Annotated in this window: 36 protein-coding genes; 5 read left to right on the forward strand and 31 right to left on the reverse strand. The window is 27.0% G+C overall.

Going from position 1 to position 42432, the window contains the following annotated elements:
• Positions 1 to 436 precede the first annotated feature (436 nt).
• The 12 genes from AC07E4_RS03985 to AC07E4_RS04040 all read right to left on the reverse strand — a co-directional run bounded on the left by AC07E4_RS03985 (position 437) and on the right by AC07E4_RS04040 (position 13121).
• Positions 437 to 1096 (reverse strand): V-type ATP synthase subunit D, encoded by a 660-nt coding sequence (locus tag AC07E4_RS03985; protein WP_040329157.1) that lies wholly within the window; start codon positions 1094 to 1096, stop codon positions 437 to 439.
• A 2-nt stretch (positions 1097 to 1098) separates the two neighbouring features.
• Positions 1099 to 2481 carry a V-type ATP synthase subunit B gene (locus AC07E4_RS03990; protein WP_040329158.1) on the reverse strand — a complete coding sequence of 461 codons (1383 nt, stop codon included), beginning with the start codon at positions 2479 to 2481 and terminating at the stop codon, positions 1099 to 1101.
• On the reverse strand, positions 2474 to 4249 hold the full coding sequence (locus AC07E4_RS03995) for a V-type ATP synthase subunit A (protein ID WP_040329159.1): 1776 nt from the start codon (positions 4247 to 4249) through the stop codon (positions 2474 to 2476). Before AC07E4_RS03995 ends, AC07E4_RS03990 begins: the two co-directional genes overlap by 8 nt.
• Positions 4250 to 4266: 17 nt before the next feature.
• Positions 4267 to 4575 carry a V-type ATP synthase subunit F gene (locus AC07E4_RS04000; RefSeq protein WP_101541705.1) on the reverse strand — a complete coding sequence of 103 codons (309 nt, stop codon included), beginning with the start codon at positions 4573 to 4575 and terminating at the stop codon, positions 4267 to 4269.
• Entirely contained in the window at positions 4568 to 5569 is a 1002-nt protein-coding gene (locus tag AC07E4_RS04005) for a V-type ATP synthase subunit C (RefSeq protein WP_040329163.1), read from the reverse strand. Before AC07E4_RS04005 ends, AC07E4_RS04000 begins: the two co-directional genes overlap by 8 nt.
• 19 nt (positions 5570 to 5588) lie before the next feature.
• A complete protein-coding gene (locus tag AC07E4_RS04010; protein ID WP_040329164.1) occupies positions 5589 to 6176 on the reverse strand; it encodes a V-type ATP synthase subunit E in 588 nt (195 codons plus the stop codon).
• Between the two features lie 37 nt (positions 6177 to 6213).
• Positions 6214 to 6696 carry a V-type ATP synthase subunit K gene (locus tag AC07E4_RS04015; protein WP_040329166.1) on the reverse strand — a complete coding sequence of 161 codons (483 nt, stop codon included), beginning with the start codon at positions 6694 to 6696 and terminating at the stop codon, positions 6214 to 6216.
• 13 nt (positions 6697 to 6709) lie between these two features.
• Positions 6710 to 8662: a V-type ATP synthase subunit I gene (locus AC07E4_RS04020; protein WP_040329167.1), complete on the reverse strand. Its 1953-nt coding sequence runs from the start codon at positions 8660 to 8662 to the stop codon at positions 6710 to 6712.
• The gene (locus AC07E4_RS04025; protein WP_040329169.1) at positions 8649 to 8975 is read right to left on the reverse strand and encodes a hypothetical protein; all 327 of its coding nucleotides are present in this window, start codon (positions 8973 to 8975) and stop codon (positions 8649 to 8651) included. Before AC07E4_RS04025 ends, AC07E4_RS04020 begins: the two co-directional genes overlap by 14 nt.
• 230 nt (positions 8976 to 9205) lie before the next feature.
• The gene (locus tag AC07E4_RS04030) at positions 9206 to 10909 is read right to left on the reverse strand and encodes a B12-binding domain-containing radical SAM protein (protein WP_040329171.1); all 1704 of its coding nucleotides are present in this window, start codon (positions 10907 to 10909) and stop codon (positions 9206 to 9208) included.
• A 4-nt stretch (positions 10910 to 10913) separates the two neighbouring features.
• On the reverse strand, positions 10914 to 11414 hold the full coding sequence (locus AC07E4_RS04035) for a class I SAM-dependent methyltransferase (RefSeq protein ID WP_430828513.1): 501 nt from the start codon (positions 11412 to 11414) through the stop codon (positions 10914 to 10916).
• Between the two features lie 390 nt (positions 11415 to 11804).
• Positions 11805 to 13121, reverse strand: coding sequence for a PQQ-dependent sugar dehydrogenase family protein (locus tag AC07E4_RS04040; protein WP_478215803.1), 1317 nt, complete (start codon positions 13119 to 13121; stop codon positions 11805 to 11807).
• Between the two features lie 278 nt (positions 13122 to 13399).
• On the opposite strand from AC07E4_RS04040, the gene AC07E4_RS04045 reads away from it, so the two are divergent.
• Complete coding sequence (locus AC07E4_RS04045) at positions 13400 to 14515, forward strand: aminopeptidase (protein ID WP_040329174.1); 1116 nt, start codon at positions 13400 to 13402, stop codon at positions 14513 to 14515.
• A gap of 67 nt (positions 14516 to 14582) precedes the next feature.
• Here AC07E4_RS04045 and AC07E4_RS04050 read toward each other — a convergent pair whose 3' ends face one another.
• Positions 14583 to 15956, reverse strand: a complete 1374-nt coding sequence (locus AC07E4_RS04050) for an MATE family efflux transporter (RefSeq protein ID WP_242838432.1) — start codon at positions 15954 to 15956, stop codon at positions 14583 to 14585.
• A gap of 804 nt (positions 15957 to 16760) precedes the next feature.
• Here AC07E4_RS04050 and spoVB point away from each other — a divergent pair.
• Positions 16761 to 18290, forward strand: coding sequence for a stage V sporulation protein B (gene spoVB, locus AC07E4_RS04055; RefSeq protein WP_430828511.1), 1530 nt, complete (start codon positions 16761 to 16763; stop codon positions 18288 to 18290).
• Between the two features lie 48 nt (positions 18291 to 18338).
• Here spoVB and AC07E4_RS04060 read toward each other — a convergent pair whose 3' ends face one another.
• The 4 genes from AC07E4_RS04060 to AC07E4_RS04075 form a co-directional block, all read right to left on the reverse strand.
• Positions 18339 to 19970 (reverse strand): putative polysaccharide biosynthesis protein, encoded by a 1632-nt coding sequence (locus AC07E4_RS04060; protein WP_478215804.1) that lies wholly within the window; start codon positions 19968 to 19970, stop codon positions 18339 to 18341.
• A 12-nt stretch (positions 19971 to 19982) separates the two neighbouring features.
• On the reverse strand, positions 19983 to 20945 hold the full coding sequence (locus AC07E4_RS04065; protein WP_040329178.1) for an RluA family pseudouridine synthase: 963 nt from the start codon (positions 20943 to 20945) through the stop codon (positions 19983 to 19985).
• A 34-nt stretch (positions 20946 to 20979) separates the two neighbouring features.
• Positions 20980 to 22152 (reverse strand): M20 metallopeptidase family protein, encoded by a 1173-nt coding sequence (locus AC07E4_RS04070; protein WP_478215805.1) that lies wholly within the window; start codon positions 22150 to 22152, stop codon positions 20980 to 20982.
• Positions 22153 to 22358: 206 nt separating this feature from the next.
• Positions 22359 to 23837: a nicotinate phosphoribosyltransferase gene (locus AC07E4_RS04075; RefSeq protein WP_478215806.1), complete on the reverse strand. Its 1479-nt coding sequence runs from the start codon at positions 23835 to 23837 to the stop codon at positions 22359 to 22361.
• 116 nt (positions 23838 to 23953) lie between these two features.
• Here AC07E4_RS04075 and AC07E4_RS04080 point away from each other — a divergent pair, with 116 nt between their 5' ends.
• On the forward strand, positions 23954 to 25945 hold the full coding sequence (locus AC07E4_RS04080; protein WP_430828508.1) for an ATP-dependent helicase: 1992 nt from the start codon (positions 23954 to 23956) through the stop codon (positions 25943 to 25945).
• 36 nt (positions 25946 to 25981) lie between these two features.
• Here AC07E4_RS04080 and AC07E4_RS04085 read toward each other — a convergent pair whose 3' ends face one another.
• The 4 genes from AC07E4_RS04085 to AC07E4_RS04100 form a co-directional block, all read right to left on the reverse strand.
• Positions 25982 to 26995 carry a 3'-5' exonuclease gene (locus tag AC07E4_RS04085; RefSeq protein ID WP_040329184.1) on the reverse strand — a complete coding sequence of 338 codons (1014 nt, stop codon included), beginning with the start codon at positions 26993 to 26995 and terminating at the stop codon, positions 25982 to 25984.
• Positions 26996 to 27320: 325 nt separating this feature from the next.
• The gene (locus AC07E4_RS04090; RefSeq protein ID WP_040329186.1) at positions 27321 to 27575 is read right to left on the reverse strand and encodes a hypothetical protein; all 255 of its coding nucleotides are present in this window, start codon (positions 27573 to 27575) and stop codon (positions 27321 to 27323) included.
• A gap of 195 nt (positions 27576 to 27770) precedes the next feature.
• Positions 27771 to 28412 carry a lactate utilization protein gene (locus AC07E4_RS04095; protein ID WP_040329187.1) on the reverse strand — a complete coding sequence of 214 codons (642 nt, stop codon included), beginning with the start codon at positions 28410 to 28412 and terminating at the stop codon, positions 27771 to 27773.
• Positions 28413 to 28514: 102 nt separating this feature from the next.
• Positions 28515 to 29117, reverse strand: coding sequence for an NUDIX hydrolase (locus AC07E4_RS04100; protein ID WP_040329189.1), 603 nt, complete (start codon positions 29115 to 29117; stop codon positions 28515 to 28517).
• 383 nt (positions 29118 to 29500) lie between these two features.
• On the opposite strand from AC07E4_RS04100, the gene AC07E4_RS04105 reads away from it, so the two are divergent.
• Positions 29501 to 30760: a D-alanyl-D-alanine carboxypeptidase family protein gene (locus AC07E4_RS04105; protein WP_430828507.1), complete on the forward strand. Its 1260-nt coding sequence runs from the start codon at positions 29501 to 29503 to the stop codon at positions 30758 to 30760.
• A gap of 53 nt (positions 30761 to 30813) precedes the next feature.
• On the opposite strand, the gene AC07E4_RS04110 is transcribed toward AC07E4_RS04105, so the two are convergent.
• The 3 genes from AC07E4_RS04110 to AC07E4_RS04120 all read right to left on the reverse strand — a co-directional run bounded on the left by AC07E4_RS04110 (position 30814) and on the right by AC07E4_RS04120 (position 33042).
• Positions 30814 to 31695: a hypothetical protein gene (locus tag AC07E4_RS04110; RefSeq protein WP_242838433.1), complete on the reverse strand. Its 882-nt coding sequence runs from the start codon at positions 31693 to 31695 to the stop codon at positions 30814 to 30816.
• A gap of 224 nt (positions 31696 to 31919) precedes the next feature.
• Positions 31920 to 32411, reverse strand: coding sequence for a LiaF transmembrane domain-containing protein (locus AC07E4_RS04115; RefSeq protein ID WP_040329193.1), 492 nt, complete (start codon positions 32409 to 32411; stop codon positions 31920 to 31922).
• 94 nt (positions 32412 to 32505) lie between these two features.
• Entirely contained in the window at positions 32506 to 33042 is a 537-nt protein-coding gene (locus AC07E4_RS04120; protein WP_040329194.1) for a GNAT family N-acetyltransferase, read from the reverse strand.
• Positions 33043 to 33495: 453 nt separating this feature from the next.
• Between AC07E4_RS04120 and AC07E4_RS04125 the strand changes: the two genes are divergently transcribed.
• Entirely contained in the window at positions 33496 to 34734 is a 1239-nt protein-coding gene (locus tag AC07E4_RS04125) for an HlyC/CorC family transporter (protein WP_478215807.1), read from the forward strand.
• A gap of 99 nt (positions 34735 to 34833) precedes the next feature.
• Here AC07E4_RS04125 and AC07E4_RS04130 read toward each other — a convergent pair whose 3' ends face one another.
• The 7 genes from AC07E4_RS04130 to AC07E4_RS04160 all read right to left on the reverse strand — a co-directional run bounded on the left by AC07E4_RS04130 (position 34834) and on the right by AC07E4_RS04160 (position 41561).
• Positions 34834 to 35007: a (2Fe-2S)-binding protein gene (locus AC07E4_RS04130; protein ID WP_430828505.1), complete on the reverse strand. Its 174-nt coding sequence runs from the start codon at positions 35005 to 35007 to the stop codon at positions 34834 to 34836.
• Between the two features lie 35 nt (positions 35008 to 35042).
• Positions 35043 to 35225 carry a ferredoxin gene (locus tag AC07E4_RS04135; RefSeq protein WP_040329197.1) on the reverse strand — a complete coding sequence of 61 codons (183 nt, stop codon included), beginning with the start codon at positions 35223 to 35225 and terminating at the stop codon, positions 35043 to 35045.
• Positions 35226 to 35409: 184 nt separating this feature from the next.
• Positions 35410 to 36144, reverse strand: a complete 735-nt coding sequence (gene nadE, locus AC07E4_RS04140; RefSeq protein ID WP_040329199.1) for an NAD(+) synthase — start codon at positions 36142 to 36144, stop codon at positions 35410 to 35412.
• Positions 36145 to 36183: 39 nt separating this feature from the next.
• Complete coding sequence (locus AC07E4_RS04145; RefSeq protein ID WP_040329200.1) at positions 36184 to 36726, reverse strand: cysteine hydrolase family protein; 543 nt, start codon at positions 36724 to 36726, stop codon at positions 36184 to 36186.
• Between the two features lie 197 nt (positions 36727 to 36923).
• Positions 36924 to 38783, reverse strand: coding sequence for an ABC transporter ATP-binding protein (locus tag AC07E4_RS04150; RefSeq protein WP_040329201.1), 1860 nt, complete (start codon positions 38781 to 38783; stop codon positions 36924 to 36926).
• On the reverse strand, positions 38776 to 41010 hold the full coding sequence (locus tag AC07E4_RS04155) for an ABC transporter ATP-binding protein (protein ID WP_478215808.1): 2235 nt from the start codon (positions 41008 to 41010) through the stop codon (positions 38776 to 38778). The genes AC07E4_RS04150 and AC07E4_RS04155 overlap by 8 nt, the downstream gene beginning before the upstream one ends.
• A 77-nt stretch (positions 41011 to 41087) precedes the next feature.
• Complete coding sequence (locus tag AC07E4_RS04160; protein WP_040329205.1) at positions 41088 to 41561, reverse strand: MarR family winged helix-turn-helix transcriptional regulator; 474 nt, start codon at positions 41559 to 41561, stop codon at positions 41088 to 41090.
• Positions 41562 to 42432 lie beyond the last annotated feature (871 nt).

The following is a 42432-nucleotide window of genomic DNA, read 5'->3' on the forward strand; positions in this document are numbered from 1 at the left end:
CTTTAAAAGAATACATTCTTCAGTTGATTATAGAACCCCAAATGAGTTCTATAATCTAAAAAATAGTAATTTTAAGAATAAGCTAGTAATTAGCATTTAGAGTCTACTTTTGTGGGGCCAATCCGAGGTGAAAATTGGATTTCCAATTTTAAAGAATGATCTTTTATTAAATTTGCTAAGCAAATTAGTTGAAAACAATATAAAAACGTAGTTTTTATGTATTTCCATTTTAAATATTAGGAATGAAATGAGTAATATTAACCATAACTGTCAATTGTCAATTTTCAATTGTCAATTGCTTCTAAAAACTAAGAATAAAATTTAAAACTAATATTATCAATTAATAATTGTATAAAATAAAATATGAACTTGGAACCCTATATTATTCTATAAAAAAATAGATCTAAGTTTTTTTAACTTAGATCTATCTCTATTTCTAATTATTAGCGGCTTTAGCTTTCTGTTCTTCCATCATGCTCTTAACTTTCATAAGTCTTGTTAAGGCTCCTCTTTCATTTTCATCAAGTTTCATTTTTATGTACTTGATTGTTTCTTGTAATTGAGGAATTGTCATATACTCTAAAGCATTAACTCTTCTTCTTGTCTTTTCAATTTCATCTGCCATAAGCTGAGTTGATTTTTCAACCTCTGCAAGCTCAAGAAGCTTTGGTAATATTGAGTATAAATCTTCTAAGGATTCATCAAGCTCCATAGTAGTGGAAGCAAATCCATATGGATATATACTTCCATTATCGCCTTCTAATTTTCTTATAAATTCCATCATTGGAACATTAACACTCATTACATTTTTAGTAGATACATTAACAGATATACTTTCTTTTGGACATGCAAGCGCTGTTTCCAAAACCTCTGGTTCCATAGCTGCACTTGCCATAAAAAAGTTTTTAAATACATTCTGTAAACTATCTTCAACTTCTGCTCTTAATTTATTATTATACTTAACAAGATCTATAAATCTTCTCATAAGCTCATCTTGCTTATCTTTTAAAAGTTTATGACCTCTTGTTGCTGTAGTAAGTCTCTTTTTTAACTTACTAAGCTCCATTCTAGTTGGATTAACATTTAGTCTTGCCATATTTAATCATCCTCTCTTAGAGGTAAATACTTCTCTAAATATTCGTCCCTGATTCTCTTAAGCTCCGTTCTAGGTAGTATAGTTAATAAATCCCAACCTAATTTTAATGTATCTTCTATTGGTCTATTAGCATCAAATCCTTGTGATACATATTCTTTTTCAAATGCTTCAGCAAATTTAGCAAACTTTTTATCTGTATCAGAAAGAGCTGACTCTCCTAATATTGAAGCAAGTTCTTTTGCTTGTTTACCTTGTGCATAAGCTGAGAATAATTGGTTCATTGTATCAGCATGATCTTCTCTAGTTTTACCTTTACCTATACCCTTATCTTTAAGTCTTGATAATGAAGGAAGAACATCTATTGGAGGCATTATACCTTTTTTGTATAATTCTCTTGATAATATTATCTGTCCCTCAGTTATATATCCTGTAAGGTCAGGAATTGGGTGAGTCTTATCATCCTCAGGCATTGTAAGTATTGGTATTTGTGTTATTGAACCTTCTTTACCTTTTATTCTTCCTGCTCTTTCATATAATGTTGAAAGGTCAGTATATAAGTATCCTGGATATCCTCTTCTTCCTGGAACTTCTTTTCTAGCTGCTGAAACTTCACGTAATGCTTCTGCATAGTTTGTTATATCGGTCATAATAACAAGTACGTGCATTCCTCTTTCATACGCTAAATATTCTGCAGTTGTAAGAGCCATTCTTGGTGTAGCTATTCTTTCGATAGCTGGGTCAGATGCTAAGTTCATAAATAGAACTGATCTATCTATAGCTCCTGTTTTTGTAAATTCTTCAACGAAGAATTCAGCTTCTTCAAATGTTATACCTATTGCTGCAAAAACAACGGCAAATTTTGAATCTGAGTTTAAAACCTTCGCTTGTCTTGCAATTTGAGCTGCAAGTTCAGCATGTGGAAGTCCTGATCCTGAGAAAACAGGAAGTTTTTGTCCTCTAACTAGAGTATTAAGTCCATCTATTGCAGATATACCTGTTTGTATAAACTCTGATGGATAGTTTCTAGCTACTGGATTTATAGCTTCTCCATTTATATCAAGTCTTTTGTCTGGAATTATATTTGGACCGTTATCTTTTGGTCTTCCCATACCGTCAAATACTCTTCCTAACATATCTTCTGATACACCAATTTCAAGTGGTCTTCCTAAGAACTTAACTTTAGTTCCTTTTAAGTTTATTCCTGATGATCCTTCAAATAACTGAACCATTGCATTGCTGCCATTTACCTCAAGAACTTTACCTCTTCTTTTTTCACCTGTTTGTAATTCTATTTCAACTAGTTCGTCAAATTTTACTCCTTCAACGCCCTCTACAACCATTAAGGGTCCTACAACTTCTGTAACTGTTCTGTATTCTTTAAGCATTTAGGACACCTCCTTCAACGATTAGTTTATCTACTTCTTTAACTAGTTCTACACCAATTTCATCTATTTTATCTATTTCATTTTCTGGTATATACTTACTTCTAGCAATTTTATCTCTTACTTGCATTTTTAAGATTTTATCTAAATAAACTCCTGCTTCTAATGCTTTTTCAGCTTGTTCTTTAAATGCTATAACTAATTTTAACATTTTATATTGTTTATCAAGTGATGTATAAGTGTCTATCTCATGGAAACCATTTTGTTGTAAATAGTCTTCTCTTATAGATTTAGATACTTCTAATTTTAATCTATCTTTTTCAGATAATGCATCCATACCGATAAGTCTTACTATTTCTTGAAGACTTGATTCTTCTTGTAAAAGAACCATAGCTTCTGTTCTAAGTTCTGACCAATCATCTGCTACTGTCTTATCCATCCAACTTCCTATTTTGTCTAGGTATAGTGAATATGAATTTAACCAGTTAATTGCTGGGAAGTGTCTTTGATATGCAAGTTGTGCATCAAGTCCCCAGAAAACTTTAACTATTCTAAGTGTACCTTGTGTTACTGGCTCTGATAAGTCTCCCCCTGGAGGTGAAACCGCTCCAATTGCTGTTACAGCTCCTTGTCTTCCATCTTTTCCAAGTGCTATAACTTTACCAGCTCTTTCATAGTAATCAGCAAGTCTTGATCCTAAGTATGCTGGATAACCTTCGTCTCCTGGCATCTCTTCAAGTCTTCCTGACATTTCTCTTAATGCTTCTGCCCAACGTGAAGTAGAGTCAGCCATTATTGATACAGAGTATCCCATATCTCTAAAATATTCTGCAATTGTTATTCCAGTATATATACAAGCTTCTCTAGCTGCAACTGGCATGTTAGATGTATTTGCTATAAGAACTGTTCTTTTCATTAAGCTTTCACCTGTTTTAGGGTCTTTAAGCTCTGGGAACTCATTAAGAACGTCTGTCATCTCGTTTCCACGCTCTCCACATCCAACATAAACAACTATTTCAGCATCTCCCCATTTTGCTATTTGGTGTTGAACTACTGTTTTACCAGCTCCGAATGGACCTGGAACAGCTGCTGCTCCACCCTTTGCAACTGGGAAAAATGTATCTATAACTCTTTGTCCTGTTGTCATTGGTTCAACTGGGTTTAATTTTTGTGCAAATGGTCTTCCTTTTCTTACTGGCCATTTTTGCATTAATTGTATTTCTTTATCTCCATTAGAAGTTTCAACTATGCATACTGTTTCTTCAACAGTGAATTCACCAGTTTTTATTTCTTTTATAGTTCCTTCTATACCATATGGAACCATAATTTTATGAAGTACAACTGCTGTTTCTTGAACTGTTCCTATAATATCTCCAGCTTCAACTTCATCACCTACATTTAAAGTAGGATTGAACTCCCATTTTTTAGTTCTATTTAATGATTTTACACTTACTCCCTTTGTAAGGAATGAAGATTTAGATGCTTCCATAAATGCATCTAGTGGTCTTTGTATTCCGTCAAACATTGACTCTATAAGTCCTGGTCCAAGTTCAACACTTAATGTTTCACCAGTAGTTATAACTGGGTCTCCTGGTCCAATTCCTGAAGTTTCTTCATAAACCTGAATTGAAGCTTTATCGCCTCTCATCTCGATGATTTCACCTATAAGACCACTTTCTCCAACTTTAACAACGTCATATATATTAGCTTCATCCATATCCTCAGCAACTACTAAGGGTCCTGAAACCTTAACAATTTTTCCGATCTTCAAGCTACATACCTACCTTTCTATAAGATATTAACACCTACAGCCTTCTCAACATTATCACTAATTCTCTTTTTACCAATATTTAAAGAACCTTGGTTACTTGGAATTAATATAATTGAAGGAAGCATTTCTCTTGTATATCTTTCAATAGTTTCTTCTAAATGCTGTGCTAATTGCTCTGTTACAAATATAACTGCATATTTTTCTCTTGCTAATTTATCTATTGCTTTTCTAGCTTCTTCTATTTCCACAACTGGAAAAACATCTATACCGATTGCTTTAAAAGCTAATACAGAGTCCTTGTCGCCTACTACACCTATCTTATGCATATATATCACGCAACCTTTCTCTTATAATATTGCTATCAACTTTATTAAGTTTTCCTGCAAGTATTATTCTTACTATTTTAAGTTCCGTTTCTCTTGCCATAGTATACGCTATTATAGGTTCTGGTCCAAAGTTAACTCTCTTAGCATTTTTTATATAATCCATTAAATAATTATCTGAGTGAACTTCAATTGAAGTGTATTTTTTGCTTAAATTAAAATCTTCAAGCACTGAATTTAAAACTTTATCATATCCATACTTAGATACTTTCTTTATAAATGTTTCAAAACTTACACTAAGTCCTTCTAATAATATAGCTTTAGATATATATCCATCTTCGATTATAACTTTTTCTAAAAACTTCATGTCTTTGTCTTGAGATTTAACTCTAAGCATAGTTTTTATATTTGTTAGATCTATAACTCTTCTTACATAACCTTCTATAAAGTCAACTTCACAAGTTTTTGCTTTTTCTAACATATCCTTATATTGATATTTATCTAAAATTATATCAATATTTTGTGAATCCTTAGTTTCTTCAAAATCTATTTCGGTTTTCTTTATGGCTTCTCTCATTATAGGCTCTAGATTTCTTAAATCATTAGTTACAATAGATGTCTTTAAAACATCGACATCTACTGTACCTAATGGAATTAATAGTGATGATAAATCACTATTAATTATTTTAGACTTTTCTAGAACTTTAATATTATGATAATCATATTTTAAACTCATAATATCTACAATTAATTTGTAAGGAGAAACCTCATACATAAGAGAGTATAATTTTTTTAACTCCTCGCTTAATGCAGCTTCGTAATCTTCAACTCTTTTTAATAATGATATGCTATCATTATATTGAGTTTCTGAAAGAACTTTTATAGCATCTTCTAATGAAGGGCTTTCAATCATTCTTTCAATTTTTACTTTATCAAGGAGTTTCGTTTCAATAACTCTTAACCTAGCCACCGCATGAGTAAAGTCCATTCTATCCATATGGCTATCCTCCTTAAAATTAATTAAATAACGTATTAGCTACTTCATTTTCTAATTCGTATCTTAAAGAGTTTATAACATCTTCAAATGAACAGTTAATTTCTATTCCATTTTTAGAAAGTATAAATCCTCCATTAATATCTCTATCTTCATTACTTAAAGAAATTGTTGCATTTTTAATTTCACTATTTAATTCACTTATGAATTCTTCAGTTATTTTTTCTTTATCCTTAGCATTTACTATTAAATCTTGCTCACCATTTAAAGGTAATGATTTAATTTGATTTTTTACATATGCTAAGAATTCATCTTTTTTCATATCATTTAATTTATTAATAGCTTCATCAAAAGCTCTATTTATAACAGTTTGTTTTGCTATAAGCTTTTCATTTCTTACTTGTAATTCAGCTTTAGAGATTCCTCTATCAAAAAGGCTTTTTCCCTCAATTTTAGCTTTCTCTAGAATGCTTTCACTTAATTTTTCAGCTTCATTTTTCTTTTTATTAATTATTTCAGTCTCTTTTAATTTTGCTTCATTAAGTATATCTTCGCTTTTATTTCTAGCATCTTCTATAATTTTGGAAGTTAAATTATCTAAATTCGACATTATAATCACGTCCTCAATTAAAAACTTATTTTTTTAATTAAAACTTAGCGTTTAAGATTAAAAGTAGAGACATAACGAATCCTAAAAGTGCATAAGTTTCAACCATAACTGTTAATATGATACCTTTTGTATTGTGCTCTGGTTTTTTAGCTAATATTTGGATTGCTGCTGCAGCTGTTCTAGCCTGAGATATAGCTGATTTCCATCCTGCAAAAGCTATTGGTAAACATGCTGCAAATAAGTATAATCCGTTTGCAAGTGACATATCTACACCAACTTGGAATGATACCATAAGTGCTATAACGAAACCATATAATCCTTGTGTACCTGGTAGTAATTCTAATATAAGAGCTTTACCAAACTTTTCTGGTTCTTCAGTCATTAAGCCTGTTGCCGCTTCTCCAACCATACCTACTCCTCTAGCTGAACCTATTCCTGGAAGTATTGCTGCTAATGCTATACCCATTGCTGCAAAAACTATTCCTCCATTTTCTATTAAGAATTGTGATAAACTTGTCATAAAAAATTCCTCCTTATTTCTTTACGATTTTTACATATTTTGAACTATATTTTAATGGGCTAAAAGCAGATCCTCCACCTTCATAGAACTTACCAAAATACTCTAAGTACTGAAGTCTTGAAGTGTGTACATATGCACCTAGTGCATTTATAAATAAGTTAAATAAATGTCCTACAACAAATATTAAAGTACCTGCTAATATTTTTGCTACAGGGTTTCCAAACATACCTATCATCATGTTGAAAGCCATACTTATAAATCCTGTTGCAAGGCCTAATGCCGCTAATCTTGTGTATGATACTAAATCTCCTACATATCCTGTTATGTTGTATAAAGAATAGAATCCTTGACCTAATTTTCCACCAATAGATTTTTCTTGTCTACCATTTGTTAATACAATTAGTACCATACAAGCTATTGCTACATATTTAGCAACATTCACTACAGTAGGGTTGTTTATTGTACCAAAAGCACCTAAGCCCCAAACTAAAAGGCCTGTTAGTACTCCGTACCAAATTCCAACATCCCATAGTGCATCTAATGGTTTTTTGTCTCTTATAAGCATATATGCTTTTATTCCTAAACCTACATAAATTTGAATTAATCCTAATGCTACTGCAACTATCATAAGTAACATTACATCCTGATCTGGCTTCATCCATACTGCTGGTATTTTAATTGCATCTCCAAAATAACTACCATACATTATTCCCCAGAAAGTAGTAGATAATCCTAAAACACAGAACATTTTAAATGATTTTTTCATTCCATCATCTAGGTTAAATAATTTTAATCCAACTAATGTACCTATAACTAATAAAAGTCCATATCCAGCATCTGATAGCATCATTCCAAAGAATAAAATATAGAATGGCATAAATAATGCTGTTGGATCAACTTCACCATATTTAGGTAAACTATACATTTCTGTAATTGGCTCAAATGCTTCTGCTATTTTTCCATTTTTAAGAAGTATTGGTGTTTCATCACCTTCTGCATCTTCTATTTCCAAGTAGTAGTCATTTCCTACAACTTCCTTTATAGCATTTTCAAATGCATTTGATTGTTCATATGGAACATATCCATTAATTGTTACTACATTTTTGCTCTTGCCAAATTTTTCACAACTTTTAAGCTTAAGAAGCTCACTTTCATAATACTCATACACAATTTTAAATTCTTGTATATGATTTTCATGATTTTGAATTTCATCATTTATTTCTTTTAATTCTAATTTTAATTCTTGTATTTTACTATCAAATTGTTTTATTACTTCACGTGGTGTCTCTTCATACTGATATTCAACTTTTGTAAAACTATATCTTTTTAATATTGTTTCAACATCTTTAAAGTTATCTTTATGACATAATACTAATATATTGGAGTCTTTACCATTTTCACTTACAACTTCTAAATATACTGTATCTGACACCTCTTCAGTATCTAATCTTAAATTTTCTAATAAATTTTGAGGAACACTTCCTAAATATGCAACTGAATTTTTTAATTTTTTCCCTGAATTCATTGGCATATCTAAGTTTATCCACTTGCTTAGTTCATCAATATCACTTGATAGTTTACTTATTCTTTGACTCTTGTTATTAATTTTCTTTTCAAGTTCTTTTAAAAGGATATATTCATCCTTCCAATTAATTTTTTGTACTCTTTTTTCAAGATCTTCATAAGTTAAACTTTCTTTTCCTTCTTTTAGTTCTTTAAGCATACCTTTTTTCTTTTCATATTTGCTTAAAAAATCAATAGCAAATTTTACTTCGGCTTGCTTTTCTTCAACTTCAGATATTTCAACATAAGCAGAATCTTGCTTTAAATACTCTTTAAACTGTTCATCATCAATGTTAAATTCAGTAAATTGAACAGTTTGTAACCTTTGCAAATTCTGTAAAAGTTTCTTTTTTTGTGATTCAAAGGCTAAAAGAGTAAACTTCTTCATTTTAACTATTGCCATTGAAATTCACTATCCTCTCAATTACTAATTTAACTGCATCATTGAACCTATCAGCTTCCACATTTAGTGTGCTTTGTATTTCTTTTTTACCATTTGCTAAAATTGGTTCACATTTTTCTTTACTTTCTTCTAGGAATTTGTTTTTTATTTCTTCACTCTTCCTATTTGCAGCTACTATAATTTCAGTATATTGACTTTTTGCTTTAGCTTCAGCATCTCTTACTAAGGTCTTGCTTTCATTTAAAGCATTTTCAATAATTTTACTAGCTTCATCTTCTGCTAGCTTTACTTTATTAATTGCTTCTAATGCCAAAATATCACCACCTTCTTATTGTTAATTATAAGATTTATGTAAGAAGTATTAGAAATCACATCTTACATAATATTAAATATCTTATAAAACATATAAAAATACTTATAAAGAGTTTTTATTTACCACTTATTATAAGTAATTTTTTCTAATTGTACAAGTGTTATGTGAAAATTATTATATTATTTAACAAATTTTTAACAAATTATTTCCTGCTCGACATATTATAATGTTTAGTTACAAATTCCTTCAAGTTCTATCCACTTAGGTTTGTCGCTATAAAAACCTATGTATGTATCTTTTTTCATAATTTTTCCACATTTGAAATATTCATTTAAATTATATTTAAATGTTTCTATATATATATCGTTTGAACTCTCTATAACATTATCCTCTAATAATATTTTTTTAATTTCACGTTCTACATTTTTTTCTACACTTTTGTCTAAAAATGTAGGAAGACCTCTTTTTTTATTATAAACTAAATAATCGAATTTAATTATGTCCTTTAATAAGGAACTATCCTCTTTTAAAAACTCATTATTAAACTCTAAAAATACCTTGTAATAATCTTGTGATGAAATATTTCTATCAAAATATCCCTTTTGTTTGTAAAACTTTGCTAGTGATTCATAAAAATCAAAAGGTGTTTTAAATATATTATGGTTTATAAAATAGTTTATTATGTTACTAAATTTTCCGCTATTTAAATATTTATCTACCATATGCTCAATTTCTTTTAAAATTATAAGTTCTTTATAACTTATATCCTTTGTTTTTAAAATTTCATATGGTGGATACTTACTATACTTCATGCCCCAAAAATCTGCATCCATCCTCATTGATGAGCCTTTTAAAAGTTTTAAAAATCCTAGTTGCAATTCATCTGGTCCTATATTGTAAACATCATTAAATGAATTTTTGAATGAATTAAAATCTTCACCTGGAAGTCCTGCTATTAAATCTAAATGTTGCATTATATTTTTTAAACTTTTAAGTTCTTCTACCTTCTCCTTTATCTCACTAAAATTAACATGTCTATTTATATTTCTTAAAATTTCATCATTAGTAGTTTGAACTCCCACTTCAAATTGGAATAATCCTTTTTTTGCTTTTGATAATGTTTTTATTGATGCTTCCCTTAAAAGATCCGCTGAAATTTCAAAATGAAATCTAGTTTCATTACCATTCTCAATAAGATAATTCCATATTTCATTGGCAAACTTTTCATTACAGTTAAATGTTCTATCTACAAATTTTACAAGTCTAACTTTCTTATCTATAAAGTATTTAAGTTCTCTTTTTACTCTTTCTATTTCTAAAAACCTTACCCCATGGAACGTTGATGATAAGCAATATTTACAATTAAATGGACACCCCCTAGAAGCTTCATAATAAACTATCTTATTTTCTAAGTTTTCATCTTCTTCATAAGGAAAAACAATTTCGTTCATATCCATTAGTTTTCTCTTATTTCCATGTTTTATTTCTGATCCATCTCTAAAATATAATCCATCTACTTTTTCAAATTGAACATTTTTCCCATCTTTCTGTTTTAGTTTTAGTTCAATAAACTCTCTATAAGTTTTCTCTCCCTCTCCTTCTATAACATAATCTCCTACATAATCCTTTAAAAATTCCTCGCTATCATAACTTACTTCTGGACCACCATAAAAAATCTCAATACTTGGATCTATAGTCTTTATAAGATTTGTAACTCTTTCAATGAATTCAATATTCCAAATATAGCATGAAAAACCTAGAATACTAGGTTCTTTTGCTATTATTTCAGAAACTACTCTCTCAACATTATCATTGATTGAAAACTCAACATTTTCACATTCATAATTTAAATCTTTTGTATATGCTTTTAAGTATCTTATAGCTAAATTGCTATGTATATACTTTGCATTAATACCTACTAATAAAACTTTCATTAATTTATCTCCTCTTTCTACAAGTTATATGATATATTTCATTACCTACCCTTGAATATAAGACTTCAAACTTTTTACTCAAAAGTGATATTGTTCTATCTATTGAACTTATTTTTAATAAATTACCATCTTTTATGTTTATTTTCTTTAAACTTTTATCTGGCATATAAACTTTTATATTTTTTTCATAAGTTTTCCCCTTTTTCTTTTCAATATCCCAAATATATAAAATTCCATCTCTTTTTAAATATTTATACGCTTCTTCTAATATTTGTTCTCTTTCAAATACATTAGTCATTGTACTTAATGAAAAAAATAATACACAATTGTCATACTGCTCACATTCTATTGAACATTTCTCATTTTTTTCAACATAATTTATGTCACCATCATTATTTAAATATTTAAAGAGATTATAAATAACACCATAATTATCTTTTCCAATATCTAAAATATTTCCACTAAAAATTTGATCTTGCAAATTAATAAAAACTGTATTTTCCATAAATGATCACCTCATATTCTAATATACTTATAATATTTCTATGAATGGTATTTTTTTCCTTCCTTTTTATGGTAAAATATATTCTTATTATAAAAGGTGGCATAACTTTAGTTATCCACCTTAACATGTAAGAATTTTATAATCATGAACTTTACTATCTTTTAATTAGAATAGCTTATTATATATTATCACAACTTTATATTATATAATAATCAATAGATTTTTCAAATAATAGTTTTTATTTACATAATTTTTTCCATATGCATAAAAGAGTTATTTGAAATTAAACTAATAATGAAATTTCAAATAAACTCTTTTACTTCATATTTATTAAATATTATTATTTTTTCTAAGTATAAATTTTAAACTTTATTACAATTTAAATGAATACTATTTACATTTTATATTCTTATTTTTTATAAAAATAACTATGATAACTACAGCAACTGTTATTATAAGTGTAGCTATATATCCCCAAAATCTATTTACATTGAGTGCATTCATTTCTTCATTTTCTTTCTTTATTTCATATATATTACCTTGTGAAGATTCTAAAATTTTTAGCCCATCTTTACTAAACTTAATACTTTTAATATCTGACTTATTTCCTAAACTAACAAACTTTTTAGGAGATTTCTGAACTCCACTACTATATATAATTTTTTCTACACTATCATAAAAAAACATATCATCCTTTTCACCTAACTTACCCTCTTTATCAATTGCAATATTTTTTAGAGCACTTACTTTATCATGTTGATATACTGGCGCTTCAATTTTTGTTCTTGGATGTTTTTGCAAAACAAAATTTTGAGTTTTTCCACCTTCATCTTGGAACCTAGGTGAGTTTATAGGGTCACCGCCTGAATAATCAGGGAATCCATACCATTCACTTTTATTAATTTCATAAATATAATCCACATCATTCTTCACAGGCCTCTCGCCTCTATCTTCCATACCTCCAACTATTGCATATAGTTTTTCTTTGCTTGAAAAATCAAAGCCAGTTATATTTCTTATTCCCCATGCAAAAGTTTCATATGCTTTACTTTCTATGTTATAAATTAAAACACTAGAATTTCCTATTTCATCTTTTTCTATAATTTGATCTTTAAAACTCTCTTTTCCCTTTTCTCTAAATGCACCTGTATTATATTCTCCAAAATTAGTTCCATTTAAAATTAACTTTTGTGAACTATGATCTCTCTCCATAGGATACTCTTTTATCCACTCATTATCATTTCCTACAACACCTGAATTTGTAGCTGCACCTATAGATATAAAAATATATTTATCTTTTATTTTTATATCCATATCAGTATAATCCCCTACATTAGGTATTTCAGTTACACATTCTTCTGTTTCTTTTGTTGAATTGTTAAATGCCATTATCTTTCCTTTTGATGCAAAATATATAATATCATCTTTATAATCTATGCTAGTTATATCTAAATTATTATCTGAAAACAATTTATAACTTTTACCATTTTCCTCAATTACTATAATTTTATTTTTAAATGCTATGTAAAAATTGTTTTTTTCATCTTCTACAAAATCTCTTGCACCACTTAATCCTTTAAACTTTAAATTAATTTTAATGTTATCTTTTTCTTTTGCAACACCATACCCTGTTTTATTTATATTTATAAAAACAAAACTTAAAATCATAAGTGATATAAGCATTATAAACCCTAATTTTTTTTTCATAAACTCACCTCTACTTTTATATTTCAGTTTATATATACTATTTCTATTCATGTTAAATTACATTTATTTCAATTTTTAACAACTTTAAGTTATTAAAATTATTATTAAATTTAATAATAATATAACAACAATTAATATAAAAACTATTTACTATTTTCACATTAATTGTTATTATGTTTAAGTTGAGAAAAATTTTTATTGTAAAATAATCCTCATGTAAACTTATACATAAGGATTTATACATAATTAAAAAATTATTTTGAAGGAGGACTTTTCTTATGAAAGATCCAAGAATTGCTACATTAGCAAAAAATTTAATCAATTATTCATGTCAATTAAAGCAAGGTGAAAAAGTTCTTATTGAATGTGTAGGACTACAAACTCAACTTGTTAATGAATTAGTTAAAGAAGCTTACAATGTTGGTGCTCATCCTTTTGTCAGCATAAAAGATAATGAAGTTGAAAGAGCTTTACTTTCAGGTTGTAATGAAGAACAAATGAAATTAAGAGCAAAAATAGATGCTGAAAGAATGGCTGAAATGGATGCATATATTGGTATAAGAGCTGGTAATAACTTAACTGAGTTATCAGATGTTCCAAGTGAAAAAATGGGTATATATTCAAAAGAATATATGATGCCTGTACATATGGATATAAGAGTTCCAAAAACTAGATGGGTAGTTTTAAGATATCCTAACCATTCTATGGCACAAGCTGCTGATATGAGCACTGAATCATTTGAAGATTTCTATTTTAATGTATGTAATCTTGACTACGGAAAAATGTCAAAAGCAATGGATCCATTAGTTAATCTTTTAGAAAAAACTGATAAAGTTCACTTAAAAGGTGAAGGCACTGACTTAACATTCTCAATTAAGGATATTCCTGTTGTTAAATGTGCTGGAGAAATGAATATTCCTGACGGTGAAGTTTATACTGCACCTGTTAAAGATTCAGTTAACGGATATATAACATACAATATTCCTGCTGTATACCAAGGATATACTTTTGAAAACATAAAACTTGAATTTAAAGATGGAAAAATAATAAATGCAACTGCTAATAATACTCAAAAAATAAACGATGTATTTAATACTGATGAAGGTGCTAGATATGTAGGTGAATTTGCAATTGGAGTTAACCCTTATATTTTAAATGGTATGAAAGATACTCTATTTGATGAAAAAATAGCAGGCTCTATACACTTTACTCCTGGAAATGCATATGATACTGCATTCAATGGAAATACATCTTCAATTCACTGGGATTTAGTTTATGTTCAAAGACCTGAATTTGGTGGTGGAGAAATTTACTTTGATGATGTGTTAGTAAGAAAAGATGGTTTATTTGTACTTGATGAATTAAAAGTATTAAATCCTGAAAACTTAAAATAGCAATATTAATAAAAACTATTGTTTATATAGCTTATGTTGTATAAACAATAGTTTTTTTATTTATTATCTAATTTGCTTCTAAATTCTCCGGAACATTTCCTAGCGTCTTTTTATAGAATATGAAAAAGCATGTTATTGTTGTTAATGCAGCTGTTATATCTGCAATTGGTTCCGCAAGTAAAACACCTTGCAATTTATTTTCAATAAACATAGGTAATATAAATATTAGTGGAATCAATAAAACAATTTTTCTTAAAAGTGCTAAAATTAAAGACACTTTTGCTTGTCCTAATGCTAAAAATGTTTGTTGACATGCTATTTGCGCACCAAACAAGAATATTCCACCAAAGAATATCTTTATACTCCATGATGTTATTTCAACAAGTTCTGGTTTATTATTAAATATACCTACAAATACTTGTGGGAAAAACATAAGTCCACACCACATAAATACTGTATATATCATGCAACTTTTTAGAAGTAATTTAAATGTAGACTTAACCCTTTCTAATTGTTTTGCTCCAAAGTTATAACTTATTATAGGTTGAGCTCCCTGTGTAAGTCCCATAAGTGGCAACATTACAATTTGCATTATACTACTCATTATAGTCATTGCCCCTACCGCTAAATCTCCTCCATACATTTGAAGTTTATTGTTTAATGATATTAAAACTAAGCTTTCAGTTGCTTGCATTATAAATGGTGATATACCTAATGCCATAATAGGCATTACAACTTTTAGACTTGGTAATATATATTTTTTTCTAATTTTTAATACGCTCTTTTTCCCAAATAAGAATATAACAACCCAAGCTGCTGAAACAAACTGTGCTGTTATAGTCGCTATTGCTGCTCCTTTAACCCCTAAACCAAATCCAAATATAAATATAGGGTCTAACACTATATTTATAACAGCTCCAATTAAAACTGTTATCATTCCTGTTTTTGCAAATCCCTGTGTATTTATAAAAGGGTTCATGCCTAAAGCAATTTGCACAAACAAAGTTCCTATTAAATATATATTTAAATAATCTTTTGCAAATCCTATAGTAGATTCACTTGCTCCAAAAGCCCAAAGTATAGGCTCACTAAAAATCAAAAATACTCCTGTTAAAATTATAGCTATAATTATAAGAGTAGAAAAACTATTACTTAATATTTTCTCTGCCCCATCATTATCTTTCTCACCCATTTTTATAGCTACAAGTGGTGCTCCACCCATACCAATAAGTGCTGCAAAGGCAGAAATTATCATTATTATAGGAAATGCCACTCCTACTCCAGCCATAGCTAAATCTCCATTAGCCATTCTTCCTATAAAAATTCGGTCAACTATGTTATATAAAACATTTACTATCTGCGCTATAATTGCCGGTGTCGCTAATTTTAACAATAGTTTTCCTACACTATCATTTCCTAAATCCACATTATTATTAGACACATTAATCGCTCCCATCATTTTATGAATATCAATTCATTTAATATATATCTATATATTACTACATTTTGATTGAATTATAAATATATTTTATCTAAATAATTTCTATTGACCAATTATCTAATTATAAGCAAACTTCATATGATTTATTTTTTTATTTTATTTATTAACATTTTGAATAAATATCTATCTCACATCATAACTATTATAAGACACAATATAATTTTAATTATTAAATACTATAGGGTTCCAAGTTTGAATTTTAAATAACATCTTTATCAAATGATATTATTAAACTTACAGTTTATTTCTGTTTTTATATTTGGAACCAAGTAAGAATTAAGAGTGAACAGTGAAAAGTTATGGTAGATATTACTCACTTCGTTCCTAATATCTAGAAATAGAAATGCTTAAAAACTACGTTTTTATATTGTTTTCAATTAATTTACTTAGTAAATTTAATAAAAAATCATTATTTTAAATTGGAAGTCCAATTTTTGCATTCACTTTCAATTTTCAATTTTCCATTTTCAATTAAATTAATTAGAATTCTCAACTGAAACATAAATAACTTAAAGTTTAGACTTGTATTCCTATATATGGAAATAATCTAATGTTTTAGTTTTCTTTCCTTAAAAATTATGAGTTAAAGTTTAACTATTATTAGCATAAGCTTTAAAATGAACAATTTGCTCTTTTAAATGAATTTTTTTGATAAGTATAAGTATTTTATTTATTGCTAATTAAAATATATATAGAAATAAACATATATGAGTTTTAGGAATTTTTTATATTGGAGGTTTTTTTATGGGTAGTGATAATTTTTATAGAGATACTTTTGTTTTAACTATTTCAAATCTTACAATGGCTATTATTAGATTTATTTTTTCAATTATTCTATCGGACAAGCTCGGTCCTGAAGGTGTTGGACTTTATGGTCTTATAATGCCTATATATGATTTATTTTGTTGTCTAGTTTGTGGTGGTATAGTAGCTGCAATTTCTAAAGAAGTTTCATCTTATCATGGGACAGGCTCTTACAAAAATATGAATAAAAGTGTGAGATATAATTTTGCTTTTCTATTACTTTGGTCTATCTTTGTTACTGTTATTATGTTTATTTCTGCACCTTTAATAACTAAATATGTTATTAAAGACCCTAGAACTCTTTATTCACTTTGGATATTATGTCCTGCTATAATTTTCATTGCACTTTCATCTATCCTTAAAGGATATTTTTTTGGTGTAATGGAGGTAAATACTCCTGCAATAATAGATATAGTGGAAAAAGCACTGAGATTATTCATAACTTTAAGTCTTATAGATTTGCTTCTACTTAAAGATATAACAACTACAGTAACTGCTACTTATGCCTCATTCACTATTGGAGAATTTGTAAGCTTTGTGCTTTTATATATCTTCTTTAAAAGAAGTTCTAAGAAATTTACTGAAGCAAAATCTAAAGATAAAGAAACAGAAAATGGGGCTCAACTTTTATATAATTCTTTTAAAACGGCATTTCCACTAGCTGTAAACGGATTTTTAACAACAGCAATAACTAGTGCTTCTACTTTATTAATCCCAAGAAGATTAATAGTCAGTGGTATGACCTATAATATGGCATTAGAATCAATAGGAAAATTTTCAGGTATGGCTCTTACAATAATATTTTTTCCACTAGTTATAGTAAATTCTATGGCTACAATATTAGTTCCTGATATTTCACAAAGTCTTACAAAAAAAGATTATAAAAGTATAGGTATAAGAGTAAATGAAGTAATTAAAATGTGTTTTATCCTAGGTGTTAGTATAATGATTATTTGTTTCATGATTCCTGACAATTTGGGTCTTCTCTTTTATAAAAGAAATGATTTAAGTTCATTTATAAAGTCTGCGGCAATTTCTGTTCCATTTCTTTATGCATCAAGCTGTACATATGGAATATTAAATGGCCTTGGTAAACAAAAGAAAATCCTTATAAATTCAATACTTACTTCAGTTATAGAACTTGTTATTATGTATTTTTTAATGGCTATTCCAAAGATTAATATCTATGGATTTGCTATAGGTCTATTTGTATCATCACTTCTAGGTTTTATACTTAATCTAATTGAAATAAATAAAACAGTTAAGTTATCTATTAACCTTTATGAAATATTAGTTATAACTGCTCTTTCTTTAATATGTATATTTACTATAAAAATTTTAAATGCAACAATATCAAATGATAATTTTCTAATTAAAAATATTATTTTATTTGCCATTAGTTTCGCATTGTTTTTCGGTTCAATTTTCACTATAAGAAAAACATCTACTAATTCTAATGTCTATTACTAATTTTTTTACGAAAAAAAACTATGAAATTTAAATTTCATAGTTTTTTGTTTATCTAATATACTTAAGTAATTTATTTGGTATTAAATTTGTAAGTTTTTTAGGAAGTATGTTAAGTTCTCTTTTATTAATTCCACCAAGAACCAAAATGGTAATTCCATATACAATTATAGCTATTATTATTGATATAACTAATGATAATGCATTACCTATATACCCACCTAAAATAACCATGAAGATTTTATTTAATCCCATATAAGAATAACCGCATGCAACTCCCATTATAATTGATGCAATTAATGGTTTTATCATAGCAACTATTACTTTTACTTTTACTTTTAAAACTCTATTTATAAGCCACTGATTAAGTATAAACATGACAATAAATGATGATGCTGAACTTATTATAGCACCATAAACATTTATACTTGGCATTGATACAACAAAATAATTAATAATTATTTTTACAACCATTCCAATTGCACAAAATATAGTTGCAGCTTTTACTCTTCCTAATCCTTGTAGTATAGATGTTTGAAGATATACTATACCCATTATAACTAATACAAATGAACCATATATTAAAAAGGTTGAAATTTCTTGATCCATTTTAAGCATTCTTAGTATTGGCTTACTAAGAACTGCAAGTCCCATAGCTGAAGGCACTGCAAGTAAATACATAAGTTTTGTAGTTGAATTTATACTGGTTTTAACTGCTTTTCTGTCTTTTGCTGCAACATAAGTTGCTATCATTGGAACAGCAGAAACAGATATAGAACTTACAAGTCCTAACGGAACATTAATAAGTGTGTTATACTGTCCATAAAATCCCCAAAGTATATTGGTTTGTGCTTTAGAATAACTTAGTGTATCCATAAGCGTATGTTTAACCATTTTTATATCAATAATACTTCCAAGTTGTTGTATAGCAATGGCTATAGTTATTGGAATTACATACTTTATAATCTTTTTTAATATTTCTTCATTACTATCTCTCTTGACATTAGGATTATTTTTAATTGTCCCTAATCCTCGGCTACCTCTTTTTCTATAGTAATAAACAAAATATATTAATGCCAAAAATGCCCCTATAGTTGTTCCTACTGTACCACCAGCTACACCAATTTCTAACGAAACTTTTATAAGAAAGTATGCAAATAATAAACTAAATACAACGTTTGCTATTTGTTCCATTATTTGAGATACACCTGTAGGAATCATATTCCCAAGTCCTTGAAAATATCCTTTATAACAACTTAAAACTGTTGTTAAAAGCATAGTAGGTGCTATTGCCATTAATGCTATTTTTGCTTGTTCACTTTTCATAACCTTTGTAATTGGTCCTGCAAAAACTATTAAAATTATAGTTGAAATTAGTCCAATACATATAGCAAGAAGTCTTGATATCTTAAATGCCTTTACAGCATCCTTTTTATTACCAACTGATACATATTCTGCTATTATTTTTGATATTGCAACAGGAAGTCCTGCATTTGCAATCATATATATATATGCATATATTCCATAACAACTTTGATATATTCCTACACCTTCTTGACCTAATATAGCTCTTAAAAAAGGAAGGTATAAAATTGACATAATTTTGGATATAAACATACTTATACTTAATATAGCCATACCCTTAGCAGCAGATTTTGTATCAAAATTTGAACTACTACCCATGATATTCCTCCACTAAAATTTAAATACATCCGTTTTTATCTTCTTTAAAATAGGTGGAAGAGATTCTGCTATTGTTTTTCCTTTTAAATAAGATAAATTTTCTCCCGTTTCTTTAAATATTACTTTATATGCATAAAGGAACTGATAATCAAGTCCATATCTATTTATAAAGAAACTATTTAATTTTTTCTCTCCATATTTAAGATCTCCAACAATTGGATTTCCTAAGTATGATAAATGTGCTCTTAATTGGTGACTTCTTCCTGTTAAAAGCTCTAATTCTACTAGTGAAAAAGTACCACAACTTTGAATGTTTTTAACATTCATTGCTATATGTTTTGTGTTTGGTTTTGGCACATCTGATATACTTGATATATTGCTATCTTCATTTTTAGATATATATGCTTCATAATATCCTTCTTTTATTCTACCTTTTACTAGTGCAGTATAAAACTTCTCAACTTTTCTATCTCTTATCATTTCATTCATTTCTTTTAAAGCTGCAAAATTCTTACCATATATAACAATTCCTGAAGTATTTCTATCTAATCTATTGCAAGGTGCAGGAATAAATGTAACCTCTTTCTCTGGTTCATAATCACCTTTATCATAAAGATATGATAAAACATAATCTGTTAATGTTTTATCTCCATTCTTTTTATCACTATGTACTAACACTCCTGGCCATTTTTCTACCATAAGTATATTTTCATCTTCATATGTAATTTTTAACTTATTATCTATTCTTTGAAAAGTATCTTTCTTTTTCTTTTCTGCTTCTGTTTTTATTTCTCTAAATTCTATTACATCACCATCTTGTAGTGAATATTTTTCTTTAACCTTTTTACCATTAACCTTAATATCACCTTTTCTAAAAGATTTATATATTGCACTTAATGGAACATCCTTTAAAAGCTTTCTAGCAAATTTATCACATCTCTGTCCTGCTTCATTCGGTCCTATATTTATTTTCATATTTTTTCCTCCTGTAATATCTATTTTAAATTTATTACTTATTTAAAAAATCAATAGCCATAGCTACTTGTAACTTTACACCTATAGATAAACACTCTTCATCTATATCAAATAAACTACTATGAGCAGGATTAACTATATTTTTTTCTTCATTTCTACATCCTAACCAGTAAAATATTGAAGGAACCTTTCGTGAAAAATATGAAAAACTTTCAACTCCCATAGTTGGATTATCTATAATTTTAACATTTTTCTCACCTAAAATTCTTTTTGAAGATTTTTCAAATTCATAGTAAATATCATCATCATTTATAACACATGGATAACCATCATTTACTTCAATCTCACATTCTCCACCTTTTATATTTACTATACCCTCTATAACATTTTTAAATCTTCTAGTTATATATTCTCTTTCATCAGGATTTACAGTTCTTATCATTCCTTCTAAAACAACTTCATCTGCTATTGCATTTTGTGCCATTCCACCATTAATTTTTCCAACTGTAATTACAGCTGGTGAAGTTGGCGAAATTTCTCTACTAACTAAAGTTTGAAGCATAAGTATTGCTTCACTAGCTATAACAATCGCATCTATACCTCTATGCGGACTTGCTCCATGTGATCCCTTACCTCTAATTATAACTTTAAATGGATTAGATGATGCATAAACCACACCTCTTTTTATGCCTATTTTTCCACATGGAATCTCTTCATTTACATGAAGTCCTATCATAGTGTCAACCTTAGGATTATCTAGAACTCCATCATCTATCATTGCTTTTGATCCACCGCTTGTTTCTTCTGCTGGTTCAAAAATAATTTTAACTGTTCCACTAAATTCTTCTTTTAAATCATTTAAAACTTTTGCTGCTCCTAATGCTATAGTCATATGAGCATCATGTCCACAAGCATGCATTTTTCCTATACTTTGAGACTTATATGTACAATTTTTTTTATCTGTAATGGATAATGCATCCATATCAGTTCTTATTCCAATAGTCTTACCTTCATTTTTGCCCTTAATTTCAGCAACTAAACCACTTCTGCCAATTTCTTTATACGAAATATTTTCCTTATCTAGAAAAACTTTTATCTTACTAATTGTTTTAGGAAGCTCAAAATCAAGCTCTGGACTTTTATGGAATTCTCTTCTTAATTCTATTAATTCCGGTTGTAAATTATTTATATTGTTTATAAAGTCCATATTATATCTTTTCCCTTCTATATTAAACTTATCTATCTAATAAATTCTATAGATACTATTTTCTTTATATATACTAAAACACTAAAAAAAATAATAGACAATAAGCCTATTACATTTTTAAATATTTTTAAACTTAATATTGATTATATAACATTATTTATAATACTTCAAGAAATAGCAAAAAAACAGGATTTTCATCCTGCTTTTTAATCTCCATATTCACTTGAATATCTATATAATAAATTTTCTTTTAATTTCCAAAGTTTAGTTGATAAATCAACATAATAATGATGTGGATTTTGAAGTCTTAAAACTTCTGGCCAAAGTTTCTTTTGCTCTTGTTTTGCATATTCTCTAATTTCCATAACTGAAGGACTATTATACACTTTTTCACCTTTTTCAAAAACTTTAACCATTAATTCTTTAACATAATAATTTTTTATTTTCTTTCTTTTCCAAGTAAAAGTAGGATCGAATATTTCTAGTGTTTCATTTTCATCAATGATTTCATCATTTGTACATATTAAATCTGCAATAGCTTTATCTGTATGTTTATCAAATATTCTATATATCTTTTTAAAACTTGGATTTGTTATCTTTTCTATGTTTTCACTTATCTTTATCTTTGGTATTATTTCTCCATTTTTTTCTACAGCTACTAACTTATATACTCCACCAAATACAGGCTCACTTTTTGCTGTTATAAGTCTTTCACCAACACCAAAACTATCAATAGGTGCACCACTTTCTAATACAGATGTTATTATAGATTCATCTAGTGAATTAGATATAGTAATTTTCACATCTTCATAACCTGCATCATCTAGCATTTTTCTAACTTCTTTAGTAAGGTATGTTATGTCACCACTATCAATTCTAACTGCTTTTGGTCTTCTTCCCATAGGTTTTAAAACATTCTCAAATACTCTTATAGCATTAGGTACTCCTGATTTTAATACGTTATATGTATCTATTAAAAGCACTGTATTATCTGGATAAGTTTCTGCCCATGCTTTAAATGCTTCATATTCAGAATCAAATAATTGAACCCAAGAATGTGCCATAGTTCCAATTGCGGGTACATTAAACATTTCTTCTGCTATAGTACATGCAGTTGATGAACACCCTCCTATAATTGCAGCTCTTGCTCCATATATAGCTCCATCATACCCTTGTGCCCTTCTAGATCCAAATTCCATAACTGGTCTTCCTTTAGCAGCTTCGCATATTCTAGCAGCTTTTGTAGCTATTAATGTTTGATGATTTATAGTAAGTAACATCATTGTTTCGATGAACTGTGCTTGCATTATCGGTCCTTTTACAGTAACTAATGGTTCCCCTGGGAAAACTGGTGTACCTTCTGGAATTGCCCAAACATCGCAGCAAAACTTAAAATCTTCTAAATATTTAAGAAATTTATCATCAAACATATTTTTAGCTCTTAAGTAATCTATGTCATCTTTTGTAAACTTTAGACTACTTAAAAATTCAATAGCCTGCTCTACTCCAGACATTATACAATATCCTCCACCATCTGGAATTTTTCTGAAAAACATATCAAAATAAGCGATAGTATCTTGCACATTATTATTTAAATATCCATTTATCATAGTTAATTCATAAAAATCTACTAACATTGTTAAGTTTCTATGATTTTTAACATTAAAACTTTCTAAAGTACTCATTTTTTATCCCCTTACTGTTTTATAAATTCTGTGTTATATTATAACATATTAGATACTCATAATCTATATGTTATATAATATATACATTACTTCATAAATATAATCAAGGAGGAATTATGTATACAGAATATAAAAATCTTGACAATGAAAAAATAAACGCAATTTTACATGATTCTGGAAATATTTTAGTTAGTGCCGGTCCTGGTAGTGGTAAAACTACTGTTATAGTTCATAAAGTATATCACTTAATTAAATATAAAAAAGTCAATCCTCAAAATATAGTAGTAATAACATTCACTAAAGCCGCTGCTGATAATATGCGTGAAAAATTTAAATATATATATAAAGATAGTCGCATTCCATTTTTCGGAACTTTTCATGGTCTCTTTTATAAAATTCTAATTAATTATTATGGTGAAATTAAACTTATAAATTCTACAGAGACTTTTAAATTAGTAAGAAGTTTTTTATCTTCTTACATGGATGAGGTAAGTGATGAAAAAGTAAAAGAATACATAAACAATATATCTTTATATAAAACAAGTGGACTTAATATTTCCGATTTTGAAACCAAGCTAGATAAAGATTTATTTAAAAATACATTTGAAATATATGAAAGCTATAAAAAAGAAAAAGGATTATATGATTTTGATGATTTACAAATAATGTGCCGTCAATTATTTATAAAAAATCCAAAACTTTTAAATGGTTATCGTGAGCTTTTTAAATATATTTTAGTAGATGAATTTCAAGATTGCGATGAAATTCAAATAGATATTTTAAAAATGCTTAATTATAATAATTCAGTGTTTGCAGTAGGTGATGAAGATCAATGTATCTACTCATTTAGGGGATCAAAACCTCATTATATGGTGGACTTTGAAAATACTTTTTCTAATTCTGAAATATTATATTTATCTCGAAATTATAGATGTTCAAAAAACATAGTAGAAATCTCCATGGATTTAATAAAAAACAATAAATTAAGAAGAGATAAAAATATAATCTCTCAAAAAAGTAATGATGGAGATATTCGTGTATTAAAACTAATGGATGATACATCTGAGAGTAAATATATAGCTAATCATATAGAAAAAGCTATAGCTTCAAATACATATACATATAATGATTTTGCAATTTTATATAGAACTAATATTGAAAGTCGTAGAGTAATTGATGTCTTTATAAAAAGATCTATTCCTTTTAAACTTTTAGACAAAGAATATAATTTTTTCAACCATTTTATTTGCAAAGATATAATTTCATATCTTAAACTTAGTTTAGATCTAAAATCTAAAGAAGACTTTATTCGTATAATAAATAAGCCTTTTAGATATATAAGTAAAAATGCTATAGAAAAAATTAAAAATTCTATAATTGAGATAGATTGTTTTGAATCACTAAAAGATATGGATAATATTAGAAGTTTCCAAATGAAAAGTTTAGATGATTTAAGAAATGATATAGCTTATTTAAATAAAATGTCATTAAATTCCGCTATAGCTTTTATTATACAATCACTAGGTTACTATGATTATCTTATCGAGTATTCACAAAAATTTAAAATAGATATTAAAGATTTTGAAGGTATTTTGGAAGAATTTAAATCTGTTGCATTTGAACATAAAACAATAATTTCATTTCTATCATATATAGATGAATATGATAATTATTTAAATAATAACAATAGTAATAAAGATGGTGTAATATTAAGTACCATTCATGGTGTTAAAGGTATGGAATTTAATACTGTATTTATAATTAACTTAGTTCAAGGTTATTTACCTCATGAAAATAATATAGATGAGAACTTAGAAGAAGAAAGAAGACTTATGTATGTTGGAATCACCAGATCTATTGAAAATTTATTTCTTTTAATTCCGTCTAAAGTTCAAAATAAATCTTATAAGCCATCTCAATTTATAAATGAATGCAATTACAAATTAAAACTTCCATTTAAAGTTAATGATGTTGTACGATATCAAGGAAAAGATGCTGCTACTATAACTTATATAGATGAAAATATTATAGAATTAAAATTTAAAAATGAAACAAAAAAATTTGACTTATCAGTTTTATTAAACTCTAATCTAATAGAAAAACTATAGGGATCTCCATTTAAACACCCTATAGTTTTTCTATATTTAAGCCTCATATTTTAAATCCTCTTTTTTAATGAAATCCACAACCAAATTATTTAAATTCATAGCATCATCTAATGCATTATGTAAATCTCCCTTAAATTCTATATTACAAAATTTCAATGCATTAACAAGTCCTATTGCACTTTTACTATGTACATTGCTACAGAATTCACATTGAAAATCTACATAATTTTTAATCATCTCATTAACTATTTTTACTTTATTTTTATTAATTAAATTATCACTTTCTAGCACCTTTATATCAGCCATTCCCCAGCTTACATAAATAGATTTAGAATCCCCTACCCATTCAGAAAATTTTTTCATAACACTATTAAAACTTTTTGCATTATCAATTTCATCTTGATTTATATTAGTAAGTTCCACTATTTTCTCTTGTAATATATAGCTAATTTTAGGCTTTATTAAAGAGTAAAATGTTTCAACCTTTCCAGTTATACGACTATATTTTACTGCTCCGATAGATATAGTTTCATTTATATTTCTATCATCTAAAGAGGCATAGTTCATTTCTAAATCAAAAGAAATTATATTATTACAATCATCATCTAAACCTTGTAAAGTTTTTGAAACAGTTCCATTGTTTTTCTTTTGATTTATTTTCTTAACCTTCTTATTTTGTGGTTTATTATATATTATTTTCCAATTACTATGACTAATAAATATCTCTTTTGATTTCTGGTATGAATAATACTTCTTATTACTAATATCTTTAAAGTTTTTTAAATCTTTTACTATATATTCATTTTTAACTATTATAGTTATATTATGATTTTTAGTAATATTATTAGTCATATGTAACTCTTCTAAAAATGAGATTATTAAGGCGAAAATTTTCTGCCTACTTTCTTTTATATTGATACACTTTATACTATAGTTACTTTTAAATATTACCTTACTATCTTTTTCTAAATATATATGTACTAAGTTCTCTTTTTTAAATTTATTATATTTTTCCTTATAATAACATATAAAATTCATTTTCTCATTCATTTTTATCACCATTGTTTTAATTCATTTATACTTAGTTGTTTTGCCCTTAGATTATAGCAATAATTTTTTATTATTACAAATTTAATTATATAAAATCTAAAAAGTTATATTAAGTATTATGGTTACATACTTAATATAACTTTTCATTTCGTAATCTCACAATATAATTAATCTATAGTAATATTGGTAACAACTTATCATTAATAATACTATTAATTTTAAATACTTTTCAAAGCATGTCCTAACTTTTATAGCATTGTAATTTTAAATATATTTTCATAATATTTGCTCTAATTATTTAATACAAGTCTTTTAACTATATATATTATAGATTTTCTATTCTTTTCTCAGATTTATTGTATATACTTTTAATATAATCATCACTATAAAGTATACTTATAGGTGATGTTTTATCTTCTTTATACGCTTCATAATCACAAAGATGTTTACATAATCTTTTGGTTCTCTTCACTTCTAGAAAAGGACACTTTTTCCCGTTTTCTTCCCAGTTATAAAATTCACACTCCTTAAAACATTCAACATCTTCATCGATAGTGCTTAGTAATGGACACTTAGTCATAATTAATCACCTCACCCCAAGTCATTTAACCTATCAATAAATATTATAATTCAAAATCACTATAATATAAAGTATTTTCTGAAAATTTAAATGTTTTTTATAATAATTTTACACATCTTTTAGTATGTATTCATATTTGCTCAATAAAATTCAAAAAAAATAGACCTTAAGGCCTATTTTTATATCATTAATTTATTAAAATCCTAATTCTTCTCCAATTATAACAACACTTATATCACTTTGCATTGGTTTTCTTTTTAAAACCGAATAAGCTCTGCATATTCTTGTCTCACTTTTACAATCAATACAATTGCCATTAATAGTACATGGATTTTTTAATGATAATCTCTTGTTATTTTTAGGTGATGCATTATTTCTAATCCTTCTAAATCCTTCTTCTATATCCTCAACTATTTTGTTTACACCTGCAACAACTATAACTTTTCTTGGTCCAAATGTCATAGCTGCAACTCTATTACCTGCTCCATCTACATTAACAAGTTCTCCCTTAAGTGTAATTGCATTGCTGCTACATAAAAATAAATCACTAACAAGTTCAGCTCTCATAACTTGTAATTTTTGTTCTTTATTTAAACCAAATTCTCCATGATCTAATATATTTCCACCAATTTCTCTTATTCGTTTCTTTAAGTCTAATGCTTTTATTGTTTGTGAGCCACCAAATCCAACATCATCTCCTGATTTAACGTGATACATTATAAAATTTTCTGCTTGCTCTTTTGTTTCAAAATATATTGCGTGAAAACCATTTTTCTCCAAAGCTTTAACTACTTTGTTTCCTAAAATTTCATTATGCCATTTACCAAACTCATCCATACCTAAGCCCCCTAACTATACATATAAACTTCAATAAACTATCACTATTATCTATTATATATTCATCATTATATCATAATATTACTTATATTTTAAATGAACTTAATCAGATATAACTTCTAAAAATTCTTTTAAAATCATTGCTGTATAACCCCATATAGTATAACCATTAAAAATATAAAAATATTCTTTTAAAACACCTTCTCTAAATTTATAATTTTCTCCACCATTTATCAATTCAAAAGGAAATCCAGTTTTATCTATAGGTCCTATCTTTAAATTATATAACTTTGGATTATAGTTTAATAGATATTTTAAAGGTACTCTTAATACTTTTTCAACTTCATTTTTATGAGGATTTATATGACTTGCATTAATCCTTCCAACAAAGGGATATAATATTAACCCATATGGTGTTACAAATTTCTTTAATTCCCCTATAATTTCAATTTCATTTTCTTTTAGATTTAATTCCTCAATTGTTTCTCTAATTGCTGTTTCTTTAGGACTTTCTTCTCTTTCTTTTTTCCCTCCTGGAAAACATATATCTCCTGGTTGACTTCTTAGACTTTTAGCCCTAACTTCAAATATTACATTTATATCTTCATTAGTCTCTTCTAATAAAATCATAACTGATGCTTCTTTATATTCACCTAAAATTCCTAATTTATTATTTTTTATTTTTTTTCTTATGTCATCTATCATAAACTTCTCCATCTTTTCTATTTAAAATATATTTAACTATATAATAATATATTATTTCAAAATAAAATATATTATTTCTTCAATTTAAATGTTTATTAATATTTTTTAAACTTTTAAACTATATTTTAATTAAAATTATAAGATTAAATGAAAAACATTCTAAATAATCTATGTTAAATCAAAATTTTGGAAAATATTTTATCCATATTAGAATTTAAAAATAAAATATTAGGAACTCTTATTCATGTACTATTATAGCTTTATAAAGAATAATTTAACCAAATTCTATTTAATACTATAAATCTTTCAGCTTGTTCATTTTTTATTAAAATGCTATACTTATGTATGATTTTAATATACTTATAAGTAAAGGAGAGAAAAAAGTGAATAAACTAAAAAAAATTATTGCATCTGCTCTTATTTTTACTTCTATATTTTCTAGTGCAGTGTTTGCAGCAGACAATAATACGAATGAACCTGATTTAATTGGAACATCCGCAATTGCTGTTGATTTAGATACTGATGAAATAATTTATGCTAAAAATATAGATAATAAGATGTTCCCTGCAAGTATTACAAAACTTATGACTGCACTTCTTTTAGCTGAAAACAAAGAACCAAATGACTTACTTACATATCCTAAAGAAGCATTACAAGAAGCTCCTTTCTCATATGGATTAAATGTTCATCCAGTTACCCCTGGAGATACATTTACTGCTTCAAATGCCATGAATATATTACTTTTATATTCTGGTAATGATGTTGCTTACATGATAGCTAAAGAAGTTGGTGGAAGTGTTGAGAATTTTGTTAAAATGATGAATGAAAAAGCAAAAGAGTTAAACATGGTTAATACTCATTTTGTTACACCTAATGGTTTAGATGATAATATTGATAATCATTTAACTAGTTCTTATGATTTGTCTCTACTATTAAAAGCAGTTATGGCTAATGAGTGGACATCCTCTACTATGACAAAAAAAGAAGCAGAAGTTAAATCTACAAATGGACCAGCCGCTAAAATAGAAAATAGAAATAAATTAGTAGGTGAAAATGGAAATATAGGTGGTAAAACTGGATATACTGAAAAATCCGGAAGATGCCTTGCTACAGTTTATGAAAGAGATGGTCGTAAAATAGCTGTTGTAGTTCTTAATTCTGAATATAATTTACCACAAGATACTAAAGTTTTTGAAGATGTAGAGAAATTAGCTGATTTTAGCTATGGTGCAAAAAAAGAACCATTGCTTAAAAAAGATACTACACTTGAAACTAAAACTTTAAAATATAATTTAATTCCATTTATAGGACCTGAAAGAGCTGTTAGAGTACCTGTTGAAATAAAAGATGATGCGTCTTTCTATAAAACATCTCTAAAAGCAGATGTTTCTTATGATATAAAAGATGTATCTGCATGGAAATTAAATAAAAATAAATCTATTGGTACTGTAACTGTTAAAGTTAAAGATAAAGAAACTAAATTTGAGTTATATCCTACTATTTCTAAAATGGAATTAGTTAAAAATAATATATTTATTTACCTTATAATTTTAGTTGTTATAGTTGCTTTAATTATATTAATTGTAAAATTAATAAAATCAAGTAAAAACAAGAAAAATAAACGTCGTCGTTTATACAGATAAAAAATAGACCTCCTTTTAAAAGAGAGGTCTATTTTTATGTAATTATTTTATTTCTACTTACTTTTAGCTGCTATTTCTATACAACTTTGATGGGCATCATCAACAGCAGCCATAATTTCTCCATCATTATGTCTCATACTATTTAAAAAATGAAGATCACATACTCCATCCATTTCATTTCCTTTAACTACATCTAAATTTTGTCCTGTTCCATATCCACCTGATAAATTCGGTGCTTCAGATAAAGCAGGATATGCATCATTTCCTGCATGTGGCATTGCTGCTAAAGATGCTGCAATTCTTCTACCACTAACAGATACTATAACTGGTCTTCTCTCCCATGAAAATCCGCCCCAAATTTCTTTTATAACTTTTGTATCATCCTTAGTAAGTGCTTCTACATCAGCATGGTTATCTCCAAAAGTTCTTTTAACTTTAAATGTTTTTCCTGTATATATGTCTTCAATTTCTGCTACCGCACCAATAGGATATACAAATTGAGCTTCTTTAAACCAATCTAATTTTTCTACTTTAGATGGCTTAACTATAGTTTTTTCACTTGTAATAGCTATACCTTTTACTTCTTTAGATAAATCACTATTCTCATCCATTTTCTCTTCTTTTATAATTTCTTCATTTTCTTTGTCTCTACGTTCATCTGAAAAATCACCACTTCTTGATGCTCTTAAGTTACTAGTATTTAATTCATTTTCATCTATTTTTTTATCACTTGTTGATTTTACATTATCACTTTTTACACTTTTAATTTCTGAGTTTTCACTTGATGCTAGCATTACTTCATTGTTAATATTCTCTTTATATGGGCTTGTTATTAATAATGACATCATTAAACAAAAAAAAGTTCCTACAAAAACTTTCATATTTCTTTTTCTCTGCATTCTTCTTCTTTTTGCAGTAAAAATATTCTTCCTCACACCAAAAACTCCTTTTTCTTTTAAAATTTACTATATTAGTTTTATATAAAAGTTTAAAAATTATACATAAAACTATATATTTTAAAAAAAATATTTTTTTATGCATCATTTTAAACACTATTGACATTATCATTCAAAATTATATTACATTTAGTATAAAAAAGTCAAATAATAAGGACTTATAATTTTAAAAATTATAAGTCCTTATTATAAATTTAATATTTTTAATCTTTTTTCTCAAAAATAACAAACACGCCTATTATTATAAAGATTATAGGAACAATCAATGATTTGTTTAGCCATCCAAACACAGTTCCAAGTAATATATTTCCAAACGATACAACAAATATAGTTAATAAAATTCCAATTGGTATTAAAAGCCCTCTTTCTCTGCTTCCAAAAATATATAGTTGAAATAAACCAATTGCTACTGCTAAGAAATAAAAAGGCCATGTATATCCTGAAAATCTCCAATTTGTAGCACTTTCAAATATAAATAATATACCTAAAGTTGTTAGAATACCTCCTGGCACTAATACTCCTGGTGACTTTTTCTTTAAAAAATATGATCCTTCTAGACACAATCCAATAGCAATTATAATTAATGGCCATATATTCACGATAGAAAAGATGTTAATATTAAATACTTGATTTAATATCCCAATAACACCAATTGCAATTAATACTAATCCTACTCCATAATTTCTATTATTCATCACATATTTTTTTCATGAATCTTAATATATAATTTTTAAGGTTCATTGAAATATTCCTCCTATTATTATTTTATATTTCCATTATATTACATATTTATTTGTTTATCCATTCTTCTTTTAAGATTTCCATTTCATATAGACTCCAATAATCGTCTTTATACTTTCTTGAGTTCTTTCTAAACTTTATTTTATTAAAGCCTATATTTTCATAACATTTAATTGCATTTATATTAAAATCAAATACCGCCAATCCAACTTTTTCAAAATTTAGTTCTTTAAATGCAAATTCTAAAACTTCTTGTAATACAATTTTTCCAAATCCACGATTTCTATATTTTTCTTCTCCAATTAGAAAACCACTTATCCATCCTTGATTATCTTTATTTTCTATTTCTCTTAGTTCAATTGTTCCTATAACTTCATTACTTTCTTCTAAAATTATTTTAAACAAAAACACATTATATTTTTCACTTTTAACCATATCATGAAAATATAATTCTAACTGACTCAATGTCAATGGAAATTTGTATTTTGGCCCAGCCCATTTTAGCAAATCCCCTTCTGACTTATTATTATTCCATTTAACTATTTTATATAAGTCTTCTCTTTTCATATTTTCAATTCTAACCATGACAATTTCTCCTTAACTTTTACTATAGTATATATAGTAATACTTAACGCTAGGTTAATGTCAATATTTTTTCGAATTTTATTTATATTGTAAATTTTCTCTAAATCCATTCATTTTTCTTTAAAGTTCTACTATAATATATATTAGATTAATTTTAAAATATATGAAAGAAGGAATTATTTTGGAAGGTCACCCGTCGCATGATTACTTATTAAAATTAAAGTCTTTTAGATTAAATTTATATTTTTCTGTGGTTATGTCTATTACCATATCTCTTATTTTAATTTTTATAGATTATTTTAATTTTTTAATTTTTACTCATGCCTCATTTTTTTATTTAAAAATTAATTTAATAATTAAACAAATAAGAAGAAATCTTACTTGTTCACATAGCCCTCCAATACTTTTTAAAGATTTATACTATATAATTTATTTGGGGGGAATTTAATTATAATGAATACTAGTAATCTTACTCTTATAATTATTCTAATTATTTTAATTTTGATGTCAGCATACTTTTCTGCTACAGAAACAGCTTTTTCATCATTTAATAAAGTACGACTGAAACATATAGCTAACAATGGTGACAAAAATGCTGCTCTAGCACTTTCATTATCTCAGAACTACGATAAACTTTTATCTACAATTTTAATTGGCAACAATATTGTAAACATTGCCTCTGCTTCTATAGCTACTACTATTTTTATAAAATATTTTGGTGATTCAGGTGTTACAATTTCAACAGTAGTAATGACTATATTTATATTAATTTTTGGTGAAATTTCGCCTAAAAGTCTTGCTAAAGAAAAGCCTGAAAATTTTGCTATTTTTTCAGCACCTATACTTCGTTTCTTTATCATTATCTTAACACCTATTAATTTTTTCTTTATATGCTGGAAAAAACTTCTTTCTAAGATATTTAAAATTAAAAGTAATAACGGGCTTACTGAAGAAGAGCTTTTAACAATGGTTGATGAAGTTAAAAATGAAGGTGGAATAGATGAACATGAAAGTGAACTTATACGAAGCGCAATAGAGTTTAATGATCTTAATGTAAGTGATGTTTTAACTCCTAGAGTAGATATTATCGCTATTAACCTAAATTATTCAAATGAAGAAATATCAAATCTGTTTTTTGATAGTGGGTATTCACGACTTCCTATTTTTAAAGATACTATTGATACTATAATAGGTGTACTTCACGAAAAAGATTTTTATAACTATATATTAACTAATAATAAAAAATTAGAAGATATTATAAAGCCAGTTGTATATGCAGTATCTAGTATGAAAATTTCAAAACTTTTAAGACTTCTACAAAAAAATAAATCTCATATGGCTATTATTTCAGATGAATATGGTGGTACATTAGGAATTGTAACTTTGGAAGATATTTTAGAAGAGCTTGTAGGTGAAATTTGGGATGAACATGATGAAGTAGTAGAAGAATTCACTAAAATATCAGAGGATGAATATAAAATTTCTTGCAATGCTAATTTAGATAAGATGTTTGAAATATTTAATATAGATTGTGATTTAGATATTAGTACTGTCAGCGGATGGGTAATATCAGAACTTGATAAAATCCCAAATGAAGGTGATAATTTTAAATATAAAAATTTAGATGTAACTGTTACTAAAACTAATTCCAATAGAGTTATTGAAATTAATGCTAAATTAATAAACACATAAATAACTTTACTTCAATAAAATTAAAGGGTAATTTGAAATATATTATTAATTTCAAATTACCCTTTTAGTTATTATATTTATTCAAATCCTATTTAGTAATTATTTATTGTCTCTTATTAAAATTTCAATGTTGCATTTGCATCTACCACCACGACATCCGCCAGTACCTGCTCCTGTTTTTTCTTTTACATCTTCATAAGTAGAAGATCCATCTTTTATTGCCTCTATTATTTCTTCTTCTGTAACACCTTTACATAAACAAACCTTTGACATAATACTTTTCTCCTTTTATATAACACTTTATAATATTATTCTTCTATTGATATTGCTTCTACAGGACATCCTTCACATGCTTCTCTAACAGCTTCTTCAATACCTTCTATTACGTTACCTGCTACGGCAACTCCACTATCAAGCGAAAATACTTCTGGGCATGTTCCTTCACATAATCCACAAGAAATACATACATTTTCATCTACACGTGCTTTCATTTTTTTATTCCTCCTATTGTATAGCTAAAACATATACTATTTTGCTATTCTGAATAAGTTTTATCAACTTATTCATTTCTTTATAACTATTATTACTTAATAATAGTTATTTGTCAATATTTTTATAGCCTTAAAATAAAAATAGTTTTAGAAAGATATTTTTTCTAAAACTATTTTTTGATTACTATAACGGCTTATACATTGGTATAGGATCGTTTTTATGTTTATTATATTTATTTTTTAATTTAATTTTTTCGTCTAATTCATTATTTCCTGTAGTTCCCTTTTCAATATAAGTGTTTACATCATTATAAGTAAACCCTAAATTTTCTTCATCAGATTTTCCACATAAGCCGTCACTTGGAGTCTTATGTACTAAGTATTTTGGAAGTCCTAAATAATCACCTATAGCTTTTACTTCTTCTGTTGTTAGGTTTCCTATTGGATTGAAATCTGAAGCTCCATCTCCCCATTTAGTAGTGTATCCAACAAATTTTTCTGACTTATTTCCTGTTCCACAAACCATATATCCCATATCTGCTGCAATGGCATATAAAGTAGTCATTCTTAATCTTGGTCCAATATTTGTTTTTGCCGCAGAAGCTATATTTTCTATATTAATTGCTTCTAATATTCCATTGTAGGCTTTTTCTATGTTTACTACCTTATAGTTTATACCTAAAAGTTCTACAACTTTTAAACTATCGTTTATATCTTTTTGTTCTCCATTTGGCATTAATACACCAAAAACTCTTTCTTTACCTAATGCCTCAACCAATAACTTTGATACAACAGTACTATCTTTACCACCACTTATACCTATAACAGCACCTTTCACACTAGAATGCTCTTTAAAATATTCTCTAATCCAATTTAAAAGATTTTGTGTTTCTTTCTCAGCATTAAAATTTTCTTTCAATTTTATCACTCCAAATTCATATTTTTTATATTATAAGTTTTATTTTCTATTAATAACTTTTACTTGTAACGATTCAGCTACATCTAGTGCTTTTTCATGTAATTCATCATCAAAGCTTGCACAAAGTTTTGCATCTATAATTATATCAGCATCAGTATATTGCGCTTGAAACATTATTACATTACTTATAACACACATATTGGTAACAACCCCTACTATTTCAATTGTCTCTACCTCACCTATTTCTCTATATATTTTCAACATTCCTTCTGGTGATATTCCAAAGGATTCTTTATTATAATTTATTACATTTTTATTATTTATAAACCGTTTTAAATCTCCATATAATTCATGACCAAAAGTATTTATTTCACAATGTTTTATAGGTAAATTTTTACCTTCTCTTGTATTTAAGTAATTTTCAAAGTGCGTATCATATGTAAATATAACTTTATACTCATTATCTAAATATTCTTTAATTTTATCACAAATAGGTTTTTCTAAGTCTTTAGCTGTTTTGAATCCTAAAGCACCATCTACAAAATCATTTTGATAATCAACAACCACTAATAGTTTTTGCATATATCATTCACCTCTATACTCATATTGTTCATTATTATATTTTTATTTACAAAAATAAATTTAACTTTATTTTTTAAGTTCAAAATTCCATATGTATAGTATATCATATTTTTTTAAATTAAACTTTTCTACCTTGTAAAATAAAATATGAAAATGTCACTTTAAAAATTAATTTAAAGTGACATTTTAAGTTTAATTTATATAGCTTCTGGTTTTTCAAATTGAGAGTTATATAGATTTGCATAAAATCCATTAGCTGCTAATAATTCATCATGTGTTCCTTGTTCAATTATATCTCCGTTATTCATAACTAAAATCAAATCTGCATTACGTATTGTTGATAATCTATGAGCTATTACAAAGCTTGTTCTTCCTTCCATAAGGTTATCCATAGCTTTTTGAATTAAAACCTCTGTTCTAGTATCAACAGAACTTGTTGCTTCATCAAGTATTAATATCTTAGGATCAGCAAGTATTGCACGAGCAATTGTTAGTAATTGCTTTTGTCCTTGTGATACGTTACTTGCTTCTTCATTTAGTTCCATATTATATCCATCAGGTAATGTTTTAATGAAGTGATCCACATGTGCTGCTTTTGCAGCTTCTTCAACTTCGCTATCTGTAGCACTTAATCTACCATATCTTATATTTTCCTTAATGCTACCACTAAATAACCAAGTATCTTGAAGCACCATACCAAACATATCTCTTAATTCAGTACGATTAAAGTCTTTTATGTTGTGTCCATCTATTAAAATTGAACCACTATTTACATCATAAAATCTCATAAGAAGTTTTATTATAGTTGTCTTTCCTGCACCAGTTGGACCAACAATTGCTATCTTTTGACCTTCATGAACTTTTGCATTAAAATCATTTATAATTGTTTTATCATCATTATAACCAAAATTAACATGATCAAATTCAACTCTACCTGCTAAGTTTTTAATTGATACAGGATTTGAAGCAAATTGATCTTCTTCTTCTTCCTCCAAAAATTCAAAAACTCTTTCAGCAGCAGCTGCAGTAGATTGCATTAAATTTGCTACTTGTGCAACTTGAGATATAGGTTGTGTAAAGCTTCTAACATATTGAATAAAAGATTGAATTTCACCAACCTCAATTGTTTTTCTAATTGCCAAATATCCCCCCATAATAGAAACTATAACATACCCTATATTTCCTATAAATGTCATTATAGGCATCATCATTCCTGAAAGAAATTGAGATTTCCATGCTGATTTATATAATGTATCATTTAGCTCATCAAATTCCTTAATTGCACGTTCTTCTCCATTAAATACTTTTACAATATTATGACCACCATATACTTCTTCAACTTGACCATTTACATGACCTAAGTATTCTTGCTGTGATTTAAAGTGTTTTTGAGATTTTTTTACAATTAAAGATATAAAAAGCATTGACAATGGTAAAATTACGAGTGTTACTAGTGTCATTGATACACTTATAGATAGCATCATTATAAGTACACCAATTATAGTTGTAATTGCTGTTATGACTTGTGTCATACTTTGATTTAAACTTTGACTTAAAGTGTCTATATCATTTGTAACTCTTGATAACACTTCACCATGAGTTTTTCCATCAAAGTATTTCATTGGCATTCTATTTATCTTCTCAGATATTTCTTTTCTTAAATTATATGATACTTTTTGTGAAACTCCACTCATTACATAACCTTGAATAAATGCAAATACCATACTTATTAAATAAAGACTAATTAATATAAGCAGTATGTTGCCTATTTTAGTAAAATTTATACCTGCTCCCGTACCTGAAATTTTATTTATAAGACCATTAAATATTTCAGTTGTTGCTTTACCTAATATTTTAGGTCCAACTATAGAAAACGTAGCACTACCTATTGCAAAAATTATAACTACTAATATAGCTATTTTAAATGTAGATAAATATGAAGCTAATTTTTTCATAGTCCCCTTGAAATCCTTAGCTTTTTGGCCACCGCCCATGCCTCCCATAGGACCATGACCACCCATACCTCTTCTCATTCCACTATTCTTTTCTTTACTCATTTTCTAGCTCCTCCTTAGAAAGTTGTGATGAAGCTATTTGCTTATAAACTTCGCATTTATTTATAAGTTCTTTATGTGTTCCAACTCCTACAATTTTTCCTTCATCAAGAACTATAATTTGATCTGCATTCAATATAGTACTTATTCTTTGTGCAACTATTAAAACGGTACTATTTTTTGTTTCAGATTTTAATGCCTTACGAAGAGTAGCATCTGTTTTAAAATCAAGAGCTGAAAAACTATCGTCAAATATATATATTTCAGGATTTCTAACTATTGCTCTTGCAATAGATAATCTTTGTTTTTGTCCACCTGATACATTAGTTCCACCTTGAGATATAGGTGTTTCAAATCCTTCCAGTTTTGATTTTATAAATTCAGTAGCTTGAGCGATTTCAGCTGCTTTTAATATTTCTTCTTCAGTTGCATCTTCTTTTCCATATTTTAAGTTAGAATTTATATCACCAGAAAACAACACACCCTTTTGTGGTACATACCCTATCTTTTCCCTTAAATCATGTTGAGAAATATTTTTTATATTAATTCCATCAACTAAAATTTCACCTTGACTTACATCAAAGAATCTAGGTATTAAATTAATAAGTGTAGACTTTCCACTACCAGTACTACCTATAAATGCTGTAGTTTCTCCCGGTTTTGATATAAATGAAATATCGCTTAAAATATTTTCTTCAGCATCTGGATATTTAAATGATACATTTTTAAATTCCAAAACACCTTTCATATTTTCTTTAGGCTCCTCATTTACTTTAGGATCATTTATTGTAAGTTCTGTTGTTAGTACTTCATCTATACGTGATGCTGATACTGCTGCTCTTGGAAGCATAATTGATATCATTGATATCATTAAGAATGACATTATAATTTGCATAGTATATTGAATAAATGCCATCATATCTCCAACTTGCATTGCACCTGAATCAATGCTATTAGCACCTTTCCAAACTATAAGTACAGTTATTGCATTCATTATAAACATCATTGCTGGCATCATACAAGACATTACTCTATTAACAAAAAGATTTGTTTTAGTTAAGTCTTTATTTGCTTTATCAAATCTTTTTTCTTCATGCTTTTGAGTACTAAATGCTCTTATAACAGTTATACCTGTTAATATTTCACGAGTTACTAAATTAACTTTATCTATAAGTTTTTGAACCATTTTAAACTTAGGCATTACTATACCAAAAAGAATAGTTACTAATGATAAAATTGATAATACTGCTACCCCTATAATCCATGCCATTGATGTATTGGTATTAAGTACTTTTATAAAACCACCAATTCCTAATATTGGAGCATAAAATACTATCCTTAAAAGCATTACCATAAGCATTTGTATTTGTTGTATGTCATTTGTACTACGTGTTATTAGTGACGCTGTTGAAAATTTTTCAAGTTCTGCATTAGAAAATGATAATACTTTTCTAAATACTTTTCCTCTAAGATCTCTACCAAGTGAAGCTGCAATTCTAGCTGCAAGCAATCCTACTAGCACTGTTGCAATCATACTTATAAGTGCTATTAAAAGCATTTTTCCACCAGAAGATAATATATATCTAGTTTGTGTCTTCTCCATATCAATACCAATTTTAGTATATTCATCTTTTATATAAGATGTAGCACTTTGACTTATTATACTATCTGGCATATCTTTAAATTTATTATTTATTTCATTTACTATATTATCTAATTGTTCCTTGGGCATCATTGTTAATAATTCAAATATACTTAAATTATCACTATTGGGTATCTGACTATTGTTTAGAATTTGATTTTTCATACCTAATGTTGCTTTATCATCTTTCTCCATTCCAGCAACAATTAAAATTGGTTTTCCAACTATATTTTCTAATTCTTCATTTTCTTCTTTAGTTATATTTTTTAACTTATAAAGAGGATCTTGTTTTAAATTATTATAACTAGCAAATTCCTCCTTTGCTTCTTTTTCATCTAATACTTCATAATTTTTTAGAAGCATATCTTTATCATTATCATTCATAAATAATGTTATTTTATCTAAGGTACTTTTTCTTATAATAGTTGGTACTGCACTTTCTACTCCACCTTGTTGTATACCTACATTTACTATTTTAGAAGTGTAGTCAGGTAAAGAAAGATCGCAAATAGCTTGAACTATCAATAAGCCTATTATTACTATTATTGGTGCAACTGATTTCTTTAAATACTTGATTAGCTTAAACATATTTCCTATCCTTTCTTAGCTTATTTAATTTTAAATTTAATTAATAATATTAGTATTTACATATTTCATATTATTAATTAAATTTTATTTTTTTCACAACATCCAAATTTATCATCTTTACAAACATCTAATAAATTATCTCTTATTTGTAATAAGAATCTACGCATTAAAATTATTTCTTCATTAGTAAAATTTGCAAAACACTCTTTTTCTATTTCTTCATGTATTTTTATAAGTGTATTACAAACCTCTAATCCTTTTTCCGTTATAAATATTCTACTAATTCTTTGATCTTTTTCATCTTGTCTTCGTTCTACTAATTCTGATTTTTCCATTCTTTTTATCATTACATTTGTTGTAGCAGGTTTAACTCTTAACTTATCAGATAATTCTTTTTGACTTTGTCCATTTTGTTTATTCAATAAAAACAACAATGGAGGTTGACCTGGATAAACTCCGGTTTTTTCTAGAAGTGAATAACTTCTTAAAAAATGTAATCTCATCACTTCTGCAAATATATTACGTACTGATTCATCTGAACACAAATCCATTTTTACCATCCTTTCATTTATAAAAATAAAGTTAACATTGTTTTATTTTTCAAATTACATTAGCTACCTAATCATTATACTATTTTGTTTTGTTAGATGTGTCAACGTTTTTCTTTTTCTTTTTTTTTACAATTATGTATATTTGCATTAGGTGGCTAATGATTGTAAATGTAATCATTATTTATTTTCCTTATTTTTTTAAATATATATACTGGAAAAATGTATTAAAAAATTTTTTTATTCATTTTATAAATTTTATATTTATTTGTTAATTTTATTTTTTATAAGAGTAATGTTATAGGGTTCAAATTCAAAATAACAAATTTATCAATTGAAAGCTTTTTTCTTTCATCAAAAAACAAAAATTATTTAAATTAGAGTTTCTTTGAAATTTTTATGAATAACGTTTTAAATAATTTCTGTTTCCTTTACTACTACTATTCTCATTTAATATTTGAATAATTTCATTTTTCAGCTTGGAACCCTATATATAGAGAAACAAGTTTAAACTTTAAGTTATTCATGTTTCAGTTGAGAGTTTTAATTTTGAGTTTTAATCTATATTTTTAAAATTGACAATGGACAATTGACAGTGGACAGTGAAGGTGAAAATTGGATTTCCAATTTTAAAGAATGATTTTTTATTAAATTTGCAGAGCAAATTATTTCAAAACAATATAAAAACGCAGTCTTTAGATATTTCTATTTTAAAATATTAGGAATGAAATGAGTAATATTAACCATAACTGTCGGATTGGCCCCACAAAAGTAGACTCTAAATGCTAATTACTAGCTTATTCTTAAAATTACTATTTTTTAGATTATAGAACTCATTTGGGGTTCTATAATCAACTGAAGAATGTATTCTTTT

This window comes from Clostridium amazonense (assembly GCF_056431285.1).

Excerpts from the sequence above, each read along its gene's own strand:
- AC07E4_RS03985 (WP_040329157.1), bottom strand. The coding sequence starts at position 1,096 with ATGGCAAGACTAAATGTTAATCCAACTAGAATGGAGCTTAGTAAGTTA.
- AC07E4_RS03990 (WP_040329158.1), bottom strand. The coding sequence starts at position 2,481 with ATGCTTAAAGAATACAGAACAGTTACAGAAGTTGTAGGACCCTTAATG.
- AC07E4_RS04000 (WP_101541705.1), bottom strand. The coding sequence starts at position 4,575 with ATGCATAAGATAGGTGTAGTAGGCGACAAGGACTCTGTATTAGCTTTT.
- AC07E4_RS04005 (WP_040329163.1), bottom strand. The coding sequence starts at position 5,569 with ATGGATAGAATGGACTTTACTCATGCGGTGGCTAGGTTAAGAGTTATT.
- AC07E4_RS04010 (WP_040329164.1), bottom strand. The coding sequence starts at position 6,176 with ATGTCGAATTTAGATAATTTAACTTCCAAAATTATAGAAGATGCTAGA.
- AC07E4_RS04015 (WP_040329166.1), bottom strand. The coding sequence starts at position 6,696 with ATGACAAGTTTATCACAATTCTTAATAGAAAATGGAGGAATAGTTTTT.
- AC07E4_RS04020 (WP_040329167.1), bottom strand. The coding sequence starts at position 8,662 with ATGGCAATAGTTAAAATGAAGAAGTTTACTCTTTTAGCCTTTGAATCA.
- AC07E4_RS04030 (WP_040329171.1), bottom strand. The coding sequence starts at position 10,909 with ATGAAAGTTTTATTAGTAGGTATTAATGCAAAGTATATACATAGCAAT.
- AC07E4_RS04035 (WP_430828513.1), bottom strand. The coding sequence starts at position 11,414 with ATGGAAAATACAGTTTTTATTAATTTGCAAGATCAAATTTTTAGTGGA.
- AC07E4_RS04040 (WP_478215803.1), bottom strand. The coding sequence starts at position 13,121 with ATGAAAAAAAAATTAGGGTTTATAATGCTTATATCACTTATGATTTTA.
- AC07E4_RS04045 (WP_040329174.1), top strand. The coding sequence starts at position 13,400 with ATGAAAGATCCAAGAATTGCTACATTAGCAAAAAATTTAATCAATTAT.
- spoVB (WP_430828511.1), top strand. The coding sequence starts at position 16,761 with ATGGGTAGTGATAATTTTTATAGAGATACTTTTGTTTTAACTATTTCA.
- AC07E4_RS04060 (WP_478215804.1), bottom strand. The coding sequence starts at position 19,970 with ATGGGTAGTAGTTCAAATTTTGATACAAAATCTGCTGCTAAGGGTATG.
- AC07E4_RS04065 (WP_040329178.1), bottom strand. The coding sequence starts at position 20,945 with ATGAAAATAAATATAGGACCGAATGAAGCAGGACAGAGATGTGATAAA.
- AC07E4_RS04070 (WP_478215805.1), bottom strand. The coding sequence starts at position 22,152 with ATGGACTTTATAAACAATATAAATAATTTACAACCGGAATTAATAGAA.
- AC07E4_RS04075 (WP_478215806.1), bottom strand. The coding sequence starts at position 23,837 with ATGAGTACTTTAGAAAGTTTTAATGTTAAAAATCATAGAAACTTAACA.
- AC07E4_RS04080 (WP_430828508.1), top strand. The coding sequence starts at position 23,954 with ATGTATACAGAATATAAAAATCTTGACAATGAAAAAATAAACGCAATT.
- AC07E4_RS04085 (WP_040329184.1), bottom strand. The coding sequence starts at position 26,995 with ATGAATGAGAAAATGAATTTTATATGTTATTATAAGGAAAAATATAAT.
- AC07E4_RS04090 (WP_040329186.1), bottom strand. The coding sequence starts at position 27,575 with ATGACTAAGTGTCCATTACTAAGCACTATCGATGAAGATGTTGAATGT.
- AC07E4_RS04095 (WP_040329187.1), bottom strand. The coding sequence starts at position 28,412 with ATGGATGAGTTTGGTAAATGGCATAATGAAATTTTAGGAAACAAAGTA.
- AC07E4_RS04100 (WP_040329189.1), bottom strand. The coding sequence starts at position 29,117 with ATGATAGATGACATAAGAAAAAAAATAAAAAATAATAAATTAGGAATT.
- AC07E4_RS04115 (WP_040329193.1), bottom strand. The coding sequence starts at position 32,411 with ATGAATAATAGAAATTATGGAGTAGGATTAGTATTAATTGCAATTGGT.
- AC07E4_RS04120 (WP_040329194.1), bottom strand. The coding sequence starts at position 33,042 with ATGGTTAGAATTGAAAATATGAAAAGAGAAGACTTATATAAAATAGTT.
- AC07E4_RS04125 (WP_478215807.1), top strand. The coding sequence starts at position 33,496 with ATGAATACTAGTAATCTTACTCTTATAATTATTCTAATTATTTTAATT.
- AC07E4_RS04130 (WP_430828505.1), bottom strand. The coding sequence starts at position 35,007 with ATGTCAAAGGTTTGTTTATGTAAAGGTGTTACAGAAGAAGAAATAATA.
- AC07E4_RS04135 (WP_040329197.1), bottom strand. The coding sequence starts at position 35,225 with ATGAAAGCACGTGTAGATGAAAATGTATGTATTTCTTGTGGATTATGT.
- AC07E4_RS04145 (WP_040329200.1), bottom strand. The coding sequence starts at position 36,726 with ATGCAAAAACTATTAGTGGTTGTTGATTATCAAAATGATTTTGTAGAT.
- AC07E4_RS04150 (WP_040329201.1), bottom strand. The coding sequence starts at position 38,783 with ATGAGTAAAGAAAAGAATAGTGGAATGAGAAGAGGTATGGGTGGTCAT.
- AC07E4_RS04155 (WP_478215808.1), bottom strand. The coding sequence starts at position 41,010 with ATGTTTAAGCTAATCAAGTATTTAAAGAAATCAGTTGCACCAATAATA.
- AC07E4_RS04160 (WP_040329205.1), bottom strand. The coding sequence starts at position 41,561 with ATGGATTTGTGTTCAGATGAATCAGTACGTAATATATTTGCAGAAGTG.